This window comes from Azonexus sp. GW821-FHT04F04, from assembly GCF_059420025.1.
In genome coordinates this window covers 56927-111381 of the sequence record NZ_JBWKSX010000011.1, presented here as the reverse complement: position 1 = coordinate 111381, position 54455 = coordinate 56927, and the positions used below count along the sequence as shown (strand labels likewise).

At 56.2% G+C, this 54455-nt stretch carries 69 protein-coding genes (2 of these 69 running past the window's edge); 55 read left to right on the top strand and 14 right to left on the bottom strand.

Going from position 1 to position 54455, the window contains the following annotated elements; all coding sequences use genetic code 11:
- Positions 1 to 792, bottom strand: the start of a protein-coding gene (locus AC07TV_RS18835) for an ATP-dependent helicase (RefSeq protein WP_494649905.1). 1278 nt of this gene lie to the left of the window's left edge; only the first 792 of its 2070 coding nucleotides appear in the window; the start codon lies at positions 790 to 792; the stop codon falls past the left edge of the window.
- Complete coding sequence (locus AC07TV_RS18830) at positions 793 to 1737, bottom strand: PD-(D/E)XK nuclease-like domain-containing protein (RefSeq protein ID WP_494649904.1); 945 nt, start codon at positions 1735 to 1737, stop codon at positions 793 to 795. It abuts the gene before it with no gap.
- Positions 1738 to 1795: 58 nt separating this feature from the next.
- On the opposite strand from AC07TV_RS18830, the gene AC07TV_RS18825 reads away from it, so the two are divergent.
- The 16 genes from AC07TV_RS18825 to AC07TV_RS18750 all read left to right on the top strand — a co-directional run bounded on the left by AC07TV_RS18825 (position 1796) and on the right by AC07TV_RS18750 (position 14793).
- Positions 1796 to 2398 (top strand): hypothetical protein, encoded by a 603-nt coding sequence (locus AC07TV_RS18825; protein WP_494649903.1) that lies wholly within the window; start codon positions 1796 to 1798, stop codon positions 2396 to 2398.
- A 90-nt stretch (positions 2399 to 2488) separates the two neighbouring features.
- Entirely contained in the window at positions 2489 to 3469 is a 981-nt protein-coding gene (locus AC07TV_RS18820) for a hypothetical protein (protein ID WP_494649902.1), read from the top strand.
- A gap of 417 nt (positions 3470 to 3886) precedes the next feature.
- Positions 3887 to 4861, top strand: coding sequence for a recombination directionality factor (locus tag AC07TV_RS18815; protein WP_494649901.1), 975 nt, complete (start codon positions 3887 to 3889; stop codon positions 4859 to 4861).
- A gap of 38 nt (positions 4862 to 4899) precedes the next feature.
- Positions 4900 to 5199, top strand: a complete 300-nt coding sequence (locus AC07TV_RS18810; protein WP_494649900.1) for a hypothetical protein — start codon at positions 4900 to 4902, stop codon at positions 5197 to 5199.
- Positions 5200 to 5212: 13 nt separating this feature from the next.
- On the top strand, positions 5213 to 6142 hold the full coding sequence (locus AC07TV_RS18805) for a DNA/RNA non-specific endonuclease (protein WP_494649899.1): 930 nt from the start codon (positions 5213 to 5215) through the stop codon (positions 6140 to 6142).
- A 12-nt stretch (positions 6143 to 6154) separates the two neighbouring features.
- Complete coding sequence (locus AC07TV_RS18800) at positions 6155 to 6619, top strand: zinc-finger-containing protein (protein WP_494649898.1); 465 nt, start codon at positions 6155 to 6157, stop codon at positions 6617 to 6619.
- A gap of 15 nt (positions 6620 to 6634) precedes the next feature.
- Positions 6635 to 6967, top strand: coding sequence for a hypothetical protein (locus tag AC07TV_RS18795; RefSeq protein WP_494649897.1), 333 nt, complete (start codon positions 6635 to 6637; stop codon positions 6965 to 6967).
- Entirely contained in the window at positions 6964 to 7299 is a 336-nt protein-coding gene (locus tag AC07TV_RS18790; protein ID WP_494649896.1) for a hypothetical protein, read from the top strand. The genes AC07TV_RS18795 and AC07TV_RS18790 overlap by 4 nt, the downstream gene beginning before the upstream one ends.
- A gap of 7 nt (positions 7300 to 7306) precedes the next feature.
- Positions 7307 to 7591: a hypothetical protein gene (locus tag AC07TV_RS18785; RefSeq protein ID WP_494649895.1), complete on the top strand. Its 285-nt coding sequence runs from the start codon at positions 7307 to 7309 to the stop codon at positions 7589 to 7591.
- A gap of 179 nt (positions 7592 to 7770) precedes the next feature.
- On the top strand, positions 7771 to 9855 hold the full coding sequence (locus AC07TV_RS18780; RefSeq protein WP_494649894.1) for a methyl-accepting chemotaxis protein: 2085 nt from the start codon (positions 7771 to 7773) through the stop codon (positions 9853 to 9855).
- Positions 9856 to 9899: 44 nt separating this feature from the next.
- Positions 9900 to 10496, top strand: coding sequence for a hypothetical protein (locus AC07TV_RS18775; RefSeq protein WP_494649893.1), 597 nt, complete (start codon positions 9900 to 9902; stop codon positions 10494 to 10496).
- Entirely contained in the window at positions 10480 to 10728 is a 249-nt protein-coding gene (locus AC07TV_RS18770; protein WP_494649892.1) for a hypothetical protein, read from the top strand. Before AC07TV_RS18775 ends, AC07TV_RS18770 begins: the two co-directional genes overlap by 17 nt.
- Positions 10729 to 10755: 27 nt before the next feature.
- Positions 10756 to 12036, top strand: a complete 1281-nt coding sequence (locus tag AC07TV_RS18765; protein ID WP_494649891.1) for a DUF1173 family protein — start codon at positions 10756 to 10758, stop codon at positions 12034 to 12036.
- Between the two features lie 61 nt (positions 12037 to 12097).
- Positions 12098 to 13075: a hypothetical protein gene (locus AC07TV_RS18760; protein WP_494649890.1), complete on the top strand. Its 978-nt coding sequence runs from the start codon at positions 12098 to 12100 to the stop codon at positions 13073 to 13075.
- A 4-nt stretch (positions 13076 to 13079) separates the two neighbouring features.
- Positions 13080 to 13457 (top strand): hypothetical protein, encoded by a 378-nt coding sequence (locus tag AC07TV_RS18755; protein ID WP_494649889.1) that lies wholly within the window; start codon positions 13080 to 13082, stop codon positions 13455 to 13457.
- 226 nt (positions 13458 to 13683) lie between these two features.
- Entirely contained in the window at positions 13684 to 14793 is a 1110-nt protein-coding gene (locus AC07TV_RS18750) for a hypothetical protein (RefSeq protein ID WP_494649888.1), read from the top strand.
- Between the two features lie 158 nt (positions 14794 to 14951).
- Here AC07TV_RS18750 and AC07TV_RS18745 read toward each other — a convergent pair whose 3' ends face one another.
- Positions 14952 to 16319, bottom strand: a complete 1368-nt coding sequence (locus AC07TV_RS18745) for an ISL3 family transposase (RefSeq protein WP_494649887.1) — start codon at positions 16317 to 16319, stop codon at positions 14952 to 14954.
- A 127-nt stretch (positions 16320 to 16446) separates the two neighbouring features.
- On the opposite strand from AC07TV_RS18745, the gene AC07TV_RS18740 reads away from it, so the two are divergent.
- The 24 genes from AC07TV_RS18740 (at position 16447) to AC07TV_RS18625 (ending at position 31842) form a co-directional block, all read left to right on the top strand.
- Positions 16447 to 16656 carry a hypothetical protein gene (locus AC07TV_RS18740; RefSeq protein WP_494649886.1) on the top strand — a complete coding sequence of 70 codons (210 nt, stop codon included), beginning with the start codon at positions 16447 to 16449 and terminating at the stop codon, positions 16654 to 16656.
- A 28-nt stretch (positions 16657 to 16684) separates the two neighbouring features.
- Entirely contained in the window at positions 16685 to 16975 is a 291-nt protein-coding gene (locus AC07TV_RS18735; protein WP_494649885.1) for a nucleotidyltransferase family protein, read from the top strand.
- Entirely contained in the window at positions 16972 to 17361 is a 390-nt protein-coding gene (locus AC07TV_RS18730; RefSeq protein ID WP_494649884.1) for a HepT-like ribonuclease domain-containing protein, read from the top strand. Before AC07TV_RS18735 ends, AC07TV_RS18730 begins: the two co-directional genes overlap by 4 nt.
- Positions 17358 to 17564, top strand: a complete 207-nt coding sequence (locus AC07TV_RS18725; RefSeq protein WP_494649883.1) for a hypothetical protein — start codon at positions 17358 to 17360, stop codon at positions 17562 to 17564. The genes AC07TV_RS18730 and AC07TV_RS18725 overlap by 4 nt, the downstream gene beginning before the upstream one ends.
- Before the next feature lie 23 nt (positions 17565 to 17587).
- Positions 17588 to 18070, top strand: coding sequence for a hypothetical protein (locus AC07TV_RS18720; protein WP_494649882.1), 483 nt, complete (start codon positions 17588 to 17590; stop codon positions 18068 to 18070).
- 14 nt (positions 18071 to 18084) lie between these two features.
- On the top strand, positions 18085 to 18402 hold the full coding sequence (locus AC07TV_RS18715; RefSeq protein WP_494649881.1) for a hypothetical protein: 318 nt from the start codon (positions 18085 to 18087) through the stop codon (positions 18400 to 18402).
- The gene (locus tag AC07TV_RS18710; protein ID WP_494649880.1) at positions 18402 to 18935 is read left to right on the top strand and encodes a hypothetical protein; all 534 of its coding nucleotides are present in this window, start codon (positions 18402 to 18404) and stop codon (positions 18933 to 18935) included. The genes AC07TV_RS18715 and AC07TV_RS18710 overlap by 1 nt, the downstream gene beginning before the upstream one ends.
- 25 nt (positions 18936 to 18960) lie before the next feature.
- A complete protein-coding gene (locus AC07TV_RS18705; protein ID WP_494649879.1) occupies positions 18961 to 19290 on the top strand; it encodes a hypothetical protein in 330 nt (109 codons plus the stop codon).
- Entirely contained in the window at positions 19287 to 19604 is a 318-nt protein-coding gene (locus AC07TV_RS18700; protein ID WP_494649878.1) for a hypothetical protein, read from the top strand. The genes AC07TV_RS18705 and AC07TV_RS18700 overlap by 4 nt, the downstream gene beginning before the upstream one ends.
- Positions 19605 to 19610: 6 nt before the next feature.
- Entirely contained in the window at positions 19611 to 19961 is a 351-nt protein-coding gene (locus AC07TV_RS18695) for a hypothetical protein (RefSeq protein ID WP_494649877.1), read from the top strand.
- Between the two features lie 4 nt (positions 19962 to 19965).
- Entirely contained in the window at positions 19966 to 20313 is a 348-nt protein-coding gene (locus AC07TV_RS18690) for a hypothetical protein (protein WP_494649876.1), read from the top strand.
- A 180-nt stretch (positions 20314 to 20493) separates the two neighbouring features.
- Positions 20494 to 20823, top strand: coding sequence for a hypothetical protein (locus tag AC07TV_RS18685; protein WP_494649875.1), 330 nt, complete (start codon positions 20494 to 20496; stop codon positions 20821 to 20823).
- A 5-nt stretch (positions 20824 to 20828) separates the two neighbouring features.
- Entirely contained in the window at positions 20829 to 21068 is a 240-nt protein-coding gene (locus AC07TV_RS18680) for a hypothetical protein (protein WP_494649874.1), read from the top strand.
- Between the two features lie 192 nt (positions 21069 to 21260).
- On the top strand, positions 21261 to 21539 hold the full coding sequence (locus AC07TV_RS18675) for a hypothetical protein (protein ID WP_494649873.1): 279 nt from the start codon (positions 21261 to 21263) through the stop codon (positions 21537 to 21539).
- A 142-nt stretch (positions 21540 to 21681) separates the two neighbouring features.
- Positions 21682 to 21939 (top strand): hypothetical protein, encoded by a 258-nt coding sequence (locus tag AC07TV_RS18670; protein WP_494649872.1) that lies wholly within the window; start codon positions 21682 to 21684, stop codon positions 21937 to 21939.
- A complete protein-coding gene (locus tag AC07TV_RS18665) occupies positions 21939 to 23069 on the top strand; it encodes a tyrosine-type recombinase/integrase (protein ID WP_494649871.1) in 1131 nt (376 codons plus the stop codon). The genes AC07TV_RS18670 and AC07TV_RS18665 overlap by 1 nt, the downstream gene beginning before the upstream one ends.
- Positions 23059 to 24723 (top strand): tyrosine-type recombinase/integrase, encoded by a 1665-nt coding sequence (locus AC07TV_RS18660; protein ID WP_494649870.1) that lies wholly within the window; start codon positions 23059 to 23061, stop codon positions 24721 to 24723. The genes AC07TV_RS18665 and AC07TV_RS18660 overlap by 11 nt, the downstream gene beginning before the upstream one ends.
- Positions 24720 to 26570 carry a site-specific integrase gene (locus tag AC07TV_RS18655; protein ID WP_494649869.1) on the top strand — a complete coding sequence of 617 codons (1851 nt, stop codon included), beginning with the start codon at positions 24720 to 24722 and terminating at the stop codon, positions 26568 to 26570. The genes AC07TV_RS18660 and AC07TV_RS18655 overlap by 4 nt, the downstream gene beginning before the upstream one ends.
- Positions 26567 to 27058, top strand: coding sequence for a hypothetical protein (locus tag AC07TV_RS18650; RefSeq protein WP_494649868.1), 492 nt, complete (start codon positions 26567 to 26569; stop codon positions 27056 to 27058). Before AC07TV_RS18655 ends, AC07TV_RS18650 begins: the two co-directional genes overlap by 4 nt.
- A 416-nt stretch (positions 27059 to 27474) precedes the next feature.
- Positions 27475 to 28284, top strand: a complete 810-nt coding sequence (gene phnC / locus AC07TV_RS18645) for a phosphonate ABC transporter ATP-binding protein (RefSeq protein WP_076471914.1) — start codon at positions 27475 to 27477, stop codon at positions 28282 to 28284.
- Positions 28285 to 28287: 3 nt separating this feature from the next.
- Positions 28288 to 29142, top strand: coding sequence for a phosphate/phosphite/phosphonate ABC transporter substrate-binding protein (gene phnD / locus AC07TV_RS18640; protein ID WP_494649867.1), 855 nt, complete (start codon positions 28288 to 28290; stop codon positions 29140 to 29142).
- Positions 29143 to 29144: 2 nt separating this feature from the next.
- Entirely contained in the window at positions 29145 to 29951 is an 807-nt protein-coding gene (gene phnE, locus AC07TV_RS18635; protein WP_076471910.1) for a phosphonate ABC transporter, permease protein PhnE, read from the top strand.
- A gap of 11 nt (positions 29952 to 29962) precedes the next feature.
- Complete coding sequence (locus tag AC07TV_RS18630; protein ID WP_494649866.1) at positions 29963 to 30970, top strand: phosphonate dehydrogenase; 1008 nt, start codon at positions 29963 to 29965, stop codon at positions 30968 to 30970.
- Positions 30967 to 31842 carry a LysR family transcriptional regulator gene (locus AC07TV_RS18625; RefSeq protein ID WP_494649930.1) on the top strand — a complete coding sequence of 292 codons (876 nt, stop codon included), beginning with the start codon at positions 30967 to 30969 and terminating at the stop codon, positions 31840 to 31842. The genes AC07TV_RS18630 and AC07TV_RS18625 overlap by 4 nt, the downstream gene beginning before the upstream one ends.
- A 1117-nt stretch (positions 31843 to 32959) precedes the next feature.
- Here AC07TV_RS18625 and AC07TV_RS18620 read toward each other — a convergent pair.
- On the bottom strand, positions 32960 to 33304 hold the full coding sequence (locus tag AC07TV_RS18620) for an H-NS histone family protein (protein WP_494649865.1): 345 nt from the start codon (positions 33302 to 33304) through the stop codon (positions 32960 to 32962).
- Between the two features lie 206 nt (positions 33305 to 33510).
- Here AC07TV_RS18620 and AC07TV_RS18615 point away from each other — a divergent pair, with 206 nt between their 5' ends.
- From AC07TV_RS18615 to AC07TV_RS18595, 5 genes are read left to right on the top strand one after another with little or no spacing between them, the layout of a single operon-like run.
- Complete coding sequence (locus tag AC07TV_RS18615) at positions 33511 to 34254, top strand: competence protein CoiA family protein (RefSeq protein ID WP_494649864.1); 744 nt, start codon at positions 33511 to 33513, stop codon at positions 34252 to 34254.
- Positions 34255 to 34308: 54 nt separating this feature from the next.
- Entirely contained in the window at positions 34309 to 34692 is a 384-nt protein-coding gene (locus tag AC07TV_RS18610; protein WP_494649863.1) for a hypothetical protein, read from the top strand.
- A complete protein-coding gene (locus tag AC07TV_RS18605) occupies positions 34689 to 36551 on the top strand; it encodes a site-specific integrase (protein WP_494649862.1) in 1863 nt (620 codons plus the stop codon). Before AC07TV_RS18610 ends, AC07TV_RS18605 begins: the two co-directional genes overlap by 4 nt.
- Before the next feature lie 57 nt (positions 36552 to 36608).
- Entirely contained in the window at positions 36609 to 37106 is a 498-nt protein-coding gene (locus tag AC07TV_RS18600) for a hypothetical protein (RefSeq protein WP_494649861.1), read from the top strand.
- A gap of 2 nt (positions 37107 to 37108) precedes the next feature.
- Entirely contained in the window at positions 37109 to 37420 is a 312-nt protein-coding gene (locus AC07TV_RS18595; RefSeq protein ID WP_494649860.1) for a DUF3846 domain-containing protein, read from the top strand.
- 17 nt (positions 37421 to 37437) lie between these two features.
- Here AC07TV_RS18595 and AC07TV_RS18590 read toward each other — a convergent pair whose 3' ends face one another.
- On the bottom strand, positions 37438 to 37623 hold the full coding sequence (locus AC07TV_RS18590; RefSeq protein WP_494649931.1) for a hypothetical protein: 186 nt from the start codon (positions 37621 to 37623) through the stop codon (positions 37438 to 37440).
- On the opposite strand from AC07TV_RS18590, the gene AC07TV_RS18585 reads away from it, so the two are divergent.
- From AC07TV_RS18585 to AC07TV_RS18565, 5 genes are all read left to right on the top strand, one after another.
- Positions 37549 to 38031 (top strand): uracil-DNA glycosylase family protein, encoded by a 483-nt coding sequence (locus AC07TV_RS18585; protein ID WP_494649929.1) that lies wholly within the window; start codon positions 37549 to 37551, stop codon positions 38029 to 38031. The two genes, AC07TV_RS18590 and AC07TV_RS18585, sit on opposite strands and share 75 nt — an antisense overlap.
- The gene (locus tag AC07TV_RS18580; protein WP_494649859.1) at positions 38028 to 38408 is read left to right on the top strand and encodes a hypothetical protein; all 381 of its coding nucleotides are present in this window, start codon (positions 38028 to 38030) and stop codon (positions 38406 to 38408) included. The genes AC07TV_RS18585 and AC07TV_RS18580 overlap by 4 nt, the downstream gene beginning before the upstream one ends.
- Before the next feature lie 104 nt (positions 38409 to 38512).
- Positions 38513 to 39007: a hypothetical protein gene (locus AC07TV_RS18575; RefSeq protein ID WP_494649858.1), complete on the top strand. Its 495-nt coding sequence runs from the start codon at positions 38513 to 38515 to the stop codon at positions 39005 to 39007.
- Entirely contained in the window at positions 38967 to 39497 is a 531-nt protein-coding gene (locus tag AC07TV_RS18570) for a VRR-NUC domain-containing protein (RefSeq protein ID WP_494649857.1), read from the top strand. Before AC07TV_RS18575 ends, AC07TV_RS18570 begins: the two co-directional genes overlap by 41 nt.
- Before the next feature lie 33 nt (positions 39498 to 39530).
- The gene (locus tag AC07TV_RS18565; protein ID WP_494649856.1) at positions 39531 to 39812 is read left to right on the top strand and encodes an HU family DNA-binding protein; all 282 of its coding nucleotides are present in this window, start codon (positions 39531 to 39533) and stop codon (positions 39810 to 39812) included.
- 228 nt (positions 39813 to 40040) lie between these two features.
- On the opposite strand, the gene AC07TV_RS18560 is transcribed toward AC07TV_RS18565, so the two are convergent.
- From AC07TV_RS18560 to AC07TV_RS18530, 7 genes are all read right to left on the bottom strand, one after another.
- The gene (locus AC07TV_RS18560) at positions 40041 to 41369 is read right to left on the bottom strand and encodes a hypothetical protein (protein WP_494649855.1); all 1329 of its coding nucleotides are present in this window, start codon (positions 41367 to 41369) and stop codon (positions 40041 to 40043) included.
- 919 nt (positions 41370 to 42288) lie between these two features.
- Positions 42289 to 42669: a hypothetical protein gene (locus AC07TV_RS18555; protein WP_494649854.1), complete on the bottom strand. Its 381-nt coding sequence runs from the start codon at positions 42667 to 42669 to the stop codon at positions 42289 to 42291.
- Positions 42670 to 42786: 117 nt separating this feature from the next.
- Positions 42787 to 43632, bottom strand: coding sequence for a ParB/RepB/Spo0J family partition protein (locus tag AC07TV_RS18550; protein ID WP_494649853.1), 846 nt, complete (start codon positions 43630 to 43632; stop codon positions 42787 to 42789).
- Between the two features lie 6 nt (positions 43633 to 43638).
- Entirely contained in the window at positions 43639 to 44241 is a 603-nt protein-coding gene (locus AC07TV_RS18545; protein ID WP_494649852.1) for a bactofilin family protein, read from the bottom strand.
- 12 nt (positions 44242 to 44253) lie between these two features.
- Entirely contained in the window at positions 44254 to 45360 is a 1107-nt protein-coding gene (locus AC07TV_RS18540) for a hypothetical protein (RefSeq protein WP_494649851.1), read from the bottom strand.
- Between the two features lie 109 nt (positions 45361 to 45469).
- Entirely contained in the window at positions 45470 to 46516 is a 1047-nt protein-coding gene (locus tag AC07TV_RS18535) for a ParB/RepB/Spo0J family partition protein (RefSeq protein ID WP_494649850.1), read from the bottom strand.
- Between the two features lie 2 nt (positions 46517 to 46518).
- Positions 46519 to 47619, bottom strand: a complete 1101-nt coding sequence (locus AC07TV_RS18530) for a ParA family protein (protein ID WP_494649849.1) — start codon at positions 47617 to 47619, stop codon at positions 46519 to 46521.
- 110 nt (positions 47620 to 47729) lie between these two features.
- Between AC07TV_RS18530 and AC07TV_RS18525 the strand changes: the two genes are divergently transcribed.
- The 5 genes from AC07TV_RS18525 (at position 47730) to AC07TV_RS18505 (ending at position 52432) form a co-directional block, all read left to right on the top strand.
- Complete coding sequence (locus AC07TV_RS18525) at positions 47730 to 48818, top strand: hypothetical protein (protein WP_494649848.1); 1089 nt, start codon at positions 47730 to 47732, stop codon at positions 48816 to 48818.
- Positions 48811 to 49359, top strand: a complete 549-nt coding sequence (locus AC07TV_RS18520; RefSeq protein WP_494649847.1) for a hypothetical protein — start codon at positions 48811 to 48813, stop codon at positions 49357 to 49359. Before AC07TV_RS18525 ends, AC07TV_RS18520 begins: the two co-directional genes overlap by 8 nt.
- 217 nt (positions 49360 to 49576) lie before the next feature.
- Positions 49577 to 50965, top strand: coding sequence for a DEAD/DEAH box helicase (locus tag AC07TV_RS18515; protein WP_494649846.1), 1389 nt, complete (start codon positions 49577 to 49579; stop codon positions 50963 to 50965).
- The gene (locus AC07TV_RS18510; RefSeq protein ID WP_494649845.1) at positions 50952 to 51260 is read left to right on the top strand and encodes a hypothetical protein; all 309 of its coding nucleotides are present in this window, start codon (positions 50952 to 50954) and stop codon (positions 51258 to 51260) included. Before AC07TV_RS18515 ends, AC07TV_RS18510 begins: the two co-directional genes overlap by 14 nt.
- 278 nt (positions 51261 to 51538) lie before the next feature.
- Positions 51539 to 52432, top strand: coding sequence for an EAL and HDOD domain-containing protein (locus tag AC07TV_RS18505; RefSeq protein WP_494649844.1), 894 nt, complete (start codon positions 51539 to 51541; stop codon positions 52430 to 52432).
- On the opposite strand, the gene AC07TV_RS18500 is transcribed toward AC07TV_RS18505, so the two are convergent.
- Entirely contained in the window at positions 52420 to 54198 is a 1779-nt protein-coding gene (locus AC07TV_RS18500) for an ATP-dependent helicase (RefSeq protein WP_494649843.1), read from the bottom strand. The two genes, AC07TV_RS18505 and AC07TV_RS18500, sit on opposite strands and share 13 nt — an antisense overlap.
- Positions 54195 to 54455: the final stretch of a hypothetical protein gene (locus AC07TV_RS18495; protein WP_494649842.1), read on the bottom strand. The gene runs 393 nt beyond the window's last position; 261 of the gene's 654 nt are visible here — the last part of the coding sequence; its start codon lies off the right edge, out of view; it ends in the stop codon at positions 54195 to 54197. The genes AC07TV_RS18500 and AC07TV_RS18495 overlap by 4 nt, the downstream gene beginning before the upstream one ends.

Below are 54455 nucleotides of genomic sequence, written 5' to 3'. Positions count from 1 at the left end.
CGGCTTGGCACCGCGCCAGCGATAAATGGTCTGGTCTTCATCCCCAACGGCCATCACGAAAGCCCGCTTGCCAGCAATCATCCGCACGAGGGTCATCTGTGCCTCGTTGATATCCTGGAATTCGTCGATGATTACGTGGTCATATCTGCCACCAATGAAACGTTCCACATCGGCGTTGGACAAAGCCGCCATTACCGGATCGTAGATCAGGTCAGCGAACAGGCGGATGCCGCGGTCGAACCTGGCTTCTTCGAATAGCGAGAAGCCGCGGACGAAGCGCTTGTCGATGTCGCGGACAGTTGCAGCCCAACGCTCATCGGGCGTCGGGAATAGCTCACCTTTCAGGATATCGATCGTATCCAGAAACTCCGTGACGACTTCGAAATTCAGATCAAGCAGATTGTCTTCATCACCCTCAGCATTCACGCGCTGCAGGATCTCACGGGCCATCTTCCGAATGGTGTAACCCTCGGTCTCGAGCTTGGCGCCATTCAACAAACCGGCCTCGACCAAGCGGCGAGAAATACGCATACCGAACCCGTGGAACGTCAGCACCTCAGCGACTGGCAAACCTTCTTCTGCGCAGGCCCGCTTGAGACGGCGTTCGAATTCTTCCTGGGCGCTCTTGTTGAACATGAGCACCAGGATGCGGCGCGGCTCGACACCGGCCTTGAGCAGGTGAATCACTCGCGCAACCATCGTGTGGGTTTTGCCCGAGCCGGCAACGGCGCCGACGATAGCATGCCCGCCGTCATGATTGACGACGGCGATTTGTTCGGTGGTGTAGCCCAATTAATCCTCCAGCAGGGCGTAGCGGGGCATTTCAAGGGTGGTGTAGGCATTGGTATAGCCCGGCCACTGTCCGGATTCCTGGCAACGCTTGTAGGTATCCAGAGCACGGCGGAATTTCTTCCAGCCGTTGTCGATCATGGATTGGCCGGCCGGCAGCATCCAAAGGCCATTGGGAGCATCTTCCTCGACAGCGACAAAGATGAACGGGAGGACTTCTCCGGTGAATCGATGGGCAGCTTCGGTGTACATGGCGGCCTGCAGATCGTAGTCCAAATCAATGGCCTGCCGGAGGAAGTGCTTGGGGCGGGCGTCGGTCGTAGTTTTGAGGTCGAAGTTCGCAAAGGGGGCACACAGCGCATCGAAGCGAACACGGCATTGGATGCCGGTTTCTTCGTCGGTCCAGAAGACGGACATTTCGCGCTTGGCCGTTTGCAGAGCCTTCCAGAGAGGAAATTCCTTGTGGGTCATGATGGCGCGGAGCATGCCATGTACCTTGATCCACTCCTGTTCGTTGAGAATAATTTTCCCTTTGTTTTCCTCAACGAAGGCCTTGTAAACATTGGTGCCGCGCCGACCGCTGAATACCGTGTAGGTAGCCTCGAAGACTTCCGGTTCAAGGGCGGCGCAATGCAGCGCAGTGCCGATGTTCGGCTTCCCGTCGTCCGGCGCCTCGAGGTAGGCCTGGAAATGTGCCGGCGAACGCAGCAGGTGCTTCAGCCCGGAGCAGGATACGGAATCGGGCAGCTGGTGGTATTCGTCCGAGGGAATGTCCATATGAAAGCAGCCCGGAGCGACACCGGAAACGATATTGCGATCAGGATGAACGATGGCAACACTCGGTTCTGCGGAAAACAAATCAATGGATGTCGGCTGAGTCGGATACAGAACAGAGGACTGGGCAGGTTGGGTCATGGCGAGATGGAAATGAGTTATCGATAGCTTCATGCTACCGACCGACTCCACGATTTCCAGTAGGCAAATAGGCAATCACCGCAGCAGTCGCATGAAGGAGGGTGTAGGAAAAACACTGTCCATTTCCACCCAGAAAAAGCCTGTTTTAACACCCGGCGACGAACTAACAAAGTGTCGAAAATGGCGACTTGGAAAAGATCAGCGTTCAGATAAAAGGGCCTGTATGGACGAGAACATCATTTATTGGGCATCCGTTGGTCCTCACGAGGAGTTCACGGATGCCTGCATCGAACAGGCTAAAGCCTTGACTGCTGCAAGGTTCCCAGTCGAACACCGAAAGGACCATCGCAGCAACCGCTTTCTGTCGGCTTGCCTTGGCGACTATTGCATCGGTCCTGCAGACGTCTACGGACACATCCACGCCAATCGGGAAGATGCGCTAGCGGCCATCTTGCTGCTTGGGGTTTCGATGCGGAATCCGATGATGCTGCTGATCGCCAATGGCCGCGGGCAATTCTGCTCGCCCTATCTGAAACGCACCTTTCTGCAAGTCGCAATGAGCCATCTGGAAAAGGAAGATTTGCAACGCATCATGGCGGTTTCAGGCTTGCTCTCAATAAACGAGACATTCCGGTTTATTCTGAATAAACCTGATCGTCAATCCGATAATTTCTGTCATAGCCTTGCCTTCTAATCAAATAACATAGGTCCGAACTTGATCAAAACACCCAATCTCTCGACCCAGCCCATCAATCTTGGCCTTTCCGTCAGTGAGCAGAAGACTATGTACGATCTCCTCGACAGCGCCATGTCCGATGGCGCCTACGGCACTATCCCGGCGCATCTGATGGTTGCTGCGCGAAAGAACCCCCTCCTGGACTGGAATGCTCCGCTGAAGGAAGTTCTGACGAAGCGCACGATCCAGATCGGTAACCGCGAGTACACAACGTGCCTGGTTGGCATTCCTCTGCATGGTGATCTCGGGATGGCCTTCGAACAGGTACTGGCCGTCAAGGAAATCCTGAAGGAAGTCCAAGGAGCCAAGCTGATGTCGAAGGACGACGGACTGATCTTTTTGGATCAGCCTCTTCCCCGCAGCACGATCCAACTGATGTCGGTCGAGGATATGTACAACCTGACGCCGCGCCTTTTCGAGCGTGGCGTGCGCGGAAGCCCGAACGCCGTCCTCGACGCCAGGATCACCGAAAGCGATGCGGCAATGATCGACTCGGCAATGATGATTGGCCTGCTCTACTGGAAGGCCGAGAAATCCAAGCCGCGACTGCTCACCGATCTTGCTGCACAAGAACAGTTGGCCAAGATCGTCGAACGACATGTGGCCTTCGAACGGGCAACTCCATTCTGCCGAACTCCGTCGATCCAGAGCAGCAGGATGGAACCGTTCCTGGATGCCACAATCAGTTCGTCTCGCCATATCACCAAACGCTATCTCGATAGCCTGATCGCAAACAACTCGATGGTGGCGGATTGCGCAACCTTCAATGTAGTGACGGATGGCGCCCCTTGGGGCGAGTATCAGATCGAAATCCTTCTGCAGGCCGGCGGCGTACTGGGCGAGTGCACGATGACGCTATGCCTGGATGAGCTTCGGGACGGAAATGTCAGCGACACGCTGGACTATCTGGTTCGGGAGTTCGCCTCACGCGGTGTTTCCGACTGCCGGATTGGTTATCAACAAATGAACTACTCGTCTGCAATCAGCGATGTCGAAGAAATTATCCGTTCCCCCGTCTCCTTGCACTAAGCCCGAGCAACCGCAAAGCCAATTGCTGAACATGATGCTCGACCGCTTCTGGAGCGATACGCTGAACTATCTGGAGATGCCGCCGGCCACGCAAAGGCCGGTTGCATCCGGAAAATCCAAAAGGGAAACACCGTGAGCCTTTTTCAAGCCAGAACGAGAAGCCAGATGCTGAAGGCGGGAATACCGCATCAGCCGCGGGTGGAGGCAAAGCAAACATGCGGGTCATGCGGAGTTGCCAAATCCCTCGACCAGTTTGAGCTGAAGGATGGCGGCAAGCGCATTTCCAGAATTTGCGATAGCTGCAAAGGTCATTGAATCAGCCCGCAATTTGGGGGCTAGAAACTCGAAAGCGACTCCGTAGCATTGGTTACATGAAGCGCGGCACCTCTGCTGCGCACCTAACCAAGGAGTCGCAGCATGATCAGCAATCTCGCAATCACCACACCAGTCGTCGGCACCATTCGCCTCGGCGATGTGGCCATCAATCAGAAGGGCAAGCGTTATCCGGTCCGGGCCAATCACTTCAAGATCACGGCCTTGTTCAAGGACGGCGAAGGCCACTGGGTTGAACACCCGATGCACAAGCATGTCGCTGAAACCACGGAACAGAAGGCCGAGCTGATCACCGAGATCCCGGTACATCTGATGTTCAATGATCCGGACCTCAACATGCGTGCCCGCTACGAAGCATTCAACAACGACGGTCGCACCATCTGCGCCGGCGATGGGAAATGCGCCCGCCGCCTCGATGGCGGCAAGGTGGTCTCGGTGGAATGTGTCGGGTCCGAGCACTGCCAATTCGGCCGTCAGGTGAAGTGTGACCTGTTTGCCCGCCTCAACGTCATGATTGACGGCCAGGACGACGAATTTTCGAGTTTCATCCTGCGTACCGAGTCGATCAACGCTGTGCGTACCCTCTACGCCAAAATGACCCGCATGCGCGCCATGTTCGGCAATCGCCTCGTTGGGGTTCCGTTCATGCTGAAGCTTCGCCAGAAGGCATCGTCGATGTCGTGCTGGACCAAGTTCTGGTATGCCGATCTGGTGCTGAACAAGGTCTCCAAGTTCGATGCCATCAAGCTGGCTCAGGAATACGAAGAACAGATGGAGAGCGCCGGCCTCGACCAGCAAGCCTTCGAGCAAGAAGCTCTGGCCGGCCTACAGAATGGTGCATTCGAAGAGGGCACGGAAGAGTTCGAGGACATCGAGGCATTCTTGTTGGCCCGCGGTGACGATGAGCCGCCAGCCGAGGGAACCGTTCAAACCGGTGAGGAACAAGTTGCCCAAGCCCCCGGCCTGGCATCTCTGCGCGCCTTCCTGGAAACCGCCGATCAGGCCGGGGCCTTGACGCTCAACCTCACTCAGGAGGCTGGTGAGCCGGTTACCGCCTAAGGAACCGTGCCGGGACCAACCCGACCACCTGAACAACCATGGCCGTCATCACCATTAAAGAAGCCAAGAACAGCGAGGGGAAAGAAATGCGACTCGAATTCGCACCAACGTTCTCCTGGCAGGCCTTCGTTGTCCGCGGCGTGCCTGCACGGCTCGCCGCAATGGAAGGCAAGTCAGTGTCGCTGGCTAAGGCAGTGCAAATCTGGAATGTCAGCGTCGCCAAGCGCGCAGACACCCTCCAGACAACGGCCGTGTCAGTGACCATCCGAAAGATTCTCGACGCTGCACGCGATGCCAAGGCATCCGCAGCACGCACAAAACCAATACCTATGTTCTGAACAGGAATACACCATGATCAAGAACCGATTCGTTGCACTCATCCTGGCGCTGGCTGCCTTGCCCGCTGCGCAACCCGCCTTTGCCTTCAATTTCGTTGGCGAGGCGGTGCGGGAGATCACCCATCTCAGTCGCGAACACACAAGGGAGTTCTCGAGGCCCACCGCGATTCCTTCGGCAGGGATGAGCACAACGCAGGGGCATCCCAATGGCGACTGCCCGCAGTTCCAGGCGTACGGCTATCCGCAAACTAGCGACGCGAAGATCCAGCATCGAGCTTTCTACTCCTGCAGGGCAGGCTATGCGGGGATGTACGATCCGGCCGAGAAGACTCCCCTCTGGATCGCCGAGCGCCTTGCAGCCAGAGAAATGGATGGGCGCGCAAGTCGCAAGGGACTCGATTTCAACGAAGACCCGCAGATTCCTTCCGGCGCCAACGCTCACCTCGACGACTACAAGCGCTCGGGCTACGACAAAGGACATCTCGCACCAGCTGGCGACTATCGGGCCAGTCAGGCATTGATGAACCAAACGTTTCTTCTGTCGAATGCAGTACCGCAAAATCCGGATCACAATCGCGGTATCTGGGCCAACCTGGAAGCCAGCATCCGCGAAATGACAGCTCGCCGCGGCGACCTCTATGTGATTACTGGCCCCGTGTATTCGAACCCGCACCGCTCCACAATTGGGAGGGGTGTATCAGTCCCGGATGCACTCTACAAGGTCGTCGTCGATGCCAGTAAGCACGAAATGACCGGATTTATCATTCCCAATCGCGCCGACGTGGGCGACGATCCAGGGCGCTATCAGGTCAGCGTACGCGAAGTCGAGCGTGCAACCGGCCTCAACTTCAACCCGAACCTTGGCCGGGCTGATGCAGATCGTCTCGAAGTCGGTGGTGGCAACTGGATGCTGCCGCGAGTTCGCGTCCGCTTCAACGACTAGGGCGGCTATCTGATGACCCATCCCGTTTTTCAGGAATACACCCGCGACGGTCGAAAGATCAATGATCCCGAAGCCGTCGCTCGGGTCCGCGATAGCCTTCCGGTACCGACAAACTGCCGCTTCTGTGGAGGGAACGTCGAACTGGTCAACAACGCGAAGTTCTACGGTGGCCGGGAATTCGGCTGGCCGTTCGCCTATGCCTGTTGCGCTTGCGGCGCCAGGGTGGGTTGCCATCCCGGAACGGATATCCCGCTTGGCACGCTCGCGGATAAAGCAACGATGCAGGCACGACGGGCGGCGCACGCTGCATTTGACCCGCTGTGGCAGAACAAGGGGGCAGGAGCGCGCAAACGCGCCTATCAAGCCTTGAGCAAGGCTATGGGCAGGCAGGCAGCTCACATTTCGTGGATGGATGCCCAGGACTGCTTGACGGTGGTTTCCCTAATCAACGCGGGTAAAATCCAAACAGCAATCTGATCACGCGAAAGAGCCATGACTACTAGGAGCGGCGGGTATATCGGCCAACGGGCCATTGAAATTCTCGCGAGCAAGGCGCCGGACGTAAGAATCACGAAAATCGTCGGCGCGAACATGGGAAGCGTGCGGCTTGCCAAAGTACATTTTGAAGACGGCCGGTTTCTTCAGGTGCAAATCGGCAGGAAGGGCGATCACACCGGTCTCTTAGTTGACAGTCTGGTTAGGACGCTGATGCACAACGAAGCTGCTGTTTCACCTACGAAGCAGATACAAGCCAAAACTGAAGAACTGGAGCAAATGTTTCCCGTGGTCAATGACCAAAAAATTCTAGCAAAAGGAGAAGCATGAACACCATGACCACAACGCACATTCACGCTGCCGCCGGGTGTCTTGGCGCGATTTCGAGCAGGGCAGGGATGAGCGCCGTTTCGCAAACCATGCTGCTGACCTACATGATGGGTGGTGGTAAGGTCATGGTGTTCGACAAGGGGAGCAGCGGTAAGACCAGCAGCTTCGCTACCTTCCTGAATGACATAACCAAAGAGCGCGTGGCGAAGATTTCGGTGGCCGCGAAAACCTGCGCCGTCGGCGAAGAACCTCCGTTTGAGAAGAAAACGGATTTCATCGCCAAGGTGGCTATGGCCAGGCCGTTCTTTTCACAACCTCGCCGGATAAGCTAGGAAAAATATGGAACGTGGAATCAAAGACGAAGCCTTCGTGCGGCGCGCTCTGCAAGAAGCCGATTTCGACATGGGGCGCTGGATTGCCAATCAGAACGTGTTTAATGGTCAGGACAGTTCTCCGTTGGCGCCGGCGGTAAAGGCTGCGGTCGTGACGGCAGCCTCCGTGTACGTGCAGAAGTACGAATGGCCCGAGCAAGCCATCAGCGACGCGCTGGCAATCGAGACCTGCGGCGAAGCCCGCGCGTTCATCGATCGTATGTCTGCCCAATTGCCGAAGTTTGAAGGCTGACAGGCGGCTGGGGTTGCCGGGATAAGACGAGAACCGGCAACCTCTACGCATACCAGTACTTGATGGCAACAGGCCTGGCAGGATACAGATTCCCCATAGGGAAACCAGCCATTTAGCCCCGCGATTTCTCCCAAGGCACCCCATAGGATGCAAGCATTCGCATCATTGGCCTTGGAAACGTGAGAAATAACCTCCCTGTCACATTAAATGAGCGCAGCCTTCCGGAAGGCCGCTACCTGGTCTCAAAGACCGACCTCAAAGGCATCATCACCTACGCGAACGATGCCTTCGTCGACATCAGTGGATTCTCACGCCACGAACTGGTCGGCAGCAATCACAACCTGGTTCGGCATCCTGACATGCCGCCGTCGGCATTTGCCGATATGTGGAAGACTCTCAGGGAAGGCCTTCCTTGGCGCGGGATTGTGAAAAACCGTTGCAAGAACGGCGATTTCTACTGGGTGAATGCTTTCGCAGCTCCGGTCTATCAAGGGACTGAGGTTATTGGCTACGTGTCGGTACGGACGAAACCGACTCGGACCGAAATCGAAAATGCCGAAGGGCTATATCAGCAAATCCGGACCGGCACCGCCAAACTGGGTTCCAAACCGCCAATCTGGATGCGGCTCTCCATCAAGACTCGGCTGATTGCCTTGATGGCCAGCATGTCGCTTCTAGTGGCTGGCGTGGCAACCGTGGGCGTAGTCGGCATAAACGCAGGCAACGAAGCGCTGGAGACCACGTATCACAGGGGCTTGGAGCCGGTTGAGATGATCGGCCAAGTCACCAAGCTGATGAATGACAACCGGGCGCAAGTCATGCTGTCGTTGCAGCACAGCCCGACAAACGCCTACGCTTCGATGCATGAGCATCCGGTAACGATGCACACGGATCTGATTGCGAAGAACCGCGATCAGATCACTGAACTGGTAAAGGAACTCCAAGGGCGCGACCTCGGCCCTGACCTGAAACGACTGCTGGCCGCCTACATCGAGGCACGCGACGTGTTCGTCAATGACGGACTGCAGGTTGCCCGTGAGGCAATCCTGGCCGGAAACTTCGATCGTGCAAATCTCGTTCTGCTGAGCAAGATCAATCCCGCCTATGCCAAGGTCGAGCAAACATCCAACGCCTTCCGCGAAGCGGTAAAGCAATCAGCACAAAACGAGTTTACCGCCGCCAAGGTTCGCTATTCGCAAACTGCGAACATTGCGATCGGGTCGGTTGTGGCCAGTCTGCTTTTCGTGGTCCTGGCGGGCTTCTGGGTCATTGCTTCGATAACTCGGCCAGTGAATGACGCGATTAGGAAGTTCTCGATGATCGCTCAGGGCGACCTCACCGGTGACATCGATATCGGCGGGCGCGATGAAATTGGCCGCCTGATGGCTCACCTCGCGACGATGCAAGCCCACCTGAAGGCCATGCTCGATGAAATCAAGGCGGCCGCTCAACAGATCGATGTTGAGACGAACCAGATCAACGGGCACGTCCGGGCAGTCTATGAGCATTCGGAATTGCAACGCGACAGTTCCACCAGCGTAGCCTCGGCGACCGAGGAATTCAGCCAGTCGGTCCATGAAGTTGCCGACGCCGCCCGCAATGCCGCCGGCGCCGCATCGGAATCGCAGGAGAGGGTAAGCACCGCACGCGAAAGCATGGATGCGAGCGTCCAGACGACAAATAGGGTTGTTCAATCGGTTCGCGAATCCAGCCAAGCGATATCGGACCTCGAGAAGGTGATCTCCAAGATTGGCAACGTGACGCTCACCATCAAGGAAATCGCGGATCAAACCAACCTGCTGGCCCTCAACGCGGCCATCGAGGCCGCACGAGCTGGTGACGAAGGGCGCGGTTTCGCCGTCGTCGCCGACGAAGTACGTAAACTGGCCGAGCGCACAGCCAAATCGACCAACGAAATCACCGCAATGGTGGCGGAGATCCATCGCGTTACGGCGAGCAGCGTGACATCGATCAATCAAGTGGTCGGCGAAGTCGAGGAAAATGCCGGGCAGATCATGGAGCGAATCCAGGACCTTGAGCAGATTCGGACAACGAGTCAGGAAATCACCGGCATGTCCGCACACATTGCCGACGCCGCCCAGGAGCAAGCCACCGCCTCGGAACAAGTAGCCCAGAATATGGAGCAGATCGCCACGCTGATCGAAAGCAACATGGGCTACGTTCGCCGAGCTCTGGAGTCCGCCAATTCCATCACCAGCCGCGCGTCCTCGCTGCGCACTCTTTGCGACGACTTCAAGGTATGACCTCTCCATCCTCCCGAGTGCCGCGCTATGAGACCAGCAGGGCGATGCAGCGCATCGTCCAGTCCGTCGAGCGGGCAGGGCAGCTGACCGCCGCAGAGATCGCCAAAGCAGCCTTCGTGTCGCTGCACACGCTGGGCCCCGGGGGTTATCTGCAAGCTCTGCAGAATCTCGGCAAGATCCATATTGCCGACTGGCGAAAAGCCTGCAACGGCTTCGTGATCGCCGTGTACGCGGGCGGACCTGGGGAAGTGGCGGAAAGGCCATTGTTTTCGGATCAGGATCGCGACTCGGCGGGCATGGCGCGAATTGTTGCCTCGCTGCGCCTGCAGCCCGACCTGTCGTATCGGGAAGTGGCGATCGCCGCCAGTCTGTCGCCGACAACAGTGAAGAACGCCAGATACATGGAAATCCTGAACGAACAACGGCGGGTCCATATTTCCGGGTGGCGCCGAAACAGTCAGGGGCCAATGCAGGCCTTGTTCAGGGCCGGGGAGGGTGACAACGTTCCTCAACCGCGGCCCTATTCGGGTGCAGAAAAGTCACGCCGATATCGCATGCGCGTGGCCGTCACGACAGGGCGAGTTGGACTGACTTCTTTGGTTAGACAAATGGTGCGGCAGGATCATGCTCGGATCGGCTAACGGCCTCTACAAGTCAGTCCAGCTGGTGGAACAGCAGGGGAGCATAGAAGCCTGGCTGGTTCTTTGGATGGCGTGCCTGATTGGCTGCCTATCGATTGGATTCGGTATGGCCTCACGAAAAATTGACCATCTGGACGATAAGTCGGCTCCACGGGTGATCGGTACGATCATCGGGTTATCGGTTGCCATTCCGGTGATTGGCGGGTTGCTCGTCTGGGCGTTCCGTTTCTGACGCCGGCAAACAATGCAAGGGGAAATCATGGGAAAGACGTATTCGGTAATCATTGAGTTCGATGGCCAGAAGCCGGCTAAGTACAGCCCGGAATTCCAGACGGACAACACCTATGCCAAGGGATGGAAGGCAACGCTCACAAAGGCACATCGAGGCGGCAAAGTTAGCTGTGCGTGCCCGGGCAAGGGGAGCAAACTGCTTGCCGTGCGCCACTACGACTCGGATTCGTTCTGCCTGGCCAGATATCCATTGACCGGAGGCGAACACGGCAACGAGTGCCGCTTCTATTCGCCAGATCCCGAGAAATCCGGGATGAGTGGCTATCAAAAGGGCGTCATCGAGGAAGGTCCAAATGGCACGATCAAGATTCGGCTTGAGATCGGCCTGAAGAAGCGAGAGGCATCCGACCCAGGCGTTCCACCACTGCCGGCGCCAACGCCCGTTGCCGGCAGAAACTCGAAACCGGCGATGCGCCTTCTTGGGTTGCTGAACTACCTGTGGGACGAAGCGGACCTGAACTCGTGGTGGCCGGCGATGAAAGGGAAACGCGACATCGGCCGGATCAACCTTTGGCTGGACGATGCTGCATCACACATCACTGCTGCCAAGGTGCAACTGAACTCGGTCCTGCTACTAGCTGACCACAAACCCGACGGCCGGTGGGCGACGACAAACCGGCAGCGCGTCGATGCGGCTCACAAAGCGAAGACCAGGTTGTTGGCGATCGTGCCGCTTGCCGCATATAGCCCCGAACGCGACAAGGAAATGGCATCGGCGCTAAAGATAGTCGGTTTCCACGGTATCCCGATGCTCGACATGCATGCCGGGCTGTGGGGGCGGGTGTGCAAGCGTTTCCCTCGTGCAATCTCAGCATGGCAGAACAATCAGCGCATCATGGCGATCGCCGAACTCGACCTGAAAAAGGATGGCAAGTATGCCGATGTCGTCGACATCGCATTGATGCCGGTGACCACTAACTGGATACCGTTCGATTCGATGTTCGAACTCACGGTAGCCGACAAGCTGACCAGCGAGGAACGCGGCTTCACGAAGCCATTGCGCTTCGACGCCGATGAAGACGTGGTTTTCCCCGACTTCATTCTGCGTGACACGGGGGCCGATACCCCGTTGGAAGTCTTCGGCCGTACCGACGAATCATACGAGGCGCGCAAGGCCGTCAAGATGGCGTACTACCAGAAGGAATTTGGTACTGACCGCTGGTGGTATTGGGATGCCGTCCAGGACCCGGACGGCAAGACGATGAAGCCATTCCCGGAAGCCAAGAGAAAGACCCGGGCGCTTGAATAGAAGGCATTGCGGCGGACTTTGCCCACTTGAAAGCAGAGTGTCCTCTGGGAGCATGTCCTGCATGGACACCACTACCTTCGTCAACGAGACGCTTGCACGCGGACTCCGCAAGCAAATGCTCGATCAAACAGCGGCTGCCGTAACCCGGGCGGACCTTCGCCTCGCAAAATGGTGCATCAGGGGTGCTCAGAACCGTACAAAGAAAGGTTGGCGACGCGCGCATGCCGAGATCGATGAAGCGTTCGGCCGCGTTGCCATGATGCGAACGGTAGCTGACGATCAATTCGCCTCCTGGATCATCATCGACGGCGTATCCAAGCTAAAGGATGGTGGAAGTCTGCTTCAAAGCCACCCTTGGCTCAATCACCTCGAGGGCGCATTCATATTCAGCGGACTTCTGGTGGATCTCTTCCGGATGCAGCCACGGTATCGGGCAATTCCTATCCTGGTTCGCAGCCACGCCATAGACCGCTTGTTCCAGCGCCTAGCTACAACCAAAGCGAAGGATGTGATCGACGAACTGATCGATGTACCAATGATGGCGGCGATCAGCGCTTGCGAAACCATTATTTCACACGAAGCCGGGCTACTCGACCAAAACGACCGGCCGCCAATGCCGGTTGCCTTCCCAACGAAGAACGGGCTGCTGCTGGGAGACATCATTCCAGCCTCGCAGAAGCACGAAGCGTTCATCGAACTGAACACCTTTATCGGGGGCGAACGCACTATCGCTGGCGCCAAAGCATTGTTGCGTTCAAAGCTGGCGGCCTGGCGTGATCGACACGGCCAGGTGATGGCCCGGATCGCGATCAGTCTGACGTTGATGCGCTATGTCGAACTTCGCCATACGCCGGAATTCGCAGAAGCGCGGCATGCATATGCAGAGCTGATGGAACTGATGGAAGCCTTCGCCGGCGTCATACGCCCGCGGACCGAGCGCAACAGCGAGTTAGTCAGGAAAGAAATGGCATGGCGCTGGGCACGCGCCCAGGCCAACGGAACCTCGGCAGTCATGCAGGCGACGCCGGTGGAGGCCTGACGCTATGGGAACGTGCATTTACGTCTACGACGGCTGCACCGTCAAACCGGTAGGTTCTGTCAGGGCTCTCGATATCTTCTGCGGCCGCGCTCAGGTGTACGAGCATGCGCGGAAGATCATCTGGCTTGTCGAGGAAGACAGCGGGGTGATCACCGGCCTTTCTCCCGTACCGATCGATGAGAAGGGCTATGCACGCCAGGATCTGGTCATGCACAGGATACTCATCATCATGAACAAGGAAGATATCGCGGAAGGTTGGCCGGCCGATGACCTGCAAGCACGTCGCTACGTCGACGCCATGCGCTCACCGCCGCCTCCGGCTATTCTGTGGGGAAAAATCAGGAACCTGAAAGCGGCCAAGCCTCGCCTGCAGACAGGCTAACCAACCGCTGCCTGCATTCATGCACGCCTGACATGCCGCTGCATAGGCAGACCATTGTGCTTGACGACAATGTGCCGCTTGAGCAAAAATTGAGACGGCCTGATCGTGGCCAGCAGCCCACCTAGCGAATCCGTTTCGACGGACGATCTTCAAATGTTTCTTACGCTTCCAATGTGTGCAGAAGCGGTAGTGGGCGCCGTCATCTGCAAGCACTGAGGAATGCGTCATGCAATACATCCCCACGTCTAATACTGCTATTGAGTCGATCAAGCGCAGCGCCAAGAGCATTCAGAAGTCTGAAGGGCTGGCCTATTCAAAGGCTCTGGAGAAAGCTTCCACCCGGGCAGGTTATGAATCTTTCCATCACGTTCAGTGGTGCCACCGTCAGGTTAACGAGGATCGTTTCGCAGGGATAGAGAACAGCTACGGCTGGCTCAAGTATCACCCCCATCGCTTCTTCCATCTTCGGTCCGATAGAGATTGGGAACAAACCACCATGGAGGTGGCTGCCGCACGAAAAAAAGAGGAGGCCCTGCGATTCATCAGCGTGGCTGAAACGTTCTATATGAAGCACAGAGATGATCCGTCCAGTATGCTTCTTGATGAGGAGGTCGAATATTTCCCCATTGAGCGCATTGAATCGGCTCTTGGTTTCGATTGCTCAGACATCGGCTCGCTGGAAGGCTCGATTATTTCTTGGGTCCCGTCTGGACGGATCATTTACGACCTACGAAACTTTGGTATAGCCCTTTGTTCGGCAGACGCACTCAAGTTCTCGGTTAAGGACATCCATTTACCCGCACCCTGCATCTATGTTCACTGGGGGGCAGCACTAGGAATCAAAGGACCCACGCCCAACACCTTTGTCGACGGCTGCTATATCGAAAAGGATCCACATGGGCAGTCGTTCAATTTCACAATGACGACAACGGTGCCAAATTATGTTCGGCTCGATAACTTTTCGTCGCTGATGGCAGGGTTATGTGCCGAAGCAGAAGGGTGCCTATGGTTGATTGGGCCATCGTACGACCGGACAGAAGGGGAGTACCCCCCAAGTCTCGGTCAGGTAGAAGAGCGGTTTGCAGATATGGAAGGCGGCAAGTTAATTGGCTGGGCACCCATGGAGCGAGATTGCCTCATTATGGCCATGAATGCTCTGCGTCTGGTCAGTATGCAACCAGGCTTCGTTGAGAGATATCCGACGGACGCTTCTACCGCGCTGGTTGCCCAAGCTCTCTCCAATACCGAACCATCAAGAAGTGATGCACGTGAGGAATTGATGGAATTTGGCTACGAGCCAGTTCGGGTGCTTGTCCAGGAGACTGCGTTTCATTGATAAAAATCGCAGCCATGTAGATACCATGCATTACTGCATGGCTGACGAATACGCTAAAACCTCCACGGGCCTACTGACTGCGCCGGCTAAGGTACTGCAGCCCAGGGTTTCAGGGATCGGGCATCCGGATTTTCCGGTGGACGGACGGGGTTAACGGCCTAAAACTGCCCTGAGTCCAAAAGCGCCTCCAGGGTGGACAGGTCGGTTCCAAGGTTGCCCTGGCGGGTCTGAGTTCTGATCTCGTATTCCGCTCTTTCTTCACAGACTAAATGCGTCATGAGATACATCCGAGCCATGCCGACTTCCTCGAACTTCGGCTTCTTCTTGACCTTGACCTTCTCCTGGATGGGCACTCGCTTTTGCAGCCTGTCAGTGAACAATACCTTGGCCCGCAACCGCTCAAAGGTGTAGCCCCGGCCATCCCGGTAGACTCGCCTGATCTTGGCGTTGAAACTCTCGGTAAAGGCGTTCGTGACGCGCTCATCGTCGAAGTAATTCAGGATGTAGGTCTTCCAGTTCCGGAAGGCCGTTTTCACCGGGCGGAAGGGCTTGGCAAGCTCGTCAGGAATGCTCGCCTCCCAAACCAGATACTCGCCCCAAGCCTCTTCCTTGGTTTCCACCTCATAGACCTTGTAGAGCCGTTCCTTGAGGTCATAAGCAGCGGCCAGCAGCGGGAAGCTGTTGAGCCATCCGGAAACGGTCAGGTGCTGCTCATCGTCCAGATCGCGCTGACGCTTGGCAAACAGTTTGTGGGCGCGTTTCAGGCCGAGCGAATGGCGTTTCTTGTCCTGGTTGCCAATGCTGCGCCGAACCGCGTCAAACGAGGCGTTGGCCTTGCTGACGACGTGGAACTTATCGACCACCAGTTTCGCATTGGGAAGGGCTGCCAGGACGGCGATCCGGTACGGACGCCACATGTCCGTCGCAACGTGCGTGATCCGCTCTTTATTCGGCAGGGAGTGCAGGAAACTGACGATGGACGTGCCGTAACGGTCGGGCAGCATGTCGATCAGCGACCGGCCCTGAATGTTGGTGAAGACCGCCCGGAAGCGCCCCAGCTTGATTTCGTCGATCCCCAGCCAGACCGGCGTTTCGCGCTTGAATTCCTTCTCCAGTTCCGCCACGTACTCATCGAACACGTTGCGGACGGTCTTTTCGTCAATCCCTACCTGCTTGGCAATCTCGGCGTAGGTGTATTCCAGACCCTGCCGACCAACCCACTTGGCCAGGCGTTCGGTCATCTGCCGGGCCGTATCCACCTCGGGCACCGCCGCCGTGAAGGTTTTGCCGCAGGGCTTGCAACGCAGGCGCGGCACGTCGAGGTGAACCGCTACGCTTTTGCCGTGGGACGGAAGGTCGCGGATGAACAGCGTTTTCTGAGCGTGGGCCACCGTTTCGTTGGAACGCCCGCAGTGCGGACAGAGCTTGGAAACGATGGTCGGCTTTGCCTTCACATGATAGTCAGTATCGGTTTCCTTGAAGTCGAGAACCCGCAGGCCAGGGAGATTGAGGACATTGACGGGCATGCTGGGCTTTAGCCGAAAGGGGCGAATTCTATATCTCGTTTATGCGCTTGACAAATAGACGCAATGCGTCTAATCTGATCGTGTAGCATCGAACTTGAAACTTGATTCAAATGTTGGAGCGCCACGAATGACAACGCTGACAGAACAAACCGCTCGCACCAAGTTTGCGCATTACTTCCTGCACCTCAAGGAGTCGATGGCATCGGAAGGCGGTAAAGTCTCGAAGTCGGCAGAGTGGGAGCGTTGTATCGAGCACTGGATCGAGGAAGGTGATGCTCCGGCAGAGGCGGCAAACTGGAAGTGCCCGCGCTCGCTGGAAGCTGAAATTCGCAAATAATGAAAGGACGCATGATGAGTGAAGCCAAATGAAACCCTCTCTAGCCCTTGCCTCAAACCGGGATGCAATCCGCCGTGTGGTAGCTGCGCACCGGGCGAGCAACCCTCGCGTCTTCGGCTCAGTCGCTCACGGTGACGATACCGAGGACAGCGATCTGGACATCCTGATTGACCCGACCCCTGAAACGTCGCTGTTCGACATTGGCGCGATCCGCCATGAGTTGCTGCAACTGCTGGGCGTGCCGGTGGATGTGCTGACCCCCAAAGCGTTGCCTGAGAAGTTTCGCGCCATCGTATTGGCTGAGGCTGTGCCGGTATGAGCCGCGATCAACAACGATTGGCCGACTACCTGGGCCACATCCTGCAAGCCATTGAGCGCATCGAGCGTTATACCGAAGACCTAGGCGAAGTGGCGTTTCTTGAGGATGAAATGGCGCAGGATGCGGTGATCCGCAATTTCGAGATCATCGGCGAGGCCAGCCACAACATCGAAGTCCATTTCCCTGAATTCGCTCAGGCACACCCGGAATTGCCCCTGGCGTTTGCCTACCAGATGCGTAACGCCGTGGCACATGGGTACTTCAAGGTTGACTTGGAAATCGTCTGGAAGACGCTGAGCAACGATCTAGCCGGGCTGTATAGCCAAGTGCAGACCGTACTGGCTAACTTGCCCAGACAGGCCAATGATTCGGGGATGAAACCATGACTGCACCAACTTATGTGATTTGCGCTGAAGAGAAGGCGTTGCTGGATGCCGCCAAGCGAGTGGCTGCCGTGTGGGGCCAGAAAGATGGGCGGTTGCTTGCCCCCAGAAAGGGGCGAGCGGAAGCGGAGGCTGCGCTTGTCGAGCAAATCAAATGTGGCCGCGTCGTGGTGAACTCGCAGTTTGTTTGCGATATTCAGCGATGACTGTAGAGGGAAATTCGACAACTATGGTTTCTGGAAAGAATCTGGAAATGCAAAACGTGCGGGTATGGGAGAAGCCAAAGCAGTCTATCGGAAAGTTCTTCCGGCTTGGCTTTGACGATACGAATACTCCGTATGCGACGACGCGCCGCGCATTTCGCCAGTGCGCCGCTGGTGTGCTACGACTGCATGCGGCTGAAACCCTGTTCCGACCAAAGAAAGAAGAGTGGCATGCACTTGTGCTTCGCCAGCCGACTGGAAAAGAGTGTGCGTGGTTCTATCGGGATGAATCGCGGTGCCGCGCTGTGTATGCCGAGTGGGCGGGGCACGGCGACCCGGAAGGCTTTGACTTTTCCTTTGAGAGCTTTGTGCATAGTGCTCCAGAGATTGAATTGGTTGAGATGTTGGGAAAAGCCAACCCGCTCGTTGTTCAAGTTCCGGTCGATGCCAGTTCAGAAACGATGGCGGCGCTTGCCAAACTGACTGCGGCTGACCTCAATCGCCAATAATCGGAAAGAACGCGATGAATACTCACGAGAAGTACAAAACGGTCGATCACCATCACTTCGATTTCAGTTATCGGACGGAAGGCGACAAGTTCGAGTATCCGGAATCAGGGCTGATGCTGGTCGGGTGCACGGATGGGCGCTGGCTCGTCCAGCAGGAATTCGGTGACCAATATAGCCAGTTCCCCGGCATCGTGAAGTCCGGCGAGGACTTGGATACCGATCCGACTTTTTACCCCAACGTCGATGACGCCGCACGCGCTGCCTTTGCGTTCATCAAGCAGGTGTATCCGGGCACGCCGGATGAGCGATTGACGGAATTCTTGGAAAGCTAATGGCCGATAAAACAATTTCCCTTGTTGGGCGCAAGCAAGCTGACGAAAAACGACAGCAGCGCGAAAAGAAGATTGACCGCTTAATTCAGTCGAAGCTGACTTTCAAGAAGCCGTTTCCGCCATTCACCTTGCCGGAATACGAGGTTGAACGATTGCTCAAAGCCACCTATGAGGAAAAGGAAACGTTCTATCGTGCAGAAGGTCGGCGGATGAAAATCATCCTGTTGGCCATTGCCATTCTTTGGGCCGGATTCACGCTGTACCGTCAATTTGTCCCCGCGCCTGTTCGACCGGAGCCGCCAAAGCCAACCTTCGAGGCGGCTGGTGTGATCCAGGACATTCAACTGCAAAGCACGACCTTCTCGACCGATACGACCGTCAAGACGACGACCGGTATTTTCCAGGTCCATGGCGGTGTTTCCGCCACAACTGGCGACACGGCGCAGATCAAACGCGAGGGTGAAGGGAGCTTCTTGAAGTCCGCACTGTGCATTGAGTCGAAAATCAAACCGCAGTGCTACCCGATTCTTTAACCGATCAGCATTCAGGGAAATGGATATGAGCGTCGAAATGCTTCGTCTTCTTCAAATCGTGTTTACGTTGCTGGTGGTAATCGCTGGGTCGCTCGTTTGGGCAAAAGAGAACGGGCATAGCCCCCTCAAGGCGGCACCGGTCTGGATTGGCTTCGCTGTACTCGGAGCCGTTGTCTATGTTCTCGATAAGCAGTCTTCGGGAAACACGTCCTATGCCGATCTGTTGAACCGTGAAGCAACGCTGACAACCTTGGGCGGATGGATCATCGTCGCAATCGTTGCAGGGCTGTGCTTTCTGTTCATTCTGAGAATGCTGGTCAAGACGCAGGTTCCGCACATCAAGGATGCAGAATGAACACGAGACAGCGCATTGCCAAGAAGATCATCCTCGCGGGCGATCCGCACGCCTTTGACGATGGCACCCTCTTGGCCGAAGTGGAGCAGCATGAGGATCGCTTGGCAAACGACCCCGAGGTGCAACGGCGGAAAGTGGAAGCCCGAGAGGTTGTGAACCGCGAGTATTTGCCGGTCCTCATCATCGGACTGCTGTTCAATGCCGTGCTTTGGGGTTCTGCCGCGTGGTTCATTCCAGGACTAGTGAAGCCTGCCTTTGCCGCTATCGCATTCATCGCCACCAGCGCCTTCCTGTGGCGAACTGTTCGGGGCTAAGGCGTCATGAACATCGAACATGCCCGACAAGTCACAGGCGCAGTTCCGGACGAACAGCGTGCGGCTCTTTCGGCGGCCCACGACCGCTACATGTACTTTACTGGGGTCTATACCGACGCGGGCCTTAGCGCCGTACAGATCGCCGAGGATCGAGCACGGTTTGCCCACCTCCTGAAATTCACGGACGATGGTCGCCCGTCGCTGAGCGACGAACGATGCGCCGAGTTCATGGCAGCAATCACCTGCTTACCGCTCGATTGGTGCCTGGCCTGGGATGAAGTGGAATTCATTGAAACCCATGGCGAAGACATTTACGCCAAGCAGGACCGCCAGAAACATATCGTGGAGATGGATTGAAACCATGACGATGGATGCACACATTGATGGTGTTGTACCGATTCCCATGAGCCAGGAAGAGAGAAATTTCCTGAGTGGGACGATGCACATACTGGACAACTTGCGCCGGATTCATGCGGCATACGATGATGAAGGACAAGACCTGAGCGCGTGGCCAGCCAAAGCCGCCGCCGAAATTGAGCGTCTGCAAGAACACAGCCGGGTGCTCGAAGGGGCGTTCGAGCGCGGCAAGGCTGCCGAGAAGGCAGATTGGATGCACGAGTGCGCGATTGAAGATGATGTGGACACCGTGGTACGGCGCATGGGCTATGCCGCACAGGCCGACTGGGGGAGTAAGCATGGTGGCACCTAAACCTCATCCGGCAGATGCAGGAGCCGAAGGCGAATGCTCACACGGAAACCCACTATGGGGCTTCTGCTCTCGCTGCCTGCGTTTTGACGCATATCCAGACCAGCCGGATTCCTGGGGACCAACGCGCCTACCTGCTATACCAGCATCCCACAACAAACAAACAGCGCAGCCCGGCCAATAATGCTCCCAAACTGGCAACCCATCGAAGCATTGCCGTTCATTGCCGGAATGCTCGATGACCAATTACAGTCCCTCCACAAGCAGGTAGGAAATCTGGAGCAGTGCCGACATCGACCGGGAGTGCTGGATAGCGAAACGGCCAGTCGCCTGCAAGCAGTGTTCGGCGAGCAACAGGACTTGCTGCCGGTCTTTCGAGAACAGCTCGTGCGATGGCTGGAATTGCCCTTGGATGAACATCAACGCTTGGAAATTAACCGACTGAACGCCGTTCTTGACCAGATGAAAGACGCCATTGAACACATTCTCAGCCTGGCGAAAAATGGACATTGAACCCCATGCAGACAACCATTATCGTGCTTCTCTCCATTGTGTGTCTTGCCTTGGCGCGTGCGTGCCAGGTGCTCTACACCACCCTCAAAATCGAGCGCCGGTGGGCCGACGATCCAGCCAGCTTTCCCAAGCTCGTTGAACGGATGTGCTACCGGGCAACCAAGGGTGACGAATTAGAATGGCTTCGCGTCGAGGTTCGGAAGGCTCTCCGCCTGCTGAATGAACGTCGGCACAATCGAGCCTGACCAATGGCTACAGAGTTACCCAAGAAAATTGAGCGCCGCTGCCCTCGTTGTAGTCGGCACGCTTATCACTGGCTAACAGGAAACGGTGAGCCATCCGCGATCCTGAACACCAAGCTGCACACGGCAACTTGTGCCAACTGCGGCCACTCTTGGCCGTGCCGCGTAATGCAGCGAGACTTATAGACCGGAACAATGCAGCAACTCATCACCGAAAGAATCACCCAGCCCTCACCAGACGAGATCAGAGCCGCACGCGAGCGGGCAAGGCTTAACCAAACACAAGCCGCAGGACTGGTGTCGCCAGCAACGGCAGCAGGCTACAAAACGTGGTCGGGCTATGAACAGCCAGTAGGCACCCGTAACCACCGGGCCATTCCATTGGCGGCGTGGGAACTCTTTCTTCTGCTGACAAACCAGCACCCAACCAAGCATCTGAAAAATGGGACGTCCACCGGAGAATCCGGTAAATAACCAATGAAGTGTTGCGTGCAATAATCCATATGCTACAGTGACTGGTGTTGAGTAGCAGGCTTTCTATGAAAGCCGAGTAGCTGCTGCGTATGGAGGCGAGATGGGGCGAGTCGAGGAATCCGATCTGAGAAGGTGGCGCACGATGGCGGCGACTCGCGTATTGATGGCGTTGGCTGACCACGCCAAAAAGGATGTGACGTTTGTCCCTGTAAAAGACGCTGGTACAGAGCGTTGGCACGCCACTGTGCGAGGACGTGAATTCGAACTCCTTTTGACAGGCACCAAATTCTTCGACTCCCGCGCCGAGAAAGGTGGTGGTGGCGCGGTCGATCTCGCCAGCCACCTTTTCGGTACGGAGTTCCGGGGCGCAGTTGCCTGCTTGCGGCAGAAGGGCATTTGATGAAGCTCTTCTATACCGATGCCAGCTTCGTGGTCGCTGGGTATCCTCTCCCCAACATCCCCTTTCTCTGCGATGCCGAGATGGAACTGGTTTCTGCACCGAATGAATATCTGCGGTATGTGGCTACCGTAAAAGGCCGGACCCGCTCCGAGAAGACCTGGCGGACCTACGGTAACGACCTCCTTGAGTTCTTCGCTTTCCTGGAGGGAAACGACCTGACTTGGGATGGCGTCAACCAGACACAAATCGCCGCTTGGCGGGACGCCATGCTGGAACGCGGTTGTAAGCGCAGTACGGCTAACCAACGGCTCCGCAGTGTTGATGCCTTCTATGACTGGGCCTTGAGGAAAGGAATCACCCATGCCATCCCCTTCTCGAAGGAGGAGATATGGGTTGCCAAGCCGCAGGGATTCCTTGCCCATGTCGATGCCACTGGCGGGCGGTTCGAAGCCAACGAACTGACGGTGCGTACCCACAAATCTCTTCCAAAATTCCTGCATCTGGACCAGGCCAAGACTTTCCTGGAATCCATGACCCCATATCGCCTGAAGTTGATGAGTTACCTGATGCTACTGACCGGGATGCGGCGCGAAGAGGTAGCCAGCTTTGATTACCGGGTACTGCCGAACCCGGCTGGCCGAGATCCAGCCAAACAGATCGCAATGCTCCTTGATCCGGCGCTGACGCCGACCAAGGGCGACAAGGAGCGTACGGTCATGCTGCCCTACGACTTGGCAGTGGCGTTGTACCACTACTTCACCTTTGAATGGCCGAAACTGCTCGCCAAGCATAAGCGCACCCATGGTCAGGAAACCACTTGCCTGTTTCTCTCCGAAGATGGCGAGGCTCTGTCGCTGACTGGGCTGAATAATGCGTTTCGCCGGTTTAGCGAGAAGACTGGCATCAAATGTCACCCTCACATGCTACGGCACACATTCGGCACATACGAGCTGCTGCGCATGAGTCGCGTGAAGACACAAAGTCAGGCGCTGCTCTGGGTCAGGGACCGCATGGGACATAGTTCGATCACCACCACCGAGAAATACGTCCACGCTGCCGATCTTGTTCAACACGACGACGTGGACGGTTTTCAGGCTGACATTTGCCAGGTGCTACGCGATGGCAATTAAACGACAGAAACTCGACCGCAAGATCAACCTGACCATGGACGGCGACCGCGTGGTGGACATGCCTCCAGGGTGGAAATTCACCATTGATTGCCCTCATCACGGCAAGATCACGCTGGACTTTACGTCATATGCTGGTCGCGGACGCGATGAACTACTCGGGCACTTGCGGGATGCCTACTGGAATCTCCGCAAGGAATTCGTTGGTGCAACCCTGAGGAACAATTTCAATGGAGGGTTTCGATATTTATGGCGATTCGTGGAGGATGTCGATCCGACCGCCGAAACGCTAAATTGTCTGTCGCAGGTGGATCGCAACGTCTTTGACCAGTTTATTGCCTGGCTGGAATTGCAGCCGGCCTTACGTGGACCAAGAAAAGGGAGTCCCCTTGCTTTGTCAGCACGCAAGGTAGCCGTGAATCAAGTCAAGGCACTGCTGCGTAACCGCCAAGCAAGAAACCCATTGGCAGTCAGTGGCAAGTTGAGCTTTCCACGCAATCCCTTCCCTAATGCCGACCGGATGATCCCGAGTCGTGACCCCTATTCGATTACGGAACACAAGCGCCTTCTGGCAGCCCTGCATGACGATTTGCAGGCAATCCACGGCAATCAGGACCATGCGCTGTCTTATGACCAAGTAATTGCGGTCCATGTCCTCATTCTTGGCTTCGCTACGGGACGCAATCTGCAATCGCTGCTTGATTTGCGCCGCGACAGTCTACAGAAGCACCCCATCGAAGACAGAGAATTGCTTGTCACCTACAAACGCCGTGGGTGGTCCAGCCAGGCGACAGCGATAGTTGCCGCCGAGAGCGAGTCGGAAAAACGTATGCTGACGGCTATTCCGGTGAGCATTGGAGAGCACTTCCGCTCTCTCTGCGAGATAACCTCGCCTTTGGCTGGGGAGGCCAAAGCCGAAGAACGTGATTTTGTCTTGCTGGTACGGATGAAGATTCGCTCTAAGTTGAATTCGGGCGTTGTGCGCTTTGATGGGGCGCGGGTTGCGCGAGCGCTGCGCGAATTCAGCGTGCGACACGCACTACTCGACGATGCCGGCAGCCCGATAACGCTACATATGTCCCGTGCTCGCCCCACCTTTGCAACGGAGTTGTACCGGCGCTGCCGGGATATTCGCAAGGTAAAGCAGGCGCTTGGTCACACCAAGGTAACCACCACGGCCCGCCATTATGTTGACGCACCACCTGAGGCTGAGCGGGATCATGCACTGGTGGCGGATGCCTTGGTTGGCTTATTCACGAGCCAAGAGGTAGAGGGCAAGGTGTTGGTGGCGGCGGACGGCAAAATCCCGTTGCGGGACGTGAAAGACCTTCTCTCTGGCGGGTACAACACAGGCATTGCCCGCTGCAAGAATCCGTTTCGGGAAAACGAGTCGGTCTGCAAGAAGTTCTTCGCCTGCTTCAAGTGCCCCAGCATGTGCGTCTTCGAGGACGACCTATGGCGGCTGTTCAGCTTCTACTATCGGCTCATTGCTGAACACTCAAAAATCAACGCAGCCCATTGGCTGAAAACCTATGGCCCCATCATTCGGCGGATCGATAGCGACATCGCACCCTTGTTCCCTGCATACAAGGTAGAGGAAGCCCGTGCCAAGGCGCAAACAACGCCGCACCCCACCTGGAAAGGCCCTTTGCTATGACAGTTCGCTTGCTTGATCTCCGTCCGCTGATTGGAGTTTCCTCGGCGGAGAAATGCGAAAGGCCAGTATCAATTGTACTGACGCCTGATGGAACACCCCTGGTGGTCAGTCGCTTGGGTGACAACGTGTGGGACTTCTACCCTTACATTCCGCAAGAAAACCTCCGTCCAGCGCAAAAAATGATCGACTGGAACATCTTGTTGCCCAACGGGACGCGGCTGACTGACCCCGCGAATGCCGCGCTACTGGAATCGTCGAAGGATTTCATCTGGTCGCTGTTTGTAACGCCATCCTCCGGAAGCAAGCGTCCAGCATTTACATCGCTCATCTCCAAGGTTACTGCATTACGCCCGCTGTTGTATTGGATGGTCACTATCGGACTGTCACGATTTTCCGACATGGACGGTCGAACGCTTGACTACGTTCCGTTCGCCAAGCGGGGGAAAAGTGGCAAGCCGGCAACTCCGGCCACTGTTACTGGCCGGTTATCCCTGGTTGAGCAACTACATTTTCAACGAGGCAAGTTCAACGATGCACTCCAGTTGCCGCCCTGGCCATTTGAGTCAGCGATCTCACTGGCTGGCTTGAAAACACATGGGGATTTCGGCAAGCCAAAAACAGAAGTCATTCCAGATGCCGTGATGGCCAAGCTAGCGAACGTTGCCATCGATTACACGCGGAATCGCTCATCCGCAATTCTCGCTGCACTTCGCAACGATGCTTCAGACTCTGTTAATAGTGCTGGCGGGGTGAATGCCACTGAGTTCGTCAAGCTCCGTACCGCTTGCTTCATTGTGATTGCGATGTTCTCCGGTGTTCGTGATTCCGAGGCAATGTCCATTGAAGAAGGGTGTATTGCCAGGGGCAAGAGCAAGGATGACAGCATGGATGTTTGTTGGCTCCATGGCACCATCTACAAAACTGGGGTCCGGCCGCACCGTTGGCTGGTGCCGGCTATTGTCGCCGAGGCTGTGGCGGTCCTCAGCCAGCTAACTTCGCCGCTTCGGGAACGGCTACGGCAAGAAGAGCACGAACTTCTGGCTCGGCTCCCAAATTCCATTGCAAAAGAAAAGTCACGATTGACGAAGAGGCTTCATTCGGTCCAAAAGTCCAAGGTCAAGCTTTTCCTGCGGAATAGTCGCGGCGAAGTCGCAGTTGTCTCAGGCAGTGCCATGAATGATGAACTGAAACGGTTCTGTGTCGATAATGCCATTCTCGACGATGACCTCCAGCCCTATCCGCTGCATACCCACCAATTCCGCCGCACCTATGCCTATTTTGTGGCTCGCTCTGAATTGGGAGACTTACTGACGCTCCGCGACCATTTTGGGCACTGGAGTCTCGACATGACAAGCTATTACGCCGATGGCGCAACCGACGACTTTGAGTCTGACATTGAGCTTCTTGAAATGGTTGCCAAGGAGAAAATCAGTCGCCAGTCCGAAATCATGACGGATTACCTCGACTCCGATGCGCCGCTCGCCAATGGAAGTCACTGGCTGAACGATTGGCGCTCCTCGGTTCGCACGGCGGCCAACAAGGAAGAACTCATCAAGGAGTACGCCGGCACAATCACCCTGAACGGTACGGGACACTCATGGTGCGTAGGCAATGCCCGTGGCACGGGATGCGGCGGTCTGTGCGTCTTTGAGGCGCAGATGTGCGTCGAGTGCAACTACGGCATCATCGGACAAGAGCATCGCTCCGTCTGGCAGGGCATTCGAGAGCAGCAACAGGAAGCGGTGGCGCTCGATGACATGGGGCCAGGTGGCCGGGCGCGGGCGCAGACCATCCTAAATTACGCCGAGAAGGTCTTGCGGCGCCTTGACGGCCAGGAGGCGGCATGAGCGTTGCCGAGGCAACCCAGGAGGCGCTGGCGGCCCAGAAACGCCAGTCGGTAAAGGATACGCGGGAGAAACTAGAGCTTGCCGTTCGTCGTCTCGTGAATGGCAACCCACGTGTCGTGAAGAAGGGAACCAAGATCACCGCCGCATCGGTCGCCAAAGAGGCCGGCGTGGATCGCGTCACCCTCTACCGGTTCCATGAACCGGTGCTGGTCGAGATCCGGAAGATCAACGATACAGCGCCCAAAGCATTGCTCAAGGAAAGTCGTTCGGAATTGGCGCAATCTGCCGCAAAGCAGAAGGAGTATCGGCGTCTGGTTGATGAAGCGCAGGAAGAAGTGGCTGCACTCGCACGCATCAACTATCGGCTAGACGCCCGGATAGCCGAACTGGAAGAACTCATCCGGGTGCGGGATGGGGTAATTGCCGGACTTCAGAAGCAACTGAATGAACGCGATTCGAAGTCTACAACCGTTATCCGGATTCCGTGACTTGTTGCTGCGGCGCCGCATGCTGACATGGTATTCGCTTGGCCGTCTCAGTCCGGCCAAGAGGAGCCGTTCGAGCTAACGAAAATTGTGATCAGCGAACGACAGCTTTCAGATCCATAAACTGCCTTTCAAGGGCAATGGAGCTTTGCCGCTTGGTCAGACAGCGATTGTAGGGCGGGTGCTCGTCGCGCCCCAATGGCTGCCTGGAAGATCGGACCAATGCCGTCCAGGGTGCAGTCATAGTGCCTCCTTGGATCGACACCCGACGTCTAGCCCGCGTAATCGATACTTCACGATGCGGTAACACGACTGAAACCATCAGCCACTAATGTCCTCATTCCGATTTGATTTGCTTTATTGCATGCCGCAGTTGATTCGAAAATCGAATCAGCTACGGCTGGATGGAAGGGGTGCCCATGATTCATCTGAAAGACGTATCCGTCCGTTACCGCGACGATCTGGTGGCCCTCCAGCCGACCTCCCTGCGTTTCGGTCGCGGTGAGTTTACTGTCCTGCTAGGCGCTTCCGGGGCCGGCAAATCCACCCTCCTGCGCTGTCTCAACCTGCTCACCAAGCCAAGCACCGGCCAGATCAATGTGGATGGCATCGGCGCGATCGAGGGAAGTGCTGCCTTGCAGGCCCATCGCCGCCAGACAGGCATGGTTTTCCAGCAGCACCAGCTCATCGAGCGCCATACCGCCCTGGCCAACGTGCTGCTCGGGCGTATCGGCTATCACGCCACCTGGCGCAGCCTCTTTCCGCTGCCACGCGCCGAACGCCAGATCGCGCTCGAATGCCTGAACCGGGTCGGACTTTTGCACAAGGCACTCGCCCGGGTCGACCAACTGAGTGGTGGGCAGCAGCAACGGGTTGGCATCGCCCGGGCTCTGGCCCAGCAGCCGCGCCTGATGCTGGCCGACGAACCGGTGGCCAGCCTTGATCCCGCCAGTTCGCGCCGCGTTCTTTCGCAACTCAAGCAGATTTGCCGCGAAGACGGCATTACGACCGTCGTCAGCCTGCACCAGGTTGAGTTAGCCATGGAATATGCCGACCGGGTGATTGGCCTGGCTCACGGCCGAGTCGTCTTCGATGGCTCGCCCGATACGCTGAACGCCGGTGTGCTTGACATGATCTACGACCAGACGCCGCCCGTGCCTGCACCGCCCGCCGGCACTACCCACCGGCCAAACCATCCATCGCTTGAACTCGCCATCATTGAGGACTGACCCATGAAAAAACTGCTCGCCCTGCTCGGCGCACTGACCATCGCCCTTGGCGCACATGCCGCGCCCAATCCGGATCCGCAAACGCTCAAGGTGGCCCTGCTGCCGGACGAAAATGCCGGCACCGTCATCAAGAACAACCAGCCCTTGAAGGACTACCTGGAAAGCACCCTTGGCAAGAAAGTCGAACTCATCGTCACCACTGATTATTCCTCGATGATCGAAGCCATGCGCTTCGGGCGCATCGATCTGGCCTACTTCGGCCCACTCTCCTACGTTCTGGCGCGCCAGAAAAGCGAGATCGAACCCTTCGTCGCGCTCAAGGCTAAGGGCAGCACCACCTACCAGTCGGTGATCATCGCCAACACCAGCGCCGGGATTACGCGCGTCGAGGACATCAAAGGCCGGAACATGGCGTTCGGCGATAAGGCATCGACGTCGAGCCACCTGATTCCGAAGTCCGTCCTTGCCGAAAAGACGCTGGATGCCGGCCGGGACTATCAGGAACATTTCGTCGGCTCGCATGATGCCGTAGCCATGGCGGTCCAGAACGGACATGCCCAAGCCGGTGGCTTGAGCCGTCCGATCTTCGAGTCCTTGGTTGAGCGCAAGATCATCGATCCGGCCAAGGTCGCCGTACTCGAATATTCAAAGCCCTTCCCGCAGTACCCCTGGACGATGCGCTCCAACCTGAATCCGGAATTGAAAGAGAAGATTCGCGCCGCCTTCCTCAACCTCAAGGATCCTGCCGTTCTCAAGCCCTTCAAGGCAGAAGGCTTTGACGTGATCACCGACAAGCATTACGACGTCGTCCGCAATCTGGGCCCCCTCCTCAAGATCGATCTTTCCAAGTTCCAGTGAGCATGACGACCCGCACCCTTGATCACGATCAGATCATTGATCAACAGCAGCGCGCCTGGAACATCGGCGCCCTGCGACTGGTGGCTATCCTTCTGGTCATCGGCCTATGCACGCACTATGTCGGACTGTTCGACGGCGAGCGACTGGCTGACGGCGGACCGGCCATCCTCCGTCTGCTCAGTGAAATGTTTCCACCGGACTTTCAGAATGCCCGCAGCTGGCTCAAGCCCCTGATCGACACGCTGGCCATGAGCGTGGCTGGTACTGCCCTGGCGGTGGTGCTTTCCGTTCCCCTGGCCTTCCTCGCCGCCCGCAACACGACGCCGCATCCGGCGATCTATCAGGCCGCCCGGGGCACCCTGAATGCCCTCCGCTCGATTCCAGAACTGATCCTCGGCATCATATTCGTTGCCGCGGTCGGCTTTGGCGCGCTGCCCGGCGTGCTGGCCCTGGGCCTGCACTCGGTCGGGATGATCGGCAAGTTCTTTGCCGAAGCTATCGAGCATGCCGACGAAGCGCCCATCGAGGCGGCGCGCGCCGCCGGCGCCACACCGATCCAGGTTCTCCTGCATGGCGTCATCCCGCAGGTGCTGCCGCAAATGGCCGACATCTCGATCTATCGCTGGGAATACAACTTCCGGGCGTCGACCGTCATGGGCATGGTGGGTGCTGGCGGCATTGGCTTCGAGCTCATGGGCTCCCTGCGCATCATGCAGTATCAGGAGGTTTCCGCCATCCTGCTCGTGATCCTGCTCATGGTTACCCTGGTCGATGCCTTCAGCAGCACGCTCAGAAAACGCTTCAAATGATTGGAAACAACTTGAAACCCAAAGTCGTCCTCACCAGCTGGGTGCATCCGGAAATCATCGACCGGCTGGCCGAACATTGCGACGTTGTACCCAATACGACACGCGAGCGACTCTCCCGGGAAGAAATCCTGAGTCGCACGCAGGATGCTGATGCAATCATGACCTTCATGACCGACAGCATCGACGATGCGTTCCTTGCCGCCTGTCCCCGCCTGCGGGTCGTCGGCTGCGCCTTGAAGGGCTATGACAACTACGATGTCGACGCCTGCACCCTGCGTGGTGTCTGGCTCACCAACGTGCCTGACCTGCTGACCATTCCGACCGCGGAACTGACCATCGGCCTGTTGATCGGATTGACCCGTAAGATCCTTCAGGGCGACCGGCTGGTCCGCAGCGGCTCCTTCGATGGCTGGCGGCCGGTACTTTACGGCGCCGGCCTGACCGGCAGAACTCTCGGCATCATTGGCATGGGCGCTGTCGGGCAGGCCATCGCCGCCCGCCTGCAAGGCTATGAACTGAAGCTGCTCTACGCCGATCCCCGCCCCTTGCAGGCCGACGTCGAGGCCCGCCTTGGCCTGCGCCGCGTGGCCGTCGATCAGTTGCTGGCGGAAAGCGACTATGTCGTTCCGATGCTCCCGTATAAGGCGGACACGCTACACCTGATCGACGCCGGCGCGATTGCCAGCATGAAGACCGGGGCGTTCCTCGTCAATGCCTGTCGCGGCTCCGTCGTCGATGAGGCGGCGGTGGCCGATGCACTGGCCCGCGGCAAGCTCGCCGGCTATGCGGCAGATGTCTACGAACTCGAGGAATGGGCTCGGCCGGATCGGCCGACTAACATACCCGGGCATCTGTTGGCGGATTCCGAGCGAACGCTGTTCACCCCCCATATTGGTTCTGCGGTGGACACGGTCCGCCTGGCGATTGAACAGGAGGCAACAACCAACATCCTGCAGGCGCTGGCTGGCCAGCAACCGCAGGGCGCCGTCAATCGCCCGTTAGAAAAGGTCGCGGCCTGAGCACGCTCAATCTCGACCAGGTCGCGAGTTTTCTCGCCATCGCCCGACTGGAAAGCTTCCGCGCAGCGGCGCGGGAGCTGGGGATTTCCCAGGCAGCCATCTCGCAGCAATTGCAGAAGCTGGAGAACATTCTGGGCGCCCGTCTGGTCGAGCGGGATCCCCGGGGCTGTCGCCTGACGGTGGAGGGGCGGACGTTCGAAAGCCATGCCCGGGATCTTCAGCGTCTCGCCAGCCATGCGCTCAATACCTTCCGGGAGCGTCGCCTGGCCATCGGCGCCAGCAGCAATATCGGCATCTACCTGCTCCATCCCTACCTCAAGGCCTATGGCGAACAAAGCGGGGCGAACGTAGACATCCAGATTCACCAAAACCCGGTGGTTGCTGAAAAGCTCGCCAATGGCGAGATCGACGTCGCCCTTATGGAATGGTGGGACGAGCGCCCTGGCTTTGTCTCCCGCATCTGGAGAACCGAGGAAATGGTCGTCATCGTTGCCCCCGACCATCCGTGGGCAGGACTGCCCTGTTTGAGTCGCAGCCAGTTAAGAGAGACGCCGATGCTTGGTGGCGAGCCCGGTACAGGTACCGGACGGCTTCTGGCCGAATATATGGGTGTCGAATTGGCCGCACTGCCAATCGGCGCGCGCCTGGGTTCAACCGATGCCGTCAAGCAATGGGTCAAAGCGGGGATGGGCGTGTCGCTGGCCCTTGCCGGAACAGTCGAAGACGAGACAAGAATGGCGAAGCTGGTCGCCATCCCGCTGGAAGGAAATTCGCCACCGCGCAAGGCCCTCCAGGTGATCTGGCGGGATTCGCTCGGCGAGGAGCATGCTGCGTGTCGATTCGGTACTTGGCTGGCAGGCTCCGCCGCCTGATCACATCGATACAAGTATCCGGGTTGAACTGGCATGCTGACCATGTCTGGGTGTCGCCACCCGTTTCATTGCCGAGTAGATTGGGAAACTGCCTCACTACTGTGTAACCATTTGCTCCATTGCCTGCGCTGGCTGATAAGGAATCCAAAGTTCCTATAGCATTCCATGGTGTGACCAATCTCATAGCAGCAAACGAAACTTGAGCGGTCAAATCCAAATCATCGCTTGGGTGCAGCTTTGACCGAGAACCCAGCCAAGGTTAGTTTGCCGTGACCGGCGCATTATGATCAGGAAGCTGCCATAAAAATTGCAAATGTCATCTGGCGATTTTGGGCACGAAGCTGTCGCTCTCCGGTGTTGGCCAATAGAAATTTGTGCTGCCAATTTGGTGCGGCGCACCAGGTTAGGTTGGTCCGACAACCCGGTCAAAATTGGCACCATGAACGTCAATACGCCACACTTAATTTGTTGCGTATCGTGTAGTAGCTTGCCAATAGGCGAATACGCCATTACGCAACACTTGCAAAGGATTACATAAAATCCGGAGAGTGAAATTACGGGGATGCTATTTCAACGGCTCACGTCCACCGGAAAATCCGGATACCCCAGGGATCTGAAGCCTGCCAACTCTCGTCGCCAGACAGGCTGACCAGCCGCGGCCAGCGATCATGCACGGCCGGCATGCCGCCAGATGGTAAGGGAAACTGAGCTTTCAACCCGTAAGCAGTGGCGGTTTCTATGGGAACCGTGACCACATAGACCCGCCCATCAGGATCGGCACCGACTGGGGGAACGAAGAGCCCTTGCAACGCCGCACCTGGCGGCAGACTGAACCAATAGTTGCATCGATCAATCGGCGAACGTTCTCCGAAGCTGGTCACTGCAATTCGAACTGGCCGAGGGCTCAATCGGCGCCAACGCCCGTCGCGAATTGACTCAAGGCGAGCGCATGGCCCCTTTGGATACGGATGACTCTGCTCATCGTAATGGACGCCCCAGCGGACCATAGCTATACCACCGGAGCGCGTCACAACCGGGAGTTGAGCCTCTCGATCGGCAAACCTAACGTGATGCTCCGGCCAGGAGACGGCATTGCACATGCAAGCCAGCCTTTTAGTCAGGACGTGATCGCGACTTCCGCAAGGGAAGAACCTGCCTCGAGCAGCTGGGCGAGCCATGCAGGCTTGCGACCGCGCCCGGTCCAGGTCAAGGATGGATCTTGGGGGTGCCGATACTTGGGGGCGACCACACGCTTCGCGACAGTACCTTCGCCGGCGGTGGCCGTACCCGTTCCGACCAATTCTTCCAAGGCATAGCCGCGTGCCTTCGCCAGTTCGCGAACCTCGTTCAGGATTGCCTTCTTTTCCTGGGCCTCGCGCTTGCGGATTTCGGCTGGAATGGCGGCCAGCAATTCCCGCAGCTTCGGAACAGATATTTGGGTCAGATCAGTGATGTTCGACATCGTGTGGCGCTCCTTTGGCGGTGAATATTCTTGGAACCCAGTATTTTATGCGGCCCCCACGAAGTTTTTGGACCCAAAAGAAAAATCCGTTGCCCTTCGATTTCCTGTCACTATCCTGATAATTGTTATTATCGGGATTGTATTTATAAGTCAAATCCGGCATATTGACGGCGTAGGAAGTGAATTCCACTGGAGAAAGAGTTACCGTGACACTGATCGCCATACGCGCAAACGACGGACTGGAGGTTGAATCGTTCTCTGTCCCTGCCGCAGAGTGGGAAAGAATGCGACGCCTGCCGCTCGGAACATTCAGGATGATTGGCTCGGCGTGGCCGGCCGTCCTCAAGCGCAGCATTCGTGGGACGCAGTTCTTCGCACATGCACCAGGATTTACAGGGACCAAGCCGGAACCAGAATCCGAGCAACACGCATGGGCCAAGATCGCTATCGCCAAGGCATTGCGTGCCGCCGGCCATACTGCTTGGGTTGAGCGATCAGGAACGAGTCCCAGTGGCGAATCTTGGCAGGCAGACGTCCTTTGCCAAACCAAGGAGCGACTGATCGCGATTGAAGTTCAGCTCGCGCAGCAAACGCTGGAGACTTACGAAACACGGAGCGCTCGCTACACGGACTCGGGCGTCAATTGTGTTTGGCTGGTCCGGGCACCGGCGCACTACGGCGCTCTGGGAAAGGCAATCTACTACCGATTGCATCAACAGGGCATTGATCCGCCCGCTCGCCCCGCCCTGCCGCACCTGGCCGCCTTGCCTCTCACCCTCGGGACTGCAAAAAACGCGGCGCTCGAGGAAATGCGGGTTGTGGTGTTTCCGGAAGGGGCCCCTCAGTGCATTACCGTTTCCGAATTTGCCGTTGGTATGGCCGCCGGGAAACTCGTCTTTTCCGACCAGCAATGGCAGTGGCGGGAATCCGGGTATCCGCTTTCAAGTTAAGCGGCCATTCACACCATGCACTATTGGAAGAATAGAAGCCAGGCGACGAAGCTCATGAAGCCTGCCGAACAAACCGACCTTATGGTTGTGCCTCGCATGCATCTACAGATGCTTCTCGGTGGCCAGTTGGAGTTGGAGTATCTCTACTCGATCGCAGGCGTCTTCAACATTGCGAGCGCACTAGCCAACTATCGGCGCCGGCGCGAACTCGAGGAAGCATTTGATAGCGCTCAACTGATCATGGCCAAGCTGATCCAGGAGTTCAGCATACCCACAGATGAAGAGGCCCTGCAGATCACGAATAGCTTCAATGCTGCCGATCGGCTGATTCGTACTCAGACGAAGCCAGACCTGGCCAAGGTGATCGCTTACGTGGACCGCCGGATCGCCCGGGGCGACGTTGTAAAGCCCAAGGGCAACCAGGGAGAAAAAACGTGAGCCAGCACGTCGAGGCCATCAACGAGGTCACCCACTACACCAGAGTCGACTTCACGGCGTTGCGCGCCTACCTGTGCAAGATCGAGAGCGAGACGATCCTACGGCTCTACTACCACGAGGACGATCTCGAAGATCGGCAAATCGAAGGTCCGGCGGCACTGGGCCGGTTCCTTGAGCACATGCGCGACGATCTGATCAGTCGCCTGATCGACTCCAATCCGCACGTAGCAGAGGCCCTGCAGCGCGCCCGGCAAAGCTCTATTTGGTCGAAGACGGCAATCGACTATCTGGTCGGCGCCGCAGACGCCGCGGTGACAACGCCGCGTCCCAAGGATCCAGTTACTCTTTGGTTCCGCCCTGTTGCAGCAAAGCGCCTCAAGGCCGATGGTATCGAGACCCTTGAACACTTGATGAAGGCTATCCGGGCGCGCGGTAGAGGCTGGTACCGACCGATCGCCTGCCTCGGGAAGGGTAAAGCAGACACGATTGTGCGCTGGCTGCGCCGCTACGAAGCAACGCTTGGCTCGCTTCCACACGCCCTTTCCGATATCGAAGACGAGCTGCGTTCGGACTTCGTGGTCGTCGACCGCTTTACCACTGCCCTCGTCCCGTTCGAACGCATGCGTTTGGCCAAGAACCTCGACGGTTCCCAGGGGGAGAATCGCCATCACATATTCCCGCTGATCACGGCGAGAAACGACTACGACGCGGTGCAAGCCTACCTGTACAAATACCGGGGACAGGACAAAACGCATCGGTCCTACCAGAAGGAAATCGAGCGTTTCCTACTCTGGTGCATCAGCGAACGCGGCAAGGCTCTGTCAAGCATGCTGGTCGATGACTGCGAAGCGTATAAGGATTTTCTCGCCGCCCCGCCAGAGCGTTGGCAAGGTGTACGACGGCCGCGCAAAAGTCCGGACTGGCGACCATTCGCTGGCACGCCGGCACCCGAGTCGCAACGCTACGCCGTTCAGGCCTTGCGTGCCTTCTTCAACTACCTGGTCGGCGTACGTTATCTGGCCGCAAATCCGTGGATAGCCGTTAAAGACCCGGCAGTCGACCAGCAGATCAACACAATGCAGATCGAAAAGGCGTTGCCGGCCGATCTGTGGAACAAGCTGGCCGACGAAGGTGGAATTCTCGATCAGCTATGTGCCTTGCCAGAAGCTGAAGTCAGAACCCGGTACCGCCTCAAGGGCTTTGGCGCCCGCCAACCGGTGTCATCCCAGCTCCGATTATTCCGTGCCATCGTACTGCTCTTGGGCAACACAGGCCTACGGCGCGAAGAAGCGGCTTTCGCCTACCGGCGCAATCTGCAGCCCTACCCGCAGGAACCTGGGATTTGGCGACTGGCAGTATTGGGCAAGCGGTCTAAATGGCGGTTCGTCTATCCCAGCGACCGGGAAATAAACGCCATCCGCGCCCACTGGACAGACCGCGGCGACGATTTCAGCTTCGGCATGTCCGACATTCCATTACTGTCACCGGTGATTATTCCGCCTACCGGGCTATCGCTCACGAAACATGGGGATGGAAGCGGACACACGAGCGGCAAGGGATTTTCACCGGACGGCATTTATACTTCAGTCACCAGTTGGCTGAAACGCATTGCCGATGATGATCTCCTAGATCTCAGCATCGAGGAACGCAATACCCTGAGAACATCAGGCATCCATGCGTTCAGACACACCTTTGGCACTCAGGCTGTGGCCGATGACATGCCGCTGGACGTGGTTCAGAAGATACTTGGGCATTCCACCCTCAACACCACCACGATATACGTGCAGTCCGAAACCAAGCGGGCAGCATCCGAGGTTGGCAAATGGATGGCAAAGAAGCGGGGGAAAGGGCCGATTTAGCCACTGGTTTTCCGGTAGCCGACAGATATAAATGTCGTATCGCGACCGGAGATTCAAATGATTGACCAACTGATTGTGTTATCCCTGCTGCGCCAAGACATCGAGGCCGGGAATATCAACCGTGCCTACGGCGTCCTGGCCGAGTTGAGTGCAACCGCTGAGCGTGCCATTCACCATCGTGGATCGCTGGTCTTCATGTTTCAGGGCTACGACCGTGACAAACGGGAAATCTATTCGATCCCGGAAGTACGCGAGTTCTTCAACAATCTCGCCAATGCATGGCCGTACTGGGCCTGGTTTATGGAGCCGGAACCCGATATGCCCTTCGTTTCGCTGCTCATGTCGCTACTCACTCCAGGGAAGACGGTTGCCGATGGGAAGCGCCTCGGTTGGTCGACCAAGCCTGGCAACATCGCACTGACCCTTGATGATCTGCTCACGTCGGTCGATGAATTCGCCGGTAGGCTGAACCTCCCCGCCTCTCTGGTCAATGAAACCAAACATCGCTTTGCAACCACAGTCCGCGAATCATTTTCCATTGTCGACGGGGTGTAATAATGAATCCCGAACGGCTTGTCGCCCAAATTATCCGTGCGGAAAACTCTCTATGGCTGGAAAAGGACGAACTGATCCAACTTCCGGAAGATCCGCAAGCACGCCTGCTTCTGCTTCGTGAAATTGTCGGTGGTAGCATCGAGGCCGTTCCGTTGAACGCCGAGCGGCACCTCGTTATGAACGCCAATGGGAAGCTGCAGGATCACAAAGTGAACATTACGGCCACCATGATGGCTTCGATCAACGAGTCCATCATGCCCGACGACTACATCGCCGGACCTGCTGTTCTGGTTTATACCGAAATCCTGTGTTGAATCCCATGTCAAATTGCTCACTCTGCCCTGCCCTCTGCCAGTCGCGCACGAAGATCGTTGCGCCAACCCCATGCCCCAAGAATGGCCTGCTTGCCATTGGCGAAGCGCCTGGCGCCGATGAAGACCGTATAGGTGAGGGTTTTGTCGGCCGCGCTGGAAAGACGTTGGATGCACTCATGCTTGAGCATGGGATCGAGCGTCACCAATACGGGCGCGGCAACCTGGTCCGTTGTCGCCCTGCCGATAACAGGAAACCAACCCGGGCTGAAATTGAAGCCTGCTTGCCAAAGCTGGCCGAACTACTGTTGCGAACCACGCCACGAGTAATCGTTACCGTCGGTGCGTTGCCCACAGCCGCCCTGCTCGGGGGCGGATCGCTGTCAGCAAAGATCGCAGAGGCGGCTGCAAACGACGGCTGGCCGAATCCGGTGGCCGCCCACCCTGCCCTTCGTGATGCGCTTGGTCAATTCCCTGTGCGAATCTTCCCTACCGTGCATACAAGCCCGCTGTCGTGGAATCGAAACGCCCCAGATGGAACAAAGTGGTCCATCATAGGCCGCCAGCAGATAGCACGCGCTGCGCTTGCATTGAACGGAGGGTTCGCAAAATGATCGGTGCCATCCTTCAGCATCTCATATTGCTCTTTACCTTTCGCCACAATGGCGCAGGCCTGCCTTCTCGCGGCCCTATCCCCTACGCACTGCTTGCCGGCGCTGCCGTAACGACGACAATTCGCGGCACATTGGATATCGGGGACTTCATCAGTGCCTTCGTCCTGGCCGTCATTGGCATTGGGATCATCATCTTCGCAGCAAAGCGCAGGCCTGCCTTGATGGCTCCGATCGCGCTTGCATGTTTGGGCGGTGACTTTATGGCGATCGTCACGATGCTGGCCAGCCAGCCTATCCTGACGACAGCCGTTACCGTCTGGCAAATTGCAGCGATCACCTTTTTCTCCATCAAGCATTCGTCGGCAGAAAATCTATAGTGGGCTGCCTGGAAAAATAACCGACTGAATTGCGCCAATTTAGCCCCTAGAAATCCAATCGCCAGTCCGTAGCATGATCAATGGAACCTTAAATCTATTGACTCGTGACCTACCGCGCCATCCTTCTCATCTCGCTCCAACATCTGATGCACATCCCGAAAATTGTCGATTGTGAGAATCTCGCTTCGTGCAAAGCACTGCTGTGGATTCACGACGGCCAAGCCGTTGTGCTGCTCGTCGATCTCGGGACAGGTGTTTCGGTGGCCAGCTCGGCTGACATGCTCATCCCCTATGTCATCACCACGGCGCTCTATTCGGCAAGTGAACGAATTCACTGGTCAAGAACGCGCTGGTTTCAGTGCGACATGGATGGTTGCTTTGACGAAATTCAGCTGGAGCGCTACCAGGGAGGAATGTCAGCGGAAATTACATGGCTGCCCCGCCCTCGCCCACTCAGGACCGCAGTCGGATTTGCATCATTGGTTGCCAGCGAAGGATTCAATGTACTAGATTCGATCGCCGATTTCGTAGCAACTCAGCGCGAGATTGCTGCAAGCGATGCTGACCGTGCCAGGAGTCTTCATTCCTGTGGAAACTAGCACCTCTCCGATGATCCCTGAGCGCATGAGTACAACGCAGTATCGTGCAATGCTCGCAACCGGTCAGATCCCAAAGGTCAAGATCAAACGCGCCACGCCGGAAGAAGATCTACATCGGAACTGCATGGAGTGGGTTCAGCGATGCACTGGGCGTTACCCTATCCTTCGCTGGATGATCCATGTGCCAAACGGTGGCAAACGGCCAAAGGGAGAGGCTGGAAAGCTCAAGGCGATGGGAACGAAGCCTGGCTACCCTGACCTCACGTTACCTCGTCGACATTCCCGCTGGGCAGGATTGGCCGTCGAGTTGAAGTCACCTAACGGACCGGTAAGTCCCGACCAAAAAGACTGGCTGAGTGCCTTTGTTGCCGATGGATGGCTCGTCGCCGTCTGTCGATCACTGGACGAGTTCATGGCCGTCGTGCATGTGTTTCTTGAAGGTGGGGATGAGTCGTCCCTGCCAACGTTATGGCGCCCGGCTCGCCCCTAGCCGGAAATCAACTTTTTTCACTTAGGAGTTTTCATGAACAAAAACGAACTGATCGATGCGGTTGCGGCTGAAGCAGGTAGCACCAAGGCCGAAAGCGGTCGTATCCTGGATGCGTTTATCAACCAGATCACCACGGCGGTTGCCAGCGGTGACAAAGTAACCCTGGTGGGATTCGGCACGTTCCAGTCGGCCAAGCGTGCCGCGAAGACCGGCCGCAACCCGAAGACCGGCGCGACGCTCGAAATTCCGGCATCGGTGACGCCGAAGTTTTCCGCTGGCGCTACGTTCAAGGCCCGGGTCAAAGCCGGCAAGTAACCTTGCCACTGCAGATTAAAAAGGCCCTTGCGGGCCTTTTTTACGTCTGTCAGGTCAAGAAACCTGTTCTACCATCATCTCGGTACAGTGCCCTTCCCTACGCCAAGCACCAACAACGAATAGGCTGCCATCCGTCAGTTTCAGATGAAGTTCCTCGTCTCCGGCCGGGGATTCCTTGATTGCGGCTTCATCTATGGTTTTCCCTCGAAGGGCTTCAATCTCCATACATCACGCGCGTTTCTTTTGTTTAGCCGTCGACATCAGGGTGGCAAAGAAACCGTCACGAACAACAGCGTTCTCCAGTGCATCGTCGATCGACACGTCGACTGCAAACTTTGCCTTGCGAAGCGCCGCTTTCCCAGGCAACGACCGGATGTATTTCTGCCAGAGCTCGTTACGCTGCTCTGTATCCAGTGCTGACCAAATGTCATTTCCAAGCTTCAGGAACTCGGCCTGCTCCTGATTGCCCAGTTCCTGTTGAAGGTTCAACTGCTCCTGGCGCTTGACCTGATCAACTACCTTCTTCTCGGTTCGCTGAACCGTTTCCTTTTCCGTGAGAGAAAGCATTACGCCTTCTCTGAGCATCTTCATGAAGTAAGCCGATGGACGTTTGATATCTTGCTTGATACGACGGTGGCGTACCAATTCGATGACCTGCTCAATACGCCGATTGGTGTAAACCTCGCGCCGCGACATGATTTCATCGAAATCGCTTGTGCTCAATCCAAACTCTTCGGATAACGTCTGGTAGAGCTTCTGCAACTCCGTTTCCAACGGACTTGATCGTGCTGCAAAAGCGGGATTGCGCTGGACTAAGAAATTCACCATCGTAACCCGCCGCATTTCCCGCTTTTCCTCGAGGATGACGAAGATATCGGAAAGTTCGTTGATTTGATCGATGGCTGCCTTGAGAACGTCTCGCTTGAGGAATTTGTACTCCTGGAGCGATTTCTTGCTCGCTACCTTGAACCAGTCCTTAACGGCATCGACTGACATCCAGCCAGTTTCGCCTTTGTCTCGAACGCGCAGCATACGCTCGTAGAGTGAATAGGCGTAAGCCGAAGTGAAGGCGCCACCGATGCGAAGAGAAAGATAACTCGCATCTGTCGGAGCCTGGAGAAGTCGAGCAATCTCTTCTGGCAGCTTGAAGTTCAATCTGCCTCCTGCCATGACGAACGTGCCTAGCATCGGAACAGACGCGTAAATATCCTTGGAGCTGTCGGCTGCATCGATTACAGATACCTGAATAGCGGCCTTCTGAGATTCGCGAAGAGCCAACCGCAAGTGTTTGTCATTCCGGGATCCGCCAAAGTTGGCCAGCCACTTGAAGTAGCCAAGATCTACATCCCAGATGCCTTTGGTAGCATTCTCAGACGCAATGAAGTGAAGCGCATTGATTGCGCGTCGGCTGACCAGGCTTAGATCGGCAACGTTGATCAGAGCGTCGCTTTTCTGAAAACCAAAATCTGCCGGTGACTCCGATATCTTGACATCGTTGATACCGAAGTCAGAAAACATCGCCAAGGCTAGTTGGTGAGTTGGTACATCTGGAGTCATGGCAGCTCAACCGGCTCAATAAGATGAGCAGCACAATGCTGCATAAGGTGAGTAGTGTCAACACAAATAACCTCACCTTTGAATTCCCTGTTGTCCTACGGGTAAACGATCCGTTTTAGGGTTTACAAAAAGCCTAAGTAAAAAAAGCTAAGCAAGCTTCTTTATAAAGCAATAGCACAGCAGGAGAAGAAAAAACAACACTAAAACAAAAGCTTAACCTCGTAAGGTGAGGGTCAATGTGCTGTAGGTGTGACTGTTTGTGCTGTAGGTGAGAATTCTTGTGAAGTTCAAAGGTGAGAATGGTTGTGCCGTAGGTGAGAGAACTTGTGACAAAGGTGAGCGTTCTTGTGCAAACAGGTGAGGAATTTTGTGCAAACACGGATGGCCTCGAAACCCTTGTGTTTCAAGGCTTCTAGGATTGGTGAGAAAACTTGTGCTGTTGGTGAGTCTTTTTGTGCGGCCCTGGCGGAAGGTTATCCACAGATACGGCGTATTTAAGGTTCGAACCGATCTTTCTGCACAGAAATCCTCACCTTTCGTTATCGGTTGCAGGCAAAGGTGAGTCTTATTGTGCTCAAGGGATGGGGATCTACTCCTGAGAGTGAAAGGTGAGGCCATTTGTGCGTGGTTTGTGGACGTGGGTACTCACATTCCCCGGATGGCCCAGATTTAAAGGGGATGCCGGGGCCTAAATGTGCTTTTCCCCCGGAATTACCGTGAAACATGCACAAGGAGGCTCACCTTTGGGCCTGGGCGCAAAGGGGGACAGGCGCTTCCAGAGCGCCGCTATTCGAGGAAAGGTATTGTTATCAGTTGGTTAGCTGATACAGCCAGGCAAAGGTGAGCTATCTTGTGCAGCGATCAGATCGAATTGATTGAATTGCACTGCACAAACAGCCTCACCTTTCAGGAGCGGAAATTATTGAGAACCCGCTTGAATGCTGGATTCCTGGCGCTTGAGCTTGGCCAGGCCGTCACGAACCTTGGTTTCGTCGACGATGATGCCCATGGGGGCTGAACAACTGAATGCGCTTTTGATCAATCGCTTCTGATCGTCAGTGGGTTCGCCATGAAGAGCGACATGGGTGGTGTACCAGAAGAATGCTGGGGAATACTTGATCCGCTTCCAGTTCGATGCCTCTGAAACATTGACGCCACAAGCGTCTCCGACGAATTTGACCTGCTCATGAAGGGCAATGGCCTCTTCCGCTGTTCGGCTCGTCACGGCATTGGCAGAGGTAATCCCAACCAGTAGGAGATAGGTGAGAAGTCTTGTGCAAGCTTTCATTTCAGGGGCCATCCGGGCAAAGAAAACCTTCAACAGCCGCGTAGAGCGTGCACAAAAGAACTCACCTTTCGTGTGCCTTGGGCTGGTTCAATATAAAAGTTCGATAAAACAATGATGTGCAATTCGAACCTACAGTAGTTCTTTCAAAGCAGTCTGAAGGCCGGCCTCAATATCGAGGCTGTTCATTCCCTTGCAGGAAATTCGGATGGTGTCTTGGTAGACGGTTATCCGGACCTTTCGGTTGTTGATTTTGAGCGTACTGTCTTTGAGTGCGGTTGCTGTCGCCGGCGTTGTTCGAGAGCGGAGCCAGCTAATTACACCTGCTTGAGTGAGGGATCCGCTGACGACCTTTCTAAAGGCCTCTTCAACGAGGCTTGGGTGCTTCTTGTTGTAACCGGCTGATCTGAGATCGAATGCCAGGCTGGTGCCAAATAGTAGAGGTGAACCAGCGACCAATGCGGCAGCACCTTCGGACAAATCGTTAAAAGCCTTGGTCTTCGTGATGTATGGCCGCGGTCGACCAAGAATTCGAGCCACGGCATTGTCTGTCGTGGCGAAGCCATTTCCGAGAAGCATGTTGATGGTTTGGCAAACCTCCCAGTCCGATAATTCACGGCGTTGGAGGTTATCTGCGGCCAGTATTTTCGCGGCTTCTGCGTCAGAGAGAGAACGAATGATGGCTGTGATCTTCTCCCGGCCGAGAAGCTTGTGTGCTTCCCATCGGTTCTCTCCGCAGACCAGTTCGTATGCCTCGTGATCCCCGATCGGACGGACAAGGATTGGGCTTGCTAGATCGTTGTCGTCAATGGATAGCGCAAGCGCTGCGATGTGCTCTTGATCTCGACAGGCCCGCACTTGATACGGGCTCGTTTTGATCAAGTCTACAGGGAGATCAATGATGCGATCGTTCGCACCAACGGCAGCATCCGCGGTTGAGCGGATTGCTTTGGAAGCGGGAGCAACGCGATTGTTCATCGTTTGCTAGCGGCCCTGCCCTGCTCCAATGGCAAAACGCAGTACCTCGGCTGGAGCTTCCGGAGCTGCTGCTGGAGCGGCAGTCTGCTGGGAAGCTTCGTGTTCATGTGTGCGCTGCTGCATATCGTTGATGGTGCAGATTCGACCATCCAGAGAAGAGCCTTCGTGCAGTTGCAGCGTTCCGGCGGCAATGTCGCCATGTATCCGGGCGCTGGGGAGAACGATCAGTCGACCAGAAATCATGATGTTGCCGACGACCTCGCCAACGATGATGGCCCGGGGTCCGTAGATGTCGCCTTCCACCAAACCTTTGTCGTTGACAACCAACATGCCGTCGGTAAGGCCAAACTCAATGTTGCCTTTGACATGGCCATCAATCTTGATGCCACGTTGAAAGCGCAGGTTGCCTTCGAAGAACTCACCTTGTGCAATGATGGACTTGATGTTTTCCGCCTTCACGTCGATTGACTGGGGGGCTGGGCGTTCCATCACGACGGGAACGGACCGAGAAACAGGGGTATTGGCGGGGACAGTGGCAGGCTGCGGAACCGGGGCGACCGCAGTCGCCTGTTGATGAATGGACTGTGCGTTGGATTTGAATGGCCACATGGCGGTCTCTCCTTAGTTCAGGCGGATAACCGAGCGATCGGTTACCAAGGTCATGGAACGAGCATCAATACGAAGGATCTGCTCCCCCGAGGGCAAGCGGTCGCCAACATGGAGACGTTGGGGGGCATTCCCGCGACGCCCTTCGAGGGTTATGGCACCCTCCTGGATCGACTGCAGCCCAAACGCCTCCGCTGATGTGGTGACCAGGCGCTTAATGCCCTCTTCCGAGTTTTCGCGCTCGGTCGTCGCCACCTGTTTGGTTTGAGCCGGCGTTACGGTCTTGGCGGGAGGGACTGTTTTCTTCTCGGCATTTTGGGAATTTACTGTCGCAGGCGCAGGTTTCGGCGTGGCTGGTACGGGGAGAGCTGCTTGTGGTTGCACCGGCTTGGAAGTGGCTTGGGTTTGCGGGGAAACCGGGGAAGCTTTGGGTTGAGCTGCCGGCATCACCGGTTGAGTCACAGGTGAGAGTTTTTGTGCTTCGGCAATCTGAGCAGAAACCGGATTGGTTGACGCGGGAGCAACAGGGGTTGGCTGAGCCTTCGCCTCGACGACCTGGGGTACGGCGGAGTTAGTCGGTGCAGGGGATGAAGCGATGGTATTGGCGGCGATCGCAGCAGGGGCAGCCGCAGTCGCCAGAGTGGCCGGAACGGCAGCTGGAGCCGCCGGACTGACCACCGGCTCAAGTGCCGCCGGAGTGACATTGCCCTGCGCATTGGCAACCGGGCCGGGAAGGTTGGCAGGCGGTTGTACTTGATCGGGATCTGCAAGTCCAGGTGGAAGCTTCGCGGCAGGTTCTGGTGAGGTGGCAGCTTGCGAAGGCTGGGATGCTGCTGCGACCGGAGCTTGATCCTGCGTCTGTGGTGAGACAAAGATAGATGCCACGCCACCTACGGCGAAAACAGCTACCGCGCCGAGAATGAGAACCTGTGAAGTTTTGAGTCGCTTTCGGGTTGTCGGCTCCGCGTAATCTGCGTCGATGATTTGATCGTCCGGGATATCGACCGAAGGGACGGGAGAGCCAAGGTCGGCATCGATATGTATGCCAGCTTGCATGCTGTCGTTGACGATGAAATCATTTACGTCGACTGCATCTTTGGGTTGCTGCTTTCGTCCGAACATGAGACCTCCTAATGCGAAGGCCTACACGATAAAAAAAAAGCTCCGGTAATGCCCGGAGCTAAAAATCGGATTTTTCCCGATCATTTCTACCTGCTGAGACGATGGTGGGTCAGGTGGGTGTTTCGCCTTGAGCCAGCCCGAAACGCTTGCAAAGTTCTGACACCAGTTCAGCACGCTTCGTCGGATCCTCTAGCTTCACTTCCAGCATGACCTTTCCAGAGTCCCATTCTTTGATCGTACCAATTTGGCTGGCGCCGGTCACGATGCGGTATTGGCGAGCACCTTCCCGTGGTTTGCGATGTTTGGGGTTCTCCAACCCCTTTCGCGCTGTTTCGATGTCACGGCGACTTACCTCGCCCTGGCGAACCTGCTTTGCCATTTCAAGGGTCTTATCTGATGTAGCTGCTTTCGAGAACATCAACAGTTCGTACAGGACAGAAAGGCCAAACGCATTGGGTGCTTGCTTGACTTCCTCAAGGGTCTCTTCAGGGAGTTGCAGAAGAGCCAAGGTCTTGTTGATTGAAGGCAGGGAGATGGCGTTGGCTTCAGCCAGTTCGGTTTCCGAGGCGTAGAGTTTGTCCTTCAGCGCATGGGACCAGGAAATAGCATTATCTAGCGCAGACTGTCCTTCGCGTTCGTTGTTTTCTTTGTAAGATAGTTCGAACAACTGACGGTCTGACATGTCCTCCCGGAGAATCAGTTTCAAGGTCGGAAGACCGGCCACCTTGGCGCCACGGAAGCGATAGTGCCCTGCTGCAAGTACGTAGCGCCCGTTACGAATGGTCGCCAGAGCTGGCTGCAACTGACCGTCTGCAGCCAGGGTGATTGCCATTTCCTTGATCCGCTCTTCGCGGTAGATGTAACGCGCGTTGTACGGATTGGTATCAATTAGATCGAGAGGGACCGCATAGATGGTCTCACCTTCGTGGACACCAATGGGCAAGATGCTGGACGTACGTTGTTGGGTCGGGGGAATGCTTTTGACGGACGCAGACACCGACGCAGGCGCCTCGGTAACAACCGCGGGGGCTTTTGATAACGGATTTGGCACTTGACCTGCCAGCGCGAGGCGGTCCTTCAAGCTAGGAAGCGGAGCGGTGTCCATGTCTTCCTCACGGGCTCGCCGAGAGGTTCTACTAGCGGCTTTTTCAGTCATGATTATGCCCTCCCCTTTGCTTTTCCGTTCTTCTTGGGAATTCCAAGATGATCGCTGATCTCATCGGCCAGAGCGTTCAGTTCTGCGGCGGCCGGTGTTTTTCCATTGGGGTCGAGCCAATGAATTGCGCAATGCCGGGCTTGGGCTTCGGCAAAGACGGCACGTTGGGTGATTACTGTATTTAGGACGGGCTCGGCCGCATTGGTCCGCAGGGTTTCGACGGCCTTGGTGTGGAACAGTCCTCGGCGAAACTGATTTACAAAATAGACGATTTTGACTGCGGGGTTTTCTTCGCGTGCTTTGGCTGCGAATTCGCCGGCCTGAATGGAGGAAATGACATCCCCTAAGTTTGGCGGAACGGGAATCAGGATTAGGTCGGCGGCGACCAGCGATTGCCAGCACAGGTCGTCTTTGAGTTCCGGGGGGCAGTCGATGAAAATCAAATCAGATTGCTCGGACAGCGCTGACAGTTCAGACAGATACTTTTCGCCGAAATGCGCCATAGGTGCGACAAAGGTTTCCACACGATCCCGAGCGCGCTGAGTCCCCCACAGAAATGACGCGGTAGATTGGGTATCGATGTCGGCGACAGTGGTGCTATAGCCACGGCGCCCGAAGGTGTCCGCAAGTTGAGCTGCAGTCGTGGTCTTGCCGGACCCACCCTTTTGGTTGAAGCAAGTAATGATCTTGGATTGCATTGTGGCTTCCTTTCGTACTTTCACCGGTGAAAGTTGAAGACGACAAAACGAGAAAATAAAACACGGAAACAATGATAGGAAGTATTTAGACGGATGGCAAATATAATTGCTGTCGTTGTAGTGACCGAAGTTTTTTTGAACCGGACTTTCACCGGTGAAAGCTGTCAGTCGCCGCCACCCTTTGTATTTGGCGGCTGTGATCGTCACTGTGTTTCGGTGGGGTTGCTGGTGGTTGCGGGTGCTGTCAGCATCGCAACTTTCACCGGTGAAAGTTGACTCCATCTCGTTTGGTTTTGTTTTCTGAGTGGTGGCACTGCTCAGGGGGGTGATGTTGGTCGGCGTGTTGCTCCGTATTGATCCAGGCGGCGAGGCGAATTCGCGAGGCGACTGTTCTGCTGGAGCCAACTTTCACCGGTGAAAGTGACGCGGAACGAGAGGCGATTGAAGAATTTGCGGACTTGTTTTTGGTTGTGTTTGTGAAAGACTAGCGCAATAGGTAACCAGTGAGGTAACAGATGAGCAAGCCACAAGTATTCCAAGTGCCGCGTACCGCTGAGGGTGTTTCAGAAATACTGAAGCATCTTTCTCTGGCGATACCTGATCGCGCCGGTTACCTTGCGATAAGCCAGGCTGAAGCAACGAAGTTTTCTGAGGCTGTAACGAAGGTTGCCAACAAGGCGCCCGATTCCGAAACCATCTTGGAATATGTGCGGAACGTAGTCGCTGCAGCACATCCGGATGCGCGAACTGCCGCAGCAATGACTGGATACCGAGCTATTGAAATTGTGACGCTGATCGACATCGCGAAACGTGAAGGACGGTCGTTTCGCAATGCGGTTCGTATGGTGCTGGCCGACGGCAATAGGAATGAACAGGGCACCGCACTTGCCTATCTTCAGAGTTTGATTGAAGAAAACGGTGTTTCAGCAGATGGATTTGGTGTGGCGACATTAACTAACGAATCACCGCAATCCGATGTAATAAACAAAGAACAACTGCAAGGGCGCGAAGCTGCCAACAATGTTCGCGAACTTAGGCCGGAAAAACAACACCAAGAGCCTCCGACGACTGCGAAGTCGGGCGGCCAGGCTCAAGAGCGCCACAGTGATGCAGCAAAGAAGCAATACGGTGAAAGCATCCACGTATATGCGGGCAAAGCGGCCCTGTGTTTTGCCGAATGTATGACTCGACAGGAAGACAAGGCAACGCTGATGATCGAGGTCGCACAGGCGAGCGGCGATGGCTACAACTGGCAAGACAAAATCATGTTGATGCTGACGCCCGCGGAGTTGCCATTGGTACTGGGCTTCTTCGTTGGCTATCTCGACAAACTTGAGTTGAAGGGACACGGCCGGCAACAAGAAAAGGCGATGACGCTGACCAATCAGGGGAATCAGTTTTTCATTACCATGATCATGAGGGGGCAGGCACCCAGGGCGGTCCCTGTTCCAGCCAAAGACAGCTACCCGGTACTCACCATGTTGCTTCGCCAGATGTTGAAAAATGATCCACACCTGACGGCGCAATTGATATTGCAGTTCTCCAAGCGCATCTGCGAGATGCACACGGCAGAACGGAAGACTGCGGTGGTGGCAAATGGCTGACCAAATCGGAGAGGTGCTGTACCGGCGCTTGAAAGCAGTCCAGCGTGAGTTTGGCCTGGCTCGCTTCGAGCTTGGTACGCTGCTTGAGGTATTTCGATCCAATGAAACCCTGTGGAAGGGCAGGGGAGAATCCTTCAGCTCATTTCTCGAGGAAGAACGCATCCAGGCAAACGGCGCTCAGCAATTCATGCGGGTCGCAAAAAAATTCGTCTTGGAATTAGGGTTGTCTGACACGGAATTGGCTGAGCTAGCCTGCGTCAATTTTCGGATTTTGGATATCGCTGCGCGCATCATTACACCCGAGAACAAAGAGGAGGTTATGGCTCTCGTCCTGGCCCTTGGTGAGCGCGATGCAAAAGTCGCGCTTGCGGAAATGGCAGATCCCGAACAAGCCACAAGCACAGCGTCCTCCGTTTCGTCGCCCGTCAAATCGCTGATGCGCCGCTATCGCGAGTTGCCGGATGATTACCGCCTTGAATTTTTATCGCAAGTAAATCCACGCCGGAATCATGACCGACAGCCTGTCCGCGAACACCGCTGACCGCGTGGTCAAAGCCCTCGGCCTATCAAGCCGGGGAGAGCTGTTGCGCTGGGTTCCGAAGGGCTACAGGGACTTTCGCAAGCCGTATCGATCAATCCAGGCATGCGAGGGGCGGGGAAGGGTTGCGGTAATCGTTACGATCAGATCGAGACGTGACTACAGTCGCGATGGTATCCCAATGGGCAGGTATGCCGATCAAAGGCCGTTCCGGATATCGATGCGCGTAGTCGACACAACTGGATTCGAGTGTTGGATGACCGTGTTTGGTGCAGTGTTCCCCTGGAAAGAAGTGCGAGAAGGGCAGAGCGTTGCAGTGTTTGCGGAAACAGAAGTCTGGAGTGGACAACTTCAGCTGAAGTCCCCCGAATTGATCCCAGATCATTTGGTCGGGAAGATGAACGCCCTGTATCGCGGCAAACGGGGGAAAGCTTCCGTCGAGGCGGTTGGCACGGCCATTGGCGAGGTGTTACAGGAAGGGATTTCATCGGGCGTTCAAGCGTTGGTCGAAGATATAGGCCTCCACGAGGAAGACATCCTGTCCAGGATTGGTAGTCGATATCGAACGCTCACAGAGTTCTTTCTGTCGCTGCATCAACCACCGGATCTGAAAGAGGCGTTTCGGGCCTTGGACGACGCGAGGATGATCACGGCGTTTCACCTCAAGAACATGGCACGGAAGGTGAAGGATCGAGCGCCGGCCGCTGCCTCATGTCTCAGTCTGAACGATGAGGTGCTAACAGATCTGATCGGTGGTTTGCCCTATTCGCTCACTAGGGACCAACGTCAGGCAATTGGGGAAATTGTGGCCGATTTGCAGGGGCCAGTCCCAATGCGACGACTACTGTCGGGAGACGTCGGTACCGGCAAAACAGTGACATTTCTGGTACCAGCCATTGCGGCGATCCGAGCGGGCTCTGTGGTCGCGATCATCTGCCCGAATGTTCTTCTGGCAAAGCAACTGACCGACGAGGCAAACGCCTATTTCCCTGGCACCAGGAGTGTTCTGGTAACAAGTGGCGCGAAGAAGTCCATTCAAAGAGAGGCCTTGCTTATAGGCACTACCGCCCTGATTTCGGCTATGGGGAAAGCAAATCTGGTACCGGATTTTCTGATCTGCGATGAACAACATCGTCTTGGTCGCGGCCAGAGAGAGGCGTTACTGGCCGAGCACACCAATTTTCTCGAAGCAACGGCAACAGCAATCCCGAGGACTATAGCAATTGCAACTCACGGAGGCATGGATGTGTCGGTTCTTCGTACCTGCCCCGTCCAAAAAGATATTGTTACCCGTCTGGTGACACCGGCCGACAGGGAGAAGCTATTCGATTTCCTGGGGGAGATTGCAAAAAAAGGTGGCCAGATTGCCATCATTTATCCACGGTTGGACGATGACGGTGGCCCCAAATCAAGTGTAGTCGCAGCGGCAAAGCACTGGGAGCGTTTGTTCCCTGGGCAGGTAGCAATGCTTCATGGTCGCTTGAGTGAGCAGGCGAAACTTGATGCCCTGGAAGCAATTAAGCGCGGCGATCGGAAAGTGTTGGTGGCATCGTCCGTGATCGTAAGTGGGTGTGACGATCAAGGGGCTTCGGGGGGTGATGGTTGTTGATGCAGAACGCTACGGCGTGAGTCAACTGCATCAGATTCGCGGTCGTCTGGCGAGAGAGGGGGGGAAGGGATACATGTTCTTGTATCTGACTTCCCCGCCGGAGGAGTACGAGCGTGAAACAATTGATCGTTTGCGTCTGGTAGAAGCGGAGCGAGACGGTTTCGAACTAGCCGAGAAGGATGCCTATGCACGAGGTTTTGGAGACATGTCAGAGGATGGCGATCAACAAAATGGGCGTCTGCCGACTTTGTTTTATGGAATACGCCTAAGGCCTGATGACCTACTGGAAAGATAATCGTGCGTGGGCGGCACGTGCTATAAGACATGTGCAAATAATTCGCATTTCCGACTATATTCAGAACAGCAAACCGTGATGAAGTTGTTAGTCAGCGTGGCGTCAGCAGCGTATTATCTTGCACCTTCGATTCGTCGCGGGACAGACGGCAAAATTGGGACGTATAGGTGAGTAAAACGAAGCACAACGTTGAAAGATCGGACACATCAGCCCCTGTGCTGATCAGGCGAGATCCCGTAGTCGACCACAAGAAACGCTGGCCGATGTGTCGGCTTACGATGTACTCGCCGGATCGATCACAGGTTGATTGTGTAGAGGAACTCTATGCGGTCGCGGATACGCTTGGGAAAATCAACAGGACGTTCCTGGTACAGTTTGCCGGTGTCCAATCTCTCGATGGCCTTGAGAAGATTATTCTTCCGGACAACGTGTCTGTTCTCGAGAATCAGTCAGATGCCGACACCAGTGTGCTATACAAGGGCGAACGCTATAACGTTGGTTGGGAAAGTCTTGGTTCCTGTCCTGTCCAGAAGAAGCGGCGATTGCCCCCGACCGAGGCAACAGTTATCAAGATCCTTGGATTGCTGACCCGGAATGCCGACGTTTCCGACGTCGCCGCCGCGATGAAGGCTGACCCGGCTCTTCAGTACAATCTTCTCAAATATTTGAACAGCGCAAAGATCACTCTGGCCGCGTTTGGAGGATTCAGAAACTTCGAGCAAGCGATCATGTTGCTCGGATACCGGCAGTTCTCGCGCTGGCTGTCGATGTTCCTTCTGCACTCAAGCGTGGAACCTGCCGTTCCGGAGCTTTATCGTATTGCCGTTACCCGTGGCAGGCAGATGGAACTACTGGCTGGCTATAGCGGAATCCCGAAAAACGAGAGGGATTCGGTATTCATCACCGGAGCTTTCTCTATGGTTGACCGAATTCTTGGTGTAACGATGGAAACTGTACTTGCACCGTTGGCGCTTGATCAGTCGGTTACAGACGCGCTTCTCTTGGGAGAGGGCAGGTATGCGCCGCTACTGCAGTTTGCGCAGGCCTGTGAAAACGGAACCGAGTGCGAAATGTACGAGCAGCTGGAGCAACTTGGCATCAGCGCCCGCGATGCCAATGTTGCGATGGTCCAGGGGATGCAATACGCGGCGGATTCGGATCAGGCAGACTGAGCGTTGCGGGGGTCATAGCCGGACTCCACAACAAAGGGCGATGGCTGCTCGGTGACCCGGGATGACATGTACAGCTGATTTTTTGCCCGAGTCATCGCGACATACATGAGGCGGCGTTCCTCGTCGTAGACGTGGTTCTTCGGCGAAGGGATAACGCCGTCTTCCGACGCGATGATCCAGACGTTATCGAACTCGAGCCCTTTGCTGCCGTGCATCGTCATCAAAGAAACCCCACTGGGGCCTTCATCGTCCTCGCTGGAGCCGTTGGACGGCAAAGTCAGCGTATTGACGCGCTGAGCCAGGCTTCCGTTTAGACGGCAGACACTCTCGGCAAGGGTGGTAAATAGTTCTTTCTCATCCGGATTCCGAATGCGCTCACTGAACCATTCCGCGACTCCAAGAATGGCCATGCGATAGTTGCCTTGGCGAGCCTGCGATCGCCAGCCGGCCGCCAAGGTCGAAAAATTCTTCAGGGTTTTTGACAGGTCGTCGGGCAGTCCAGCCAGTGCGGGCAACTGCCCATCCAGTAGACGCCACATTTCCGGTTGCAGGGCGTCGTGGATCAGTTCAATGTGTTCCTGCGCAAATCCAGAGTAATGGAGTGTTTGGTCAATCCCGTCCGCAGATCCAGTTTGAACAGAGCGGAGCAGGGAAATGAAGAAGACGAAAGGCGGTCGGGTCCAGATCGATTCCGACGGCGGTCGCACGTAGCGAATGCGCCGAGAGTGCAGAGCTTCTTCGACACAATCCAGGGTTCGACGATTGCGAGCCAATACCGCCCATTGACCAGCCGGTACCGTGTAGGTGAACCACGGGTCGTTATGCATCGGAATAATGTGGGGAAGGATCGCCTCAATGACGGCTTCGGCCTCCTTCGGACGCGAACTGTAGCGCATCGAGGTAACGCCACCACCTGGTCCCCGGGCGGCTTTCAGAGCCTTGTCGATTCGCTCTTCGTTGTGGCAAATCAACTTTTCCGCAGCTGACAGAATTTCGCTCCGGCAGCGGTAATTGGTACCCAGCGATATCAGAGTTGCATCGGTGGCCGTCCGAAAGCGATCCATGCCTTGGTACCCAAGCGCACGACGAAACGAATAGACGGATTGATCATCGTCGCCAACAACGGTAACCCGGGTGCCTGCCTTGACGTGCTCAAGTACCCACGCCAGCTGTACCTCGTCGGTATCCTGAAACTCATCGACGAGCATGTATTCGACCGGATATGCGGGAACGACGCCTTGCTGCATCAGCGTGAGAGATTTCTTGAGGACGTCGTAGAGATCCTCCACTTGGGCGCGCTTGAGCAGATTCGCGTAAGCCTGGTACAGGGGGGAGTCTTCTTCCGGGACAGGGGTGCGGCTAGCTTTGACCGTCTCGATGGTTTGAACGGCCTCTTCGAAGGTCATTTCAGCCTCGGACGCTGCGAGGGCTCGTTGAACGAAAATCTGCTGTTCGGCGGGACTGGCAACTTTGCCGACCTGGCCGCTTGCGCGGAGTTGGCGAATAGCGAGTGAGTGGAATGTGCCGACGCGGGTCCGCTTATTGACGATCTCGGCGCCGATGTCGCTGACCAACCTTTTTTTCAGTTCGTTGGCAGCATCGCGGGTAAAGGTTACAGCGCACACCCGCGATCGAGGATTCTTGGACAGAATGTGTCCAATCTTGACTACGATGACTCGGGTCTTCCCCGAGCCGGGGCAGGCGACCACCAGGCTGTGGCCGTCATGGTCGACTACCTCTTGTTGCTCGGGGTTAAGTTGAATCACGCAGCCTCAGCAACAGCCGGTTCGGCAACAGCTTCGGCGACAGTAGTGGAAGCCTCGCCGGCGGAACCGGCCCCATCGGCAGCCTTCGGAGCGTCCTTGGCCGCTTCTTTGGACTGGGTTTCGGTCAGGCGATTGCGGAGGCCGATGGTGACCTTGCGGACGGTACTCGGGATGGTGCGCATGTGCTGCTTGATTTCGAGCTCACGCTTGGAATGCTCACGCTCAGCCATCTCGCCATGCAGCATCAGGGTGTTGAT

What these genes read in the sequence shown, in the direction of transcription:
- AC07TV_RS18830 (WP_494649904.1), bottom strand. Translation starts at nt 1,737, where the DNA reads ATGAAGCTATCGATAACTCATTTCCATCTCGCCATGACCCAACCTGCC.
- AC07TV_RS18825 (WP_494649903.1), top strand. Translation starts at nt 1,796, where the DNA reads ATGAAGGAGGGTGTAGGAAAAACACTGTCCATTTCCACCCAGAAAAAG.
- AC07TV_RS18820 (WP_494649902.1), top strand. Translation starts at nt 2,489, where the DNA reads ATGTACGATCTCCTCGACAGCGCCATGTCCGATGGCGCCTACGGCACT.
- AC07TV_RS18815 (WP_494649901.1), top strand. Translation starts at nt 3,887, where the DNA reads ATGATCAGCAATCTCGCAATCACCACACCAGTCGTCGGCACCATTCGC.
- AC07TV_RS18810 (WP_494649900.1), top strand. Translation starts at nt 4,900, where the DNA reads ATGGCCGTCATCACCATTAAAGAAGCCAAGAACAGCGAGGGGAAAGAA.
- AC07TV_RS18805 (WP_494649899.1), top strand. Translation starts at nt 5,213, where the DNA reads ATGATCAAGAACCGATTCGTTGCACTCATCCTGGCGCTGGCTGCCTTG.
- AC07TV_RS18800 (WP_494649898.1), top strand. Translation starts at nt 6,155, where the DNA reads ATGACCCATCCCGTTTTTCAGGAATACACCCGCGACGGTCGAAAGATC.
- AC07TV_RS18795 (WP_494649897.1), top strand. Translation starts at nt 6,635, where the DNA reads ATGACTACTAGGAGCGGCGGGTATATCGGCCAACGGGCCATTGAAATT.
- AC07TV_RS18790 (WP_494649896.1), top strand. Translation starts at nt 6,964, where the DNA reads ATGAACACCATGACCACAACGCACATTCACGCTGCCGCCGGGTGTCTT.
- AC07TV_RS18785 (WP_494649895.1), top strand. Translation starts at nt 7,307, where the DNA reads ATGGAACGTGGAATCAAAGACGAAGCCTTCGTGCGGCGCGCTCTGCAA.
- AC07TV_RS18775 (WP_494649893.1), top strand. Translation starts at nt 9,900, where the DNA reads ATGCAGCGCATCGTCCAGTCCGTCGAGCGGGCAGGGCAGCTGACCGCC.
- AC07TV_RS18770 (WP_494649892.1), top strand. Translation starts at nt 10,480, where the DNA reads ATGCTCGGATCGGCTAACGGCCTCTACAAGTCAGTCCAGCTGGTGGAA.
- AC07TV_RS18765 (WP_494649891.1), top strand. Translation starts at nt 10,756, where the DNA reads ATGGGAAAGACGTATTCGGTAATCATTGAGTTCGATGGCCAGAAGCCG.
- AC07TV_RS18760 (WP_494649890.1), top strand. Translation starts at nt 12,098, where the DNA reads ATGGACACCACTACCTTCGTCAACGAGACGCTTGCACGCGGACTCCGC.
- AC07TV_RS18755 (WP_494649889.1), top strand. Translation starts at nt 13,080, where the DNA reads ATGGGAACGTGCATTTACGTCTACGACGGCTGCACCGTCAAACCGGTA.
- AC07TV_RS18750 (WP_494649888.1), top strand. Translation starts at nt 13,684, where the DNA reads ATGCAATACATCCCCACGTCTAATACTGCTATTGAGTCGATCAAGCGC.
- AC07TV_RS18745 (WP_494649887.1), bottom strand. Translation starts at nt 16,319, where the DNA reads ATGCCCGTCAATGTCCTCAATCTCCCTGGCCTGCGGGTTCTCGACTTC.
- AC07TV_RS18740 (WP_494649886.1), top strand. Translation starts at nt 16,447, where the DNA reads ATGACAACGCTGACAGAACAAACCGCTCGCACCAAGTTTGCGCATTAC.
- AC07TV_RS18735 (WP_494649885.1), top strand. Translation starts at nt 16,685, where the DNA reads ATGAAACCCTCTCTAGCCCTTGCCTCAAACCGGGATGCAATCCGCCGT.
- AC07TV_RS18730 (WP_494649884.1), top strand. Translation starts at nt 16,972, where the DNA reads ATGAGCCGCGATCAACAACGATTGGCCGACTACCTGGGCCACATCCTG.
- AC07TV_RS18725 (WP_494649883.1), top strand. Translation starts at nt 17,358, where the DNA reads ATGACTGCACCAACTTATGTGATTTGCGCTGAAGAGAAGGCGTTGCTG.
- AC07TV_RS18720 (WP_494649882.1), top strand. Translation starts at nt 17,588, where the DNA reads ATGGTTTCTGGAAAGAATCTGGAAATGCAAAACGTGCGGGTATGGGAG.
- AC07TV_RS18715 (WP_494649881.1), top strand. Translation starts at nt 18,085, where the DNA reads ATGAATACTCACGAGAAGTACAAAACGGTCGATCACCATCACTTCGAT.
- AC07TV_RS18710 (WP_494649880.1), top strand. Translation starts at nt 18,402, where the DNA reads ATGGCCGATAAAACAATTTCCCTTGTTGGGCGCAAGCAAGCTGACGAA.
- AC07TV_RS18705 (WP_494649879.1), top strand. Translation starts at nt 18,961, where the DNA reads ATGAGCGTCGAAATGCTTCGTCTTCTTCAAATCGTGTTTACGTTGCTG.
- AC07TV_RS18700 (WP_494649878.1), top strand. Translation starts at nt 19,287, where the DNA reads ATGAACACGAGACAGCGCATTGCCAAGAAGATCATCCTCGCGGGCGAT.
- AC07TV_RS18695 (WP_494649877.1), top strand. Translation starts at nt 19,611, where the DNA reads ATGAACATCGAACATGCCCGACAAGTCACAGGCGCAGTTCCGGACGAA.
- AC07TV_RS18690 (WP_494649876.1), top strand. Translation starts at nt 19,966, where the DNA reads ATGACGATGGATGCACACATTGATGGTGTTGTACCGATTCCCATGAGC.
- AC07TV_RS18685 (WP_494649875.1), top strand. Translation starts at nt 20,494, where the DNA reads ATGCTCCCAAACTGGCAACCCATCGAAGCATTGCCGTTCATTGCCGGA.
- AC07TV_RS18680 (WP_494649874.1), top strand. Translation starts at nt 20,829, where the DNA reads ATGCAGACAACCATTATCGTGCTTCTCTCCATTGTGTGTCTTGCCTTG.
- AC07TV_RS18675 (WP_494649873.1), top strand. Translation starts at nt 21,261, where the DNA reads ATGCAGCAACTCATCACCGAAAGAATCACCCAGCCCTCACCAGACGAG.
- AC07TV_RS18670 (WP_494649872.1), top strand. Translation starts at nt 21,682, where the DNA reads ATGGCGGCGACTCGCGTATTGATGGCGTTGGCTGACCACGCCAAAAAG.
- AC07TV_RS18665 (WP_494649871.1), top strand. Translation starts at nt 21,939, where the DNA reads ATGAAGCTCTTCTATACCGATGCCAGCTTCGTGGTCGCTGGGTATCCT.
- AC07TV_RS18660 (WP_494649870.1), top strand. Translation starts at nt 23,059, where the DNA reads ATGGCAATTAAACGACAGAAACTCGACCGCAAGATCAACCTGACCATG.
- AC07TV_RS18655 (WP_494649869.1), top strand. Translation starts at nt 24,720, where the DNA reads ATGACAGTTCGCTTGCTTGATCTCCGTCCGCTGATTGGAGTTTCCTCG.
- AC07TV_RS18650 (WP_494649868.1), top strand. Translation starts at nt 26,567, where the DNA reads ATGAGCGTTGCCGAGGCAACCCAGGAGGCGCTGGCGGCCCAGAAACGC.
- phnC (WP_076471914.1), top strand. Translation starts at nt 27,475, where the DNA reads ATGATTCATCTGAAAGACGTATCCGTCCGTTACCGCGACGATCTGGTG.
- phnD (WP_494649867.1), top strand. Translation starts at nt 28,288, where the DNA reads ATGAAAAAACTGCTCGCCCTGCTCGGCGCACTGACCATCGCCCTTGGC.
- phnE (WP_076471910.1), top strand. Translation starts at nt 29,145, where the DNA reads ATGACGACCCGCACCCTTGATCACGATCAGATCATTGATCAACAGCAG.
- AC07TV_RS18620 (WP_494649865.1), bottom strand. Translation starts at nt 33,304, where the DNA reads ATGTCGAACATCACTGATCTGACCCAAATATCTGTTCCGAAGCTGCGG.
- AC07TV_RS18610 (WP_494649863.1), top strand. Translation starts at nt 34,309, where the DNA reads ATGAAGCCTGCCGAACAAACCGACCTTATGGTTGTGCCTCGCATGCAT.
- AC07TV_RS18600 (WP_494649861.1), top strand. Translation starts at nt 36,609, where the DNA reads ATGATTGACCAACTGATTGTGTTATCCCTGCTGCGCCAAGACATCGAG.
- AC07TV_RS18595 (WP_494649860.1), top strand. Translation starts at nt 37,109, where the DNA reads ATGAATCCCGAACGGCTTGTCGCCCAAATTATCCGTGCGGAAAACTCT.
- AC07TV_RS18580 (WP_494649859.1), top strand. Translation starts at nt 38,028, where the DNA reads ATGATCGGTGCCATCCTTCAGCATCTCATATTGCTCTTTACCTTTCGC.
- AC07TV_RS18570 (WP_494649857.1), top strand. Translation starts at nt 38,967, where the DNA reads ATGCTGACCGTGCCAGGAGTCTTCATTCCTGTGGAAACTAGCACCTCT.
- AC07TV_RS18565 (WP_494649856.1), top strand. Translation starts at nt 39,531, where the DNA reads ATGAACAAAAACGAACTGATCGATGCGGTTGCGGCTGAAGCAGGTAGC.
- AC07TV_RS18560 (WP_494649855.1), bottom strand. Translation starts at nt 41,369, where the DNA reads ATGACTCCAGATGTACCAACTCACCAACTAGCCTTGGCGATGTTTTCT.
- AC07TV_RS18555 (WP_494649854.1), bottom strand. Translation starts at nt 42,669, where the DNA reads ATGGCCCCTGAAATGAAAGCTTGCACAAGACTTCTCACCTATCTCCTA.
- AC07TV_RS18550 (WP_494649853.1), bottom strand. Translation starts at nt 43,632, where the DNA reads ATGAACAATCGCGTTGCTCCCGCTTCCAAAGCAATCCGCTCAACCGCG.
- AC07TV_RS18545 (WP_494649852.1), bottom strand. Translation starts at nt 44,241, where the DNA reads ATGTGGCCATTCAAATCCAACGCACAGTCCATTCATCAACAGGCGACT.
- AC07TV_RS18540 (WP_494649851.1), bottom strand. Translation starts at nt 45,360, where the DNA reads ATGTTCGGACGAAAGCAGCAACCCAAAGATGCAGTCGACGTAAATGAT.
- AC07TV_RS18535 (WP_494649850.1), bottom strand. Translation starts at nt 46,516, where the DNA reads ATGACTGAAAAAGCCGCTAGTAGAACCTCTCGGCGAGCCCGTGAGGAA.
- AC07TV_RS18525 (WP_494649848.1), top strand. Translation starts at nt 47,730, where the DNA reads ATGAGCAAGCCACAAGTATTCCAAGTGCCGCGTACCGCTGAGGGTGTT.
- AC07TV_RS18520 (WP_494649847.1), top strand. Translation starts at nt 48,811, where the DNA reads ATGGCTGACCAAATCGGAGAGGTGCTGTACCGGCGCTTGAAAGCAGTC.
- AC07TV_RS18515 (WP_494649846.1), top strand. Translation starts at nt 49,577, where the DNA reads ATGCGCGTAGTCGACACAACTGGATTCGAGTGTTGGATGACCGTGTTT.
- AC07TV_RS18505 (WP_494649844.1), top strand. Translation starts at nt 51,539, where the DNA reads ATGTACTCGCCGGATCGATCACAGGTTGATTGTGTAGAGGAACTCTAT.